General features: G+C 39.9%; 39 protein-coding genes (2 of these 39 only partly in view). 20 read left to right on the top strand and 19 right to left on the bottom strand.

All coding sequences use genetic code 11. The annotated features are described in order from the left end of the window. Positions 1 to 346, bottom strand: partial view of a DUF4249 family protein gene (locus ACT29I_RS01475; RefSeq protein ID WP_430933151.1) — the beginning only. 542 nt of this gene lie to the left of the window's left edge; the window shows 346 of its 888 coding nt (coding positions 1-346); its start codon is at positions 344 to 346; its stop codon lies beyond the left edge, outside the window. 2 nt (positions 347 to 348) lie between these two features. After that, positions 349 to 2,679, bottom strand: a complete 2,331-nt coding sequence (locus ACT29I_RS01470) for a TonB-dependent receptor (protein ID WP_430933150.1) — start codon at positions 2,677 to 2,679, stop codon at positions 349 to 351. A gap of 350 nt (positions 2,680 to 3,029) precedes the next feature. On the opposite strand from ACT29I_RS01470, the gene ACT29I_RS01465 reads away from it, so the two are divergent. Continuing rightward, positions 3,030 to 4,544: a hypothetical protein gene (locus tag ACT29I_RS01465; RefSeq protein WP_444792538.1), complete on the top strand. Its 1,515-nt coding sequence runs from the start codon at positions 3,030 to 3,032 to the stop codon at positions 4,542 to 4,544. Positions 4,545 to 5,010: 466 nt separating this feature from the next. Next, a complete protein-coding gene (locus ACT29I_RS01460) occupies positions 5,011 to 7,731 on the top strand; it encodes a 4-alpha-glucanotransferase (protein ID WP_430934389.1) in 2,721 nt (906 codons plus the stop codon). 230 nt (positions 7,732 to 7,961) lie between these two features. On the opposite strand, the gene dacB is transcribed toward ACT29I_RS01460, so the two are convergent. From dacB to ACT29I_RS01445, 3 genes are all read right to left on the bottom strand, one after another. Further along, positions 7,962 to 9,356: a D-alanyl-D-alanine carboxypeptidase/D-alanyl-D-alanine endopeptidase gene (gene dacB / locus ACT29I_RS01455; protein WP_444792537.1), complete on the bottom strand. Its 1,395-nt coding sequence runs from the start codon at positions 9,354 to 9,356 to the stop codon at positions 7,962 to 7,964. Further along, a complete protein-coding gene (locus ACT29I_RS01450; protein WP_444792536.1) occupies positions 9,353 to 10,324 on the bottom strand; it encodes a DUF6340 family protein in 972 nt (323 codons plus the stop codon). Before ACT29I_RS01450 ends, dacB begins: the two co-directional genes overlap by 4 nt. 149 nt (positions 10,325 to 10,473) lie before the next feature. Beyond that, positions 10,474 to 11,637: an iron-containing alcohol dehydrogenase gene (locus ACT29I_RS01445; protein ID WP_444792535.1), complete on the bottom strand. Its 1,164-nt coding sequence runs from the start codon at positions 11,635 to 11,637 to the stop codon at positions 10,474 to 10,476. A 268-nt stretch (positions 11,638 to 11,905) separates the two neighbouring features. Here ACT29I_RS01445 and ACT29I_RS01440 point away from each other — a divergent pair, with 268 nt between their 5' ends. From ACT29I_RS01440 to ACT29I_RS01415, 6 genes are all read left to right on the top strand, one after another. Continuing rightward, on the top strand, positions 11,906 to 13,687 hold the full coding sequence (locus ACT29I_RS01440) for a LytS/YhcK type 5TM receptor domain-containing protein (RefSeq protein WP_444792534.1): 1,782 nt from the start codon (positions 11,906 to 11,908) through the stop codon (positions 13,685 to 13,687). Between the two features lie 184 nt (positions 13,688 to 13,871). Then, positions 13,872 to 15,158 (top strand): cytochrome b N-terminal domain-containing protein, encoded by a 1,287-nt coding sequence (locus tag ACT29I_RS01435; RefSeq protein ID WP_430934384.1) that lies wholly within the window; start codon positions 13,872 to 13,874, stop codon positions 15,156 to 15,158. Positions 15,159 to 15,175: 17 nt separating this feature from the next. Continuing rightward, a complete protein-coding gene (locus ACT29I_RS01430; RefSeq protein ID WP_430934383.1) occupies positions 15,176 to 15,637 on the top strand; it encodes a QcrA and Rieske domain-containing protein in 462 nt (153 codons plus the stop codon). Further along, on the top strand, positions 15,637 to 17,934 hold the full coding sequence (locus ACT29I_RS01425; RefSeq protein WP_430934382.1) for a multiheme c-type cytochrome: 2,298 nt from the start codon (positions 15,637 to 15,639) through the stop codon (positions 17,932 to 17,934). Before ACT29I_RS01430 ends, ACT29I_RS01425 begins: the two co-directional genes overlap by 1 nt. 301 nt (positions 17,935 to 18,235) lie before the next feature. Next, positions 18,236 to 20,173 carry a peptidylprolyl isomerase gene (locus tag ACT29I_RS01420; RefSeq protein WP_444792533.1) on the top strand — a complete coding sequence of 646 codons (1,938 nt, stop codon included), beginning with the start codon at positions 18,236 to 18,238 and terminating at the stop codon, positions 20,171 to 20,173. Positions 20,174 to 20,289: 116 nt separating this feature from the next. After that, the gene (locus ACT29I_RS01415; RefSeq protein ID WP_444792532.1) at positions 20,290 to 21,138 is read left to right on the top strand and encodes a hypothetical protein; all 849 of its coding nucleotides are present in this window, start codon (positions 20,290 to 20,292) and stop codon (positions 21,136 to 21,138) included. Between the two features lie 60 nt (positions 21,139 to 21,198). Here ACT29I_RS01415 and ACT29I_RS01410 read toward each other — a convergent pair whose 3' ends face one another. Both ACT29I_RS01410 and ACT29I_RS01405 read right to left on the bottom strand, forming a co-directional pair. Then, a complete protein-coding gene (locus ACT29I_RS01410; protein WP_444792531.1) occupies positions 21,199 to 21,927 on the bottom strand; it encodes a DUF6261 family protein in 729 nt (242 codons plus the stop codon). Positions 21,928 to 22,932: 1,005 nt separating this feature from the next. Further along, complete coding sequence (locus ACT29I_RS01405) at positions 22,933 to 23,967, bottom strand: alcohol dehydrogenase catalytic domain-containing protein (protein WP_430934378.1); 1,035 nt, start codon at positions 23,965 to 23,967, stop codon at positions 22,933 to 22,935. A 630-nt stretch (positions 23,968 to 24,597) separates the two neighbouring features. Here ACT29I_RS01405 and ACT29I_RS01400 point away from each other — a divergent pair. The 4 genes from ACT29I_RS01400 (at position 24,598) to ACT29I_RS01385 (ending at position 29,771) form a co-directional block, all read left to right on the top strand. Beyond that, positions 24,598 to 25,956, top strand: a complete 1,359-nt coding sequence (locus ACT29I_RS01400) for a peptidylprolyl isomerase (protein WP_430934376.1) — start codon at positions 24,598 to 24,600, stop codon at positions 25,954 to 25,956. Positions 25,957 to 26,000: 44 nt separating this feature from the next. After that, positions 26,001 to 26,405 (top strand): hypothetical protein, encoded by a 405-nt coding sequence (locus tag ACT29I_RS01395; protein WP_430934375.1) that lies wholly within the window; start codon positions 26,001 to 26,003, stop codon positions 26,403 to 26,405. A 495-nt stretch (positions 26,406 to 26,900) separates the two neighbouring features. After that, positions 26,901 to 28,475 carry an OstA-like protein gene (locus ACT29I_RS01390; protein WP_444792530.1) on the top strand — a complete coding sequence of 525 codons (1,575 nt, stop codon included), beginning with the start codon at positions 26,901 to 26,903 and terminating at the stop codon, positions 28,473 to 28,475. 108 nt (positions 28,476 to 28,583) lie between these two features. Beyond that, entirely contained in the window at positions 28,584 to 29,771 is a 1,188-nt protein-coding gene (locus ACT29I_RS01385; RefSeq protein WP_444792529.1) for a hypothetical protein, read from the top strand. A 64-nt stretch (positions 29,772 to 29,835) separates the two neighbouring features. On the opposite strand, the gene fabG is transcribed toward ACT29I_RS01385, so the two are convergent. Next, on the bottom strand, positions 29,836 to 30,582 hold the full coding sequence (gene fabG / locus ACT29I_RS01380; RefSeq protein WP_430934372.1) for a 3-oxoacyl-[acyl-carrier-protein] reductase: 747 nt from the start codon (positions 30,580 to 30,582) through the stop codon (positions 29,836 to 29,838). A 126-nt stretch (positions 30,583 to 30,708) separates the two neighbouring features. Continuing rightward, the gene (locus ACT29I_RS01375; RefSeq protein ID WP_430934371.1) at positions 30,709 to 31,464 is read right to left on the bottom strand and encodes an SIR2 family NAD-dependent protein deacylase; all 756 of its coding nucleotides are present in this window, start codon (positions 31,462 to 31,464) and stop codon (positions 30,709 to 30,711) included. Between the two features lie 222 nt (positions 31,465 to 31,686). Here ACT29I_RS01375 and ACT29I_RS01370 point away from each other — a divergent pair, with 222 nt between their 5' ends. The 4 genes from ACT29I_RS01370 (at position 31,687) to ACT29I_RS01355 (ending at position 35,742) form a co-directional block, all read left to right on the top strand. Next, positions 31,687 to 33,570 (top strand): methyl-accepting chemotaxis protein, encoded by a 1,884-nt coding sequence (locus ACT29I_RS01370; RefSeq protein WP_444792528.1) that lies wholly within the window; start codon positions 31,687 to 31,689, stop codon positions 33,568 to 33,570. 284 nt (positions 33,571 to 33,854) lie between these two features. Continuing rightward, complete coding sequence (locus tag ACT29I_RS01365; RefSeq protein ID WP_430934369.1) at positions 33,855 to 34,544, top strand: PrsW family glutamic-type intramembrane protease; 690 nt, start codon at positions 33,855 to 33,857, stop codon at positions 34,542 to 34,544. Further along, positions 34,537 to 34,932, top strand: a complete 396-nt coding sequence (arfB, locus tag ACT29I_RS01360; RefSeq protein ID WP_444792527.1) for an alternative ribosome rescue aminoacyl-tRNA hydrolase ArfB — start codon at positions 34,537 to 34,539, stop codon at positions 34,930 to 34,932. Before ACT29I_RS01365 ends, arfB begins: the two co-directional genes overlap by 8 nt. Before the next feature lie 87 nt (positions 34,933 to 35,019). Continuing rightward, the gene (locus tag ACT29I_RS01355; RefSeq protein WP_444792526.1) at positions 35,020 to 35,742 is read left to right on the top strand and encodes a (Fe-S)-binding protein; all 723 of its coding nucleotides are present in this window, start codon (positions 35,020 to 35,022) and stop codon (positions 35,740 to 35,742) included. 41 nt (positions 35,743 to 35,783) lie between these two features. On the opposite strand, the gene ACT29I_RS01350 is transcribed toward ACT29I_RS01355, so the two are convergent. From ACT29I_RS01350 to ACT29I_RS01340, 3 genes are all read right to left on the bottom strand, one after another. Then, entirely contained in the window at positions 35,784 to 36,512 is a 729-nt protein-coding gene (locus tag ACT29I_RS01350; protein WP_430934366.1) for an NYN domain-containing protein, read from the bottom strand. A gap of 262 nt (positions 36,513 to 36,774) precedes the next feature. Next, positions 36,775 to 37,161, bottom strand: a complete 387-nt coding sequence (locus ACT29I_RS01345; protein WP_430934365.1) for a DUF302 domain-containing protein — start codon at positions 37,159 to 37,161, stop codon at positions 36,775 to 36,777. Between the two features lie 287 nt (positions 37,162 to 37,448). Further along, the gene (locus ACT29I_RS01340) at positions 37,449 to 42,272 is read right to left on the bottom strand and encodes a RecQ family ATP-dependent DNA helicase (RefSeq protein WP_444792525.1); all 4,824 of its coding nucleotides are present in this window, start codon (positions 42,270 to 42,272) and stop codon (positions 37,449 to 37,451) included. Positions 42,273 to 42,600: 328 nt separating this feature from the next. Between ACT29I_RS01340 and ACT29I_RS01335 the strand changes: the two genes are divergently transcribed. Beyond that, complete coding sequence (locus ACT29I_RS01335; protein ID WP_430934363.1) at positions 42,601 to 43,023, top strand: SRPBCC domain-containing protein; 423 nt, start codon at positions 42,601 to 42,603, stop codon at positions 43,021 to 43,023. 53 nt (positions 43,024 to 43,076) lie between these two features. Here the strand turns inward: ACT29I_RS01335 and ACT29I_RS01330 are convergent, their stop codons facing one another. From ACT29I_RS01330 to ACT29I_RS01315, 4 genes are all read right to left on the bottom strand, one after another. Continuing rightward, positions 43,077 to 44,519, bottom strand: a complete 1,443-nt coding sequence (locus ACT29I_RS01330; protein ID WP_444792524.1) for a sulfatase — start codon at positions 44,517 to 44,519, stop codon at positions 43,077 to 43,079. A gap of 257 nt (positions 44,520 to 44,776) precedes the next feature. Beyond that, positions 44,777 to 45,730, bottom strand: coding sequence for an SGNH/GDSL hydrolase family protein (locus ACT29I_RS01325; RefSeq protein ID WP_444792523.1), 954 nt, complete (start codon positions 45,728 to 45,730; stop codon positions 44,777 to 44,779). A gap of 244 nt (positions 45,731 to 45,974) precedes the next feature. Continuing rightward, positions 45,975 to 46,160: a hypothetical protein gene (locus tag ACT29I_RS01320; RefSeq protein WP_430934360.1), complete on the bottom strand. Its 186-nt coding sequence runs from the start codon at positions 46,158 to 46,160 to the stop codon at positions 45,975 to 45,977. 89 nt (positions 46,161 to 46,249) lie between these two features. Next, positions 46,250 to 48,655, bottom strand: coding sequence for a glycoside hydrolase family 88 protein (locus ACT29I_RS01315; RefSeq protein WP_444792522.1), 2,406 nt, complete (start codon positions 48,653 to 48,655; stop codon positions 46,250 to 46,252). A gap of 329 nt (positions 48,656 to 48,984) precedes the next feature. Between ACT29I_RS01315 and ACT29I_RS01310 the strand changes: the two genes are divergently transcribed. Next, the gene (locus ACT29I_RS01310; RefSeq protein WP_444792521.1) at positions 48,985 to 50,130 is read left to right on the top strand and encodes a hypothetical protein; all 1,146 of its coding nucleotides are present in this window, start codon (positions 48,985 to 48,987) and stop codon (positions 50,128 to 50,130) included. A 56-nt stretch (positions 50,131 to 50,186) separates the two neighbouring features. Here the strand turns inward: ACT29I_RS01310 and ACT29I_RS01305 are convergent, their stop codons facing one another. Together ACT29I_RS01305 and ACT29I_RS01300 are read right to left on the bottom strand one after the other, a co-directional pair. Next, positions 50,187 to 51,575: a sialate O-acetylesterase gene (locus ACT29I_RS01305; protein ID WP_444792520.1), complete on the bottom strand. Its 1,389-nt coding sequence runs from the start codon at positions 51,573 to 51,575 to the stop codon at positions 50,187 to 50,189. Between the two features lie 151 nt (positions 51,576 to 51,726). After that, on the bottom strand, positions 51,727 to 53,205 hold the full coding sequence (locus tag ACT29I_RS01300; protein WP_444792519.1) for a sulfatase family protein: 1,479 nt from the start codon (positions 53,203 to 53,205) through the stop codon (positions 51,727 to 51,729). A gap of 181 nt (positions 53,206 to 53,386) precedes the next feature. Here ACT29I_RS01300 and ACT29I_RS01295 point away from each other — a divergent pair, with 181 nt between their 5' ends. Further along, entirely contained in the window at positions 53,387 to 53,659 is a 273-nt protein-coding gene (locus ACT29I_RS01295; RefSeq protein ID WP_430934355.1) for a CPCC family cysteine-rich protein, read from the top strand. A gap of 128 nt (positions 53,660 to 53,787) precedes the next feature. Further along, positions 53,788 to 54,321, top strand: coding sequence for a DUF4395 domain-containing protein (locus ACT29I_RS01290; protein ID WP_430934354.1), 534 nt, complete (start codon positions 53,788 to 53,790; stop codon positions 54,319 to 54,321). 149 nt (positions 54,322 to 54,470) lie between these two features. Here ACT29I_RS01290 and ACT29I_RS01285 read toward each other — a convergent pair whose 3' ends face one another. Then, on the bottom strand, positions 54,471 to 57,671 hold the 3' portion of the coding sequence (locus tag ACT29I_RS01285; protein WP_430934353.1) for a S41 family peptidase. It continues 132 nt past the right edge of the window; only the last 3,201 of its 3,333 coding nucleotides appear in the window; its start codon lies beyond the right edge, outside the window; the stop codon is at positions 54,471 to 54,473.

The raw sequence follows: 57,671 nt of genomic DNA, 5'->3' as shown, positions 1-57,671 counted from the left end.
CAATTTTTAAATGATACGTTTCACCTACCTCACCGCGCATGCGGGTTGTCTTATACACGAAAGGTGGAAAAAACTCATCCTTACGAAACAGTGTTAGTACTTCTGAGTCGCCTTGACTATTGGACACTGTTAATTTTGCATAATTTACAAAGGTAGCGCGGATAGACGCGGAGTCGTATTCCGTTAAAAACGGAGAGCTTTGGGTTAAAAATATATTAGCAAAATCCCCTGACGCAATCCATCCATCAACCACAATTTTAGGCGCATAATAAGGTTGTTCCACCTCAATATCCCTGGAGCAGCCGAATAAGGCAACAAACGCCGATATAATTAGAATTCTTCCCATAATTAAAACTTATATCTCCAACTTACCGAAGGCATTATCGGAAATAACGAAACCTGACGTGCTTTGATGCTAAGTTCGTATGTTCCCTCTCCATCATCGATATGATAATAAATAAAATATGGATTACTTCTGTTGAGTACATTAATCAATGAAAAATTTAATATGGACTCATGAAACCATTTTGATTTTAACCTGTAGTTCAGCGATAAATCCAAACGATGATATACGGGCATACGATAGTTATTTACACCTTCGTAGTCGTTACTTATATCGCCCATCATCCAATACCTTCCCTTGGGCAAAGTGGCTTTATTACCTGTTGCAAACACAAATGCCGTACCCAGTTCCCACCTTGAATTTAATAGGCAACTTCCCAAAAAGTTTAAATCGTGCCTCCTGTCGTATTTCGCTTCGTGCCAGGCTCCTTGGTTAATCTGGTCAAACTTTTGTCGTGTCCATCCAAGTGTATACGAGATGTTTGCATTGTATTTGGCAGCCGTTTTTTTCACAGTAAACTCGGTCCCCAACGATTTTGCACTTCCGCTGTAAAAATTATCCTCAAAATCATCTACTTCCTTATCCTCCACATTTACTTTTAGCATTAACGAATTATCCGATAGCTTGCCATATGCTTCTACGCCAAACTCAATTCCCATACCTTTCATTTCTCTGAAATAGCCCAAGGTAAACTGATGCCCTGTTTCTGCCGGCGCCTTTTTTGTGGCCGGCATCCAAATATCAGAAGGTAATGGAATAGATGCGATTGAGGCAAGATGAATGTTTTGTGAAATAAAACCGTAAGAGCTTTTTAACGATGCCACCTTAGACAAATCGTAGTTAGCCATAGCCACTATATTCGAAAGAATATCGCTAGTACTGTTCTTTTCTGAAAGAACCTCTTCCGATCTTTCCTGAGTTTTATCCAATAACTTGTAATACTCGAATGCCGCACCCAAATAAACCTCCCATCTATCCGAAAAAGTATACCTATCCGAGACAGGCAACTTTACTGACAGATGTTTATATGAATTATAGGCTGTGCCGGAATTTGTATTTAAAGAAATATCAATATCCTGAGGAGAAATGTCTTTACGAGTTACATGAGCTCCCCACCTAATTACATGATTACCCGTCTGCAACAGGAATTCATTTTTAAATTGATATTGTTTATAATCGGTCTCAAATTTTAGGTTTTGGTCGATAAAATCAACCGCCAAAGAAGATTTATAGCCAGCATAAGAAATAACGTTCTTCATGGATAAATGGGCATTCATCATATATTTCCAGGAAAACGCCGCACCTTCGTTACCCCATTCATTATCCAACGCCACTGCCCTATCTGAATTATTAAATTGAAACACATCTCTACCTTTATACCAGGACAAAGCGAGTGCTGATGCGCCGTTCTGGTATCGGATCTTTCCGTTTAAATCGTAAAAATTAAACGTATTGTTTACAAAGTAGTTGTCTTCATCATTGATAAAAGGTTTTGCCAACGCTTGCAGGGCTTCTAAATAACTACGCCGGAAACCCAGGCTGAAGTACCACTTTTGGTTTTTGGACATACCCTGATAACTAAGGTTAGAGGATATATTGCCCCAATTTCCCGACCAATTGTAGGCAGCATCCTTTCTGTCGTTTGTATTCACAATTATGGACGAAGCTAACCGGGATGCCTGATGAACCGGGGCATTTCCTTTATAAAATTCAACCTTGTCAACTAACAAGGGGTTAAATACCGAGTAAATACCCATCAGGTGAGATGGATTCATTAGCTCAATCTCGTCGAAAACAATATAGTTGTGACCGGGAGAACCTCCCCTCACATAAATTCCTGAATTACCCTCGTTTACTGACTGTATCCCAGGCATTAATTGTAATGTTCGCACCAAATCCGGGGCTCCCAATACGGAAGGGGTTAATAATATATCTTGCTGCTTAAGCTCTATTTTACCCGGCACCGGGGACTTGACCAGGGACTTCCCGCTCCCACTAACAGTAACTTCTTCTGTCAGATATTTTTTTGTCCTTAATTTAACCTCTAATTGATTTGCACCGGACGGTTTTACCCTCAGAACCAAAGGTTCAAAAGCAGTATGGAAGAATTTTATTTGAACAGAATCATCACTGCGAAAACATAGTTCAAACAGCCCATTCCCGTTACTCACAGTCCCTATGCTCAAATCTGAAGTAGCCACATGTACGAAAGCTATCGGTTCTCCATTTTCATTATCCAGTATCCTTCCTAAGATACACCAATCCCCGTTTTGTGACTTTCCAAAAACACAAATAGATAAATAAATAAAGCACACAGCAATTCTATTCCAATTCATCCGGTTATAATAAGTCTTTCCATTAATCTATGGCTAAAACAATTACAATAGTAGTAAAAATGAATTAACAATGATCTGAAAAAAAAATCACAAAAATAATAACATTTATTTCGTACCGTCGTATCAGGAATAGATTTTAACCCTTAATCATAAACCATGACAAACTATACTTCTAGTATTCAAAAACCAAATACAAACCTTCCCTTATCAATTCATTACAACAATTCACATTTGAACTTTTGAGCATTTAATTCATAATTTGGATTTTTGTTCAGTATTATATTCTATTAAGTATATTTTATATTTTGCACAATAATAAAACACCATATTACACACATAATTAAAAACACATGAAAAATCTATTTAAGTTTAATTTATTGGTAGTAGCCATATCTACGTTATTTTTCACAAGTTGTGAAGATGATAAAGAAACAACTACCATTGACATTGCAAAAACATTAGAAGAAGCCCTTGAGGCAGAATATTCTACAGAAGACCCGGAAGAGTCGAAGCAAAACATCGAGGACGAAGCGGTACAACTTGTGAACAGTATTAAACAACTCGAACAAGAAGAAGCCATTGATATGATGATGGAACTTAGCACAATGATGGAGTCTCTTGGAGAGTCGTCTGAGCCTGCTGCTGCAAACAGTATTTTAAATCTCCCGATGCGAACAGCAAGTATTATTGCTGATGAAGACAAGAGTACTGCAGACGTTTACACTGCGTTAAAATCAGCAACCGCGGAAACTTTTAACTTATCAGACAAATATGAAGAACTGAAGGGAACATACGTATACAACTTTGACACGAAGGAATTTGATGAACCGACGGTAAACAGTGAGGCCATTGTGTTCCAATTCCCGGGAAAAGAAGGCGACCCAACCAATACGGCTGAATTAAAAATTAGTGGCTTGGAAGTTAAAACCATTGCGGAGCCACGCGAAGACTTAGAAATAAATGGAGCTTTGGAAGTTCCTACTGCCCTGACATCATCGCTAAAGTATAATAACAAAGAAGTTATGACATACACTTTAGCAGCTAGTTACATGGACGATGCTACTCCTACTTCTTTATCGAACATTATTACCATTGGCGATTTCTCTTTTACACAAGTATTAAATCACAGTCAGTATGCTGAGGCTAGTTTTGACTTTAGTTTAAAAAATGGCGATAGTATTCTACTTGCTTTTGGTGCTGAAGCGGCCGGCGACTGGTCAGAAGAAAATATTGACGCCAACACGTACGAAGAAAGTGAAACATACACTTGGTGGGGTTACGAATACAACGCATCTACAGGTCAATACGAACAAGTAGAACATTCCGAAACTGACACCTGGAATGAAACCTATATGGAAGAAATCATTAACCAGGGCAATGCATACGTTCAATTAATGAACTTAAAAGCAGTAGGTAAAGTTAATATCAAAGCTTTGGTTGATGGAGAACAAGAATTTGAAGAAGAACATGAAGCTGACCGCGATGAATATGGCGACTATCCGGATGAAATCAAAGAAGCAGAAGCAGACAACCTGGTAGAATTAGCCAATCAGCATGTACAGTTAGTTTTAACCTATGCCGACAAAAACACTTTAATTGCGGCTTTAGAAGCATATAAGGTTCAGGAAACAGAAACTTATTCATATGATGGAACTACTTATACTAATACGGATTACTATTTAGATTTCAGAATGGTATTCCAGGATAACTCCAAAGTTTCTATGGAAACATTCGTGGAAGATGAGCTTTCCAGTTTCTTTGAGGCACTAAACGACTTCATCAAAACTATGAACACCAATTACGATGCAGGTTTTGAAGAGATTGATCCTTCAGAATCGGACGATGAGCAAAGTACTGCTGCATAATTAAACCCGCAATATGCATTAGAAATTCTATTACACATTGAAATTACTTTAAAACAAGGCACTTCGTTGCATCACTTCAACTCACCAGAACGATGCTCCTGAAAGTAATCGGGACAAGTTATGCCTCGTTTCAGTAATGCCTTGTTTTATTGTACTTGCAATGCTCATGACGAACCTCCAATACATAATCCGGGTTAAAGCAAAGAGTCTATTTTACAATATCAAGCGTGAGTTTCGGATGAGGCTCACGTTTTTTTTGTTTATACGCTTGGGTCCATACAGGCAACTCAGCATCTCATCTAACCTATCGAGATAAGTCAAAACGGCCTTCCTTTTCCATTTTCTTTCCATTTTTAAAGCCCACTTTTTCAAGCAATTCTGAAAAACTGATTTATAACTTATATTATTCCCTATTTAATACTTATCTTAATCGGAATAAAAAACTACAACGCCTAATTTTAAGGTTATGCAAATAATATTCAACATCCATTATCACACCCTATTAGGGCAAAATATTTATGTCTGCGGCTCTAACCAATCATTGGGTAAATGGAAAACATCAAAAGCTTTAAAACTAAGTTATGCCAATAATGGCGACTGGACCGGGGAATGTAAGATCAACACATCTGATAAGTTGATCGAATACAAATATTTTGTACAGGATGAATCTGGCAATATTATTTGGGAATGGGGAGTTTCGAGAGAGCTCAGCATTAATAAGAAGGATAACAAGTCGGTTATCGTTATAACGGATAACTGGCGAGCTCCTTTAAACGAAGAAAAAATAATGTACAGCTCGGCATTTAGAAAGGTAATTATGAAACCTTCCAGAACGTTTAATCCTCCAAAAAACCAATCCGATCAAGCGCTGGAATTTAAAATTAATGTTCCCAGGATAGGGACCAACCACCGCCTGTGCATCATTGGCAATCAAAAGGTGTTAGGCAATTGGGATCTGGACAAGCCATTGCTGATGGGTACTGGCAACAACTTTCCGGAATGGTGTGCCTCGATTGATCTTAACAAAGTGGAGTTCCCGCTCAGCTACAAATACGCCATTTATAATTCAGACACAAAAAAAATTAGCACCATTGAAGAAGGTGAAGATAGACAAATAGGCCAGCCCGAAATTACCGAAAAAAAAATCACCTTCGTTAAACAGGACGAATCGTTTAAGTATCCGTTTGGCAATTGGAAAGGGGCGGGTGTTGCTGTCCCTGTGTTCTCACTGCGCAGCAAGGATAGTTTTGGAGTAGGTGAGTTTAACGATTTATTTGCATTTATCGACTGGGCGAAAAGTGTTGGAATGAAGATGGTGCAACTGCTCCCTGTCAACGAAACCATTGCTTCGCACAATTGGCTGGATTCCTATCCTTATAAATCAATCTCGGTGATGGCTTTGCACCCCCTCTATTTGAACCTGGGAAAGATGGGGAAACTCAAGGATAAAAAAATGATGGAAGGATTTGAGGCGCTAAGCAATAAACTGAATTCTGAAATTCACGTCAATTACCCTGAGGTATTACGGGCCAAAAGCGAGTATTATAAATTATTGTTCGACCAGGAAAAAGAAACTTTTTTCGACGACAAAGCGTACATCAGCTTCTTTAAAAAGAATAAAAAATGGCTTATTCCCTATGCTGCTTTCGCCTACTTGAGGGATAAAATGAAGAATCCCGACTTCAGGCAATGGACAGAGCACAGCACCTATGACGAAAAGGCCATATTGAAAATAAGTGCTGCTCATTCAAACGAATGGGATGACATTGCGGTTCATTACTTTATACAATATCATTTAGATAAACAGCTGAAGGAGGTAAGCGAATATGCCCGTAAAAATGGAGTTGTATTAAAAGGCGATATCCCTATCGGCATTAGCCCTAACAGCGTAGAGGCGTGGACCGAACCTCACCTGTTTCATCTGAACGGTCAGGCCGGCGCTCCTCCGGATGACTTTGCCGTAAAAGGACAAAACTGGGGCTTCCCCACTTATAACTGGGAAGCCATGGCCAAAGATAAATATAGATGGTGGATCGACCGATTGCAAAAAATGGCCGATTACTTTGATGCATACCGCATCGACCACATACTAGGATTTTTCAGAATATGGGAAATCCCCTCGGATGCCGTTGAAGGTTTAATGGGGCATTTTAAACCCGCATTGCCCATGACTGTGCAAGAGATTGAAAGTTACCACATTGTTTTCGATTACGAGCGTTATGTTAAACCATATATCAAACACCATATCGTAGAAGCGTTATTTAACGAACATGCCCCGCGTGTAATAAATGATTTTTTAGAGGATACTGGTCATGGTAATTATCAGCTGAAGCAAGATTTTGATTCGCAATTAAAAGTTAATGCTTATTTCCTACAAGGCATTGAAGAAGAAGACCTGAGCATTACCGACAGAGAAATAAGAGATGGCCTGTTTGATTTAATTTCCAACGTTTTAATCGTTCAGACTGGTGAGAACGAGTTTCATCCCAGAATTTGTGTACATAACACTTCTTCCTTTGCTGAGTTGGATGATCATACAAAAGGTCAAATGTCCAAATTATATTTTCATTTCTTTTATCAAAGGCACGATGATTTCTGGTACCACCAGGCCATGAATAAACTGCCTCAAATTATTGAAGCCAGCGATATGTTGGTATGCGGGGAGGATTTGGGAATGGTTCCCGATTGTGTGCCCCCCGTGATGGAGGCATTAAATATTTTAAGTCTGGAAATCCAGCGTATGTCGAAGAACTCTTTAATCAAGTTTGCCCATCCGGCTGATGCCCCATACTTATCTGTTTGCACTACCTCCACCCATGATATGTCAACCATCAGAGGCTGGTGGGAGGAAGATAAAGAATCGATTCAGGACTTTTATAACAACCAATTGGGCAACCATGGGGAAGCTCCTTTTTATGCCGAACCGGAGATATGTTTACAAATCATCACGCAACATATGTATTCCCCGGCCATGTGGACCATTTTCCCTATACAGGATTTGATAGCTTTGGACGGTGATTTAAGATGGCGGGAAACACATGAAGAACAAATCAACTATCCGAGCAATGTACGACACCGTTGGAGATTCAGAATGCAGCAAAGCATTCAAGAACTAAAGGAAGCAACAGACTTAAATGCTTTGTTAAAAAACCTAATAGAAGACTCGGGAAGAAACACTAAATATTGACACCATCGTTAATTGGCAAATAGGTATCAGTCAATGGGCAATCGTCTGTTTTAAATTGGCAATTTATCCTTACTGCAAAGATTTTTTGTCCTCAGATCCCTAGGATCAAACGGATTAATACAGCTTTGTTGTTTGCGGTATTCCCATGGAGAACCAAGAACCGTATTCATCAGAATAACTTGTGGACAAACAGGTTAATTATCCATAATTCTCCGAATATGCCCATTCTTTTAATTCTCCAGTACCACTTTAGTCATGAACTCATCCATGGTTATCCTAATTTTTTTGGTTGGAACAAGGTAATTGTTGGCGATAATACAAAAGGCAGTTTTTTTACCCGATACAGTGGTTGCGTATCCACAATACCCCAACACGCCTTCAAAAGAACCACTCTTCCCAATTATCCGGCCTTCTAAATCAGGATGTTTAAACACACTTCGCAACGTACCCGATTCACCTCCCCTGGCCAACGATTCTGCATAAAAACTAAAGTTACCACTATTCTGATTCATCCAGTTCAGCAACTGTACCATACCCTTGGCTGAAACCAGGTTTTTAGGCGTTAAACCACTACCATCCCTCAGGCGAAAGCTATGGTTGAAATCTATTTTATCTTCCCAGAATTCACGTACGGCTAAATTGCCATAGTCCCATGTTGGTTGGCCTTTTAATTCTTTGGCTATAGTTAGCAGAAGCTGGTCGGCAAATAGGTTATTGCTTTTTTGGTTGACAACCTTGATAATCTCCGAAAGTGGTGGCGAATGATAAGTGCAAATCGGGATATTTTTCTTTTCCTTTGACGCACCCCCAGGTCTTTTTTCACCAATTTCAATCCCGTTTTTGTTAAGATATTCTATCAAATCCTTTTTAAACGCTGCTATAGGATCTGGCAACGCAGCCTTGATCTTAAATAATGAACGGTTCTTTGGTATTGAACCTTCTATCCACCACTGCTGCATCTTACCTATTCCATAAACATATGCGCTGTCGTTATTATGTGCAGCTGCCACAGCCTCACATCGAATTGAATATGGTTTAATATCAGGATCTATGGACACGACCCGGCACTTTGTTCCAACAGCTCCCGAACTCAAAGTAACCTCTGCGGTATTATCCCGCCAATTAAAACCCTGAGGGGAAGCACCATAATAGTTACCCATATCTTCCCATAGCCTGGGGGCGGAATAGCCGATTTGATCGGCTATCACATGAAGGCTTCCTACGATGGATTGAATGCCCGCTTTCTTCAGCCCATCTGCCACAGCCGAGAATATCATTTCGGGAGCGGTTTCCTCAAAATACCTGGAACCCAATGTTGGATCCCCATAAGACGTAACGATTAAATCACCGTACAACTTCCTGCCTTTCTTCTCTCCCCTGTAAAAAAAATCTGTTTGGTAGGTATAACCGGCACCCAAAAGCTCCAGTGCGGTTGCTGTAGTAACTACTTTAGTCAAGGAAGCAGGCATTAGGCGCAGATTCTCGCCTTGTGAGAAAAGAATTTCCTGCGTTGTTATTTCCTGAACTTTAATGGAGGTAATAGTTCCGTTATCATCAACATATAATTGAGCCCGGATGCTGTTTAGCGATATAATGAAAACAAGGATAAAAAGGGTTAACTTCATTGAATGGCTCCTATTTGTTCTTTCAAATTTTCAATAGACTTAACGCGTTTACTCATATAAAAAGAATATTGAATCAAACGTCTTTTGTCCACAGCCGCCGATTGCCCCTTCAAATCACCGAGAATATCCAGTCCTTCATCCAACCAATATTCCGCGGATTCATAGTCACTTAAAATTTCCGAGGCCAATGCCAGATTATATGCTGCCCTTGCCTTTACCTTCTTTTGGGAATGGTCAAAAACATATTTCCAGATTTTGATAGCCTCACCCCACTGTTCCTTTTTAACAAATTCAGCCGCCTGAATAAAATGATAGTTACCGGAAATATAATAACCTCTTTGTTGCGTCTCCCAATAAGGTGCTATATGGTTTGCCATTTTTGTTCCCATATACATGGCATGTTCCGCAAGACCATTTTTTAGCGTTGGCAATTTTAAGGCTACTGCATTTATATTCCCCCCATCACCATCCCACGAAATAGTATCGCGTTGGGTTTCCTGAAAAATTACGTCTTTGTTTAAATTGTCATATCCCCGCCATAAAATAGCCCCCGCCACATCCAAATAACCAAACAAGTAGCCATCATACATCCTCTTCACCTCAATGAATGTGCTATACATATTCTTCTCGAAAGCAATTACTGCCTGGGCATCATATTGCGCACATATATCATTCACCTGCTGCCAACTCATGGCACGATTAACCAAATTTTTATTTTCTTTCAATGGTTCGTCATGAAAGTATATTGAATCGAAAAATTGTCTTCCTTGTAACTCTTCTTTCAGTGCCGATAAGGTTAATGTAGCGTATTCATCCAGCCAAATGGTATCGATACTTAACTTGGAGTCAATCGTTTTTACTTTGTGTACGTCTTTTCCCCTAAATGCTACTGAATTATCTACCAATACCACCGACTTAATTTCTGGTTGAACCGAGTGTTTGGCGGGCATCAATAAATCAATGTTCAAAGTTTGATACGTTGAACATGACGCAAGCAACAAAGTAATAAACAGTATTAATAAACCTCGAAATAACATAGCTGACTTTTAACGGGTAATATATTTGTTCCACAAAAAAAATGCCTAAGTATACATTTACGCAGACAAAACATCCCAAGTTATTTACTCATTTCCAGAATTTCGGTTACTGCTGCATCATTCAACCTGCGGAAGTAACCGATAGGACCAAATTGGCAGGCTTTCTCGCCCATGGTTTTAAAATGCTCCGCAGGAATATCAACGTCCGATAATTTGGAAGGCATATGCAAAGAATTGAAAAAAGACCGAATAGCATCAATTGTTTTTGTGGCAGCCGCCATATCTTCCCCCTCATCAATGCCAAACACATTTTTACCCAGGCGGACAAATTTAAAAGCATTGCGCTCGTTCAAAACAAATTTCATCCAATTGGGAAAAAGAATGGCCAGTCCGACTCCATGCGTCAAGTCATAAATAGCACTTACTTCGTGTTCGATCATATGCGTACCCCAATCACCCATCATTTTTCCCGTACCTGTCAGGCCATTCAATGCCAAACTTGAAGCCCACATTAAATTGGCTCTGGCTTCGTAATTTTCCGGTTCGTTAATAACAATTGGCCCATATTTAATACAGGTTTTTAAAATTCCTTCCGCCAAGCTATCTTGCAGTTCCGTTCCACTATCCGGGGTAAAATATTGCTCAAAAATATGACTCATAATGTCTACCACACCGGAGGCCGTCTGCCACTTATTCACCGAAAACGTTAATGTTGGATCCAGAATTGAAAACTTTGGCTTCAGCAGTTCGCTATTTATGGGCAGCTTTTCTTTTGTATCATCGTTCGTGATTACCGAACCGCCATTCATTTCCGATCCGGTAGCTGCCAATGTTAAAATTGTACCAATAGGCACCGCACTTTCCGGTATGGCCTTGCGGGCATAAAAATCCCAAACATCGCCTTTGTAATCCACCCCTGCCGCAATAGCCTTAGAGCCATCAATAATGCTTCCCCCACCTACGGCAAGGATAAACCCAATATTCTTCTCCCTGCAAATATTAATACCTTCTTTAACGCTGGTTAGTCGCGGGTTGGGTTGAATACCCCCCAATTCTTCAATATGAATATCTCTCGCCCGAAGTTTGGTTTTTACAGCATCCAACAGACCGCTCTTAACTACGGAACCTTGCCCATAAGTAATTAAAACCCTGTCGCTATAAGTCAACACTTCATCTGCCAATTCGTTGATTTTGTTTTTTCCAAAAAGTATTTTGGTTCCGGCTTGATAATTAAAATTCTTCATAGTTCTTTTGTATTTGACTTGAACCCTACATTCGTTCTTTTTTTTAGTTCGCCTAAATTAATTAACCTTGAGAAGATTTCATAATTTCGAATGCCTTTATCAGCTATGTTTCACAAATTAAATCGTGTAACATATCGTTATCTTTGACGTATTACATTGAGGTTCTGTTTCTCTGAACAACTTCCCTTTGATCACAGACACAGATTAATTCGATTTGGGATCGAACAAAAATGAGATACTCAAGTTCATATCAATAGAATAGGATTTAATGGGAAATTCAATCATAATAGAATTATTGCAGAATACAGCGGTTTTACTGGCTTTTGCAATGCTCTACGGAAGTTTTTGGATTAAAAATGAGAACCATAAAAACAAAAGCAAAAAAATTCTTATTGGATTAATCCTGGGGGGAATTGGAATAGTGCTTATGTACACCCCATGGCATTGGGTACCCGGAATTACATTTGACACACGCTCCGTAATGCTTTCCATTTCCGGTTTGTTTTTTGGTCCTATACCTACTGCTATTGCCATCGCAATAACAGGTACTGCCCGATTAACCATTGGGGGTGATGGGCAATGGATGGGCATTTCTGTCATTATTTCATCGGGTGCTATAGGATTGTTATGGAGAACATACAGACCTCAATGGAAAACTAAAAATTACCTTTGGGAACTGTTAGGTCTAGGAGCCACGGTGCACGCAACCATGGCTATCTGCACCATGCTGCTTCCCTCCGAAAAAATCATACCTACATTAGAAACCATCACAATTCCTTTAATTTTTATTTATACGCCGGCTACAATGTTACTTGGGTTAGTCATGCTCAAGCAATATAAAAACTGGCAAAACAGGTTGGCTCAATCAAAACTAGAGGAATCTGAAAGCCGATTGTTAAAAGTTTTTGAAAGTGGAAATATTGTATCCATCCAACTCAATACCGAGGGCAATATTACATACTGCAACGATTACTTAATGCAAATTTCAGGGTACGAAAAAAATGAAATAATAGGTAAAAACTGGTTTGACTGGTTTATTGCTGAAGAGGATCGAGCGGAAATTTATAATATATTTAACCGTAGTATCCATAACGACAATCCGTTTAAGAATCATGATAACAAGATTCTGTCAAAAACAGGTGAGCCCATATTTATTTCGTGGCACAACACGCAATTTAAAGACGAATCCAATACCATTGTTGGTATTGCAAGTATTGGGGTAAACATTACCAACAACAAACTTTACGAAAACCAATTAAAAGAAAAAAACGAAGAAATAGAAATACAGAATATTGAATATAAACTCATTAACGAAAAACTTACGGAAGCCAAGGAAAAAGCGGAAGAAAGCGAGCGGTTAAAATCAGCCTTTCTTTCTAACATGAGTCATGAAATACGAACTCCCATGAACGGCATTTTAGGTTTTACTGATTTATTACAGGCACCGGATTTAACCAAAGAGCAGCAAACGGAATACATCAAAATTATCGAAAACAGCGGAAAGCGCTTGCTCAGCATCATTAATGACATAATCGATATCTCAAAAATTGAATCTGGATTAATGAAAGTAGTCATAAAAGATTGCAATATAAATGAACTGATCCAATATATTTATACTTTTTTTAAACCGGAAGCAGAAGCTAAAGGCCTAACGCTTCTGTGTAAAAATGGCATAGCTAACAACGAAGCAATACTACAAACCGATTGCGAAAAGCTGTATGCCATATTAACAAACCTGGTAAAAAATGCTATTAATTACACCGATAAAGGACATGTAGAGTTTGGTTACGAACCCATTTCAGATAGCCATACCAAAACGATACAGTTTTATGTAAAAGATACAGGTATAGGCATCTCAAAAAAACAGCGGGATGCTATTTTCGAACGTTTTATTCAGGGCCATACTATCCATAAAATGGCCCTTCAAGGAACTGGTTTGGGATTATCAATTACTAAATCATATGTCCAGATGTTGGGAGGGAAAATATGGCTGGAAAGCAAAGAAAATGTGGGATCCTCGTTTTTTTTCACCCTGCCTTGCAATGATTAACTTTACAGCAATTGCTCCCTGAAAATAATGAAAATTGTTTCCGGAAGCTATGCTCTATTATCGACACCACCGGCGATATAACCTGTGAGCCTATCCTATAAAATACACCAGATACAAATTCATTTTCAGAATCGAAGCTTTTTAACTTTCTTTGTGGGACAATAGAAACCACACATCTTCTATAATGACAAAAGAGAATACGGGAAATAAAATATCATCATCCTTAGAAAAATTTATACTTCATCTTCATCCAACCAAAATTGACAAGCGAGCTCTAAAGTTCAACCGCACCTTTGGTCTGGGCGGAATACTGGCATTGCTTTTTGTTATCCTGAGCGTGACAGGTCTGCTATTGAGGTTTTCATATATCCCAACCGTCCAGCATGCGTACGACTCCATTCTGGCTTTGCAAAACAATACGGTATTCGGACAATTCATCCGAAACCTGCATCATATTTCGGCCAAGCTGATGATTGTGGTTTCCTTCCTGCATTTGATACGTACCTATTATTCGCAAGCTATTTACCAAAAAAGAGCGGAGAACTGGATATATGGTTTGATCATGATGTTCCTGGTGATTGTTTCGTCGTTTACGGGATATCTTTTGCCTTGGGACCAACTGGCTTATTGGGCAGTTACCGTTATCACCCAGATTATAGAGTATATACCGTGGATCGGACATCCTATGGCCAATATGGTTCGGGGTAGCGACGTGGTGGATGGCAATACCCTTTTGAACTTTTATTCCCTGCACACGGGCATACTCCCGCTGGTTTTTATTTTTCTGATGAGTATGCACTTCTGGCTGGTCCGTAAGGCGGGGGGGGTGGCTTTACCAAAGCAAGATAAGATTGAAAAGGTACATGTGATCCCTAACCTAATCTGGTTAGAAATCATGGTGGCAGCATTGCTTATCGCCGGCCTCTTTGTTTTCTCTATTTTTTATCATGCCCCATTACTTGAACAAGCCAACCCATTAAACAGCCCTAACCCAAGCAAAGCCCCCTGGTATTTCTTGGGCGCCCAGGAATTGTTGTTACATGTACACCCGTTTTTTAGTGCGGTGGTATTGCCTTTTGCCGTGGCATTCTTCTTTTTCTACCTCCCCTATTTTAAATACTCCAACCTGAATATAGGCGTTTGGTTTAACTCGGCCCTGGGCAAGAAAATGACGATACACGCCGGCATATTTGCTTTTATTTTCACTTTTGTTTTGATTTATTTGTTGGAACATTTCCTCCACTTTGATTTATGGTTTGCCAGCCTGGGTAGCTGGTTCGCCACCGGACTGATTCCGTTCTTGATTTACACCTTGCCTATGCTCGGGTATTTAATATATTGGAAAAAGAAACATGGCGCCAAAACAGAGGAGTTGGTGATGACCATCACTACCATATTGATGTCATCGTATATAACTATGTTGCTGATATCTCTTTTGTTGAGAGGTAAGGGAATGTTGATGATTATCTAAAAATCTGATAGACTAAAATGAATTTCGACAGAAGAAAATTTATAAAGCGGTTACTCGTAGCTGCGGCATCCGTGGAAGGCTTCTTTTTAATTAAAGGAGGTGTCAGCAAAGTGGAACATGCCGACACAAAAAAAGAATTATTTAATGCAGGAAGAGTAGATTCGTTTAATAAGAACAAAACCTATCCTTTTATGACAGGTCATTTTTTTCTGAGACGATTCGAAGACGGGGGGTTCCTGGCCATGTCGGTCAAATGCACGCACTTGGGGTGTGTGGTCAACTCAAACCTCAAAACCGGCGGCTTCAACTGCCCTTGCCACCGATCGCAGTTTAACCGCTTTGGCGAGGTACTATCGGCGCCTGCCACCCGACCATTGGACACCTTCCCCATAAAAATTGAGAATGGGGAAATCTTTATCGACACCAACCATCCTGTGAAAAGAAAATCTTTTGAAAAATCACAGTTAACCTACGCATAATGGAGAATCGCAATAAAATAGAACGCATCAGTCTGATCGCCATTATCGTGGCCATTATTTCCATTCCCGCGTATACCGTAATCCGTACCTATAGCGGAGACGATGCAGAGCAGGCCCATGAAGCCACCTATGTGGGCAGGGAAACCTGCGTTGAATGCCATCTGAACGAATATAACGAATGGGTGGGTTCCGATCACGACAGGGCGATGGAACATGCCAACGACTCCACCGTGTTGGGCGATTTCAACAACCAGTCGCTCGATTACAATGGGATGACACATCGGTTTTATAAGCGCGACGGACGATTTTATGTTGAAACGGATGGGGAATCAGGCCAACTTGAGGAGTTTGAGATTAAATACACCTTTGGTTATTATCCCCTGCAACAATACCTGGTTGCGTTTGACAAGGGTCGATTGCAGACACTGCCTTTAACATGGAACTCCAAAGACAGTGTCTGGTACCACATGGCAGAGGAGATTTACACCAACGAAATTATTGAGAGCAACAACTGGCTGCACTGGACCAACCAGGCCCAAAACTGGAACGGTATGTGTGCCGATTGTCATTCCACCAACCTGGTGAAAGGATATGATGTGGAAACCGATTCGTACCATACAACCTGGAGCGAGATCGACGTTAGCTGTGAAGCCTGCCACGGCCCGGCATCAAAACACCTGGAATGGGCAGCCAAAGCCGAATATGCCCGCAATGAGCACAACAACTTTGGCCTGGTGGTTAAAACCAGCGGCATCGACAACAAGCAATATGTGGATTTATGTGTCAGGTGCCATACCCGCCGCGGCTCCGTTTCTGATTTTGTTCATAGCGCGGACATATACAATCATACGATCCCCAACCTGCCAACAGGTGAAAATTACCATATCGATGGACAGATTCTGGACGAGGATTATGTGTATGGATCATTTACACAAAGCAAAATGTATATGCGCGACGTGCAGTGTAACGACTGTCACAATGTGCATAGCACCAAACGATTATTCGAGGACAACAGGTTATGTACGCAATGTCATCGTGCAGATGACTATGATACTTATAACCATCATTTCCATAAAGGGTATGGAGAGGTTGGAGAAGCGGTTATTGCCGATGACGGTGTTACGTTCGAGGTAGGCGAAGGCACCCGTTGTATCAACTGTCATATGCCGGCCCAGTTTTATATGGGTGTGGATTACCGTAACGACCACAGCATGCGTATACCCCGGCCGGATTTGACCAAGGAAATCGGTACACCCAATGCCTGTAACCAATGCCATGCCGACCAAACAACGGATTGGGCGATTGATTATGTGAACAAATGGCACGGCATCGGCCGACCATCGCAATACGGAACCGTATTTAAGGAAGCTCAATCGGGAAGCCAGGAAGGGTTCGACGGTCTGGTACATATTTACAACGACGAGGTTTATCCCGAAATAATCCGTGCTACCGCCATTCACCTGCTCGGCTTGCACTATCAAAGCAAAGCTAAAGACATACTGATTGAAGCGTTACACAATTTTAACGGCCATATTCGTTATAATGCCCTGCAAAACCTAATACTGGACGACCAAAAATCATTGAATTCGGTATTGGATTTACTGGGTGACCAAACCAAGGCGATCAGGATTGAAAGCGCATCCAAGTTATTCGGAGTGCCTCAGGAACAAATTCCGGCCAAGTATAAAAAAGCTTTGGACAAGGCCAAAGATGAATATCTGGAGGCCTTGAAATACAGTGCCGATTTCCCTACCGGCAAGTTTAATTTGGCCAACTTTTATTACAACGACAAGCAAATAGATAAAGCTGAAAAGTTCTATAAAAAAGCGTTGGAGCAGGATGCTGAACTACATACCATAAAAATCAATCTGGCATTATTATACAACAGCAAGGGTGAACCTAAAAAAACAGAATTATTGCTGAAAGATTACCTGAAGCATATGCCGGAGGACGGAAACACCATGTTCACCTATGCCCTGTTTTTATCGGAACAACAAAGATATGACGAGTCGATGGACTGGCTGTTAAAAGCTTCGGAATTTTCACCGCAAAACCCTCGTATCATGTACAACATCGCAATGATGTACGATTTCCGGAACAACAGTCGCGATGCCGAAAAATATCTTAACAAAGCGATTGCCATTCACCCGGATGACATGAGTTATTATATAGCCATGCTCAATCTGCACATGAAATACCAACAAAAGGACAAATCGAAAGAAATGGCCAGAATCATATTAAACAAGTTTCCTAACGTTCCTGACAAAGCGCAAATTGAAGCAATATTACAACAATAAGCGTGCAACGGCAGCGAAATAAATACGCCCGGGATGACGGGGTATAAGATCTTAACCGTCATCCCGGGGATTTAAAACGCCGTGCCAGGGAAAACCTACTGCATAAGTTACCATACTCCGTAAAGCGCCCAAATATGCGCAACGATTATCGTTTTAACCATCTGTTAACTTTTGTTTTTCGGGCTTTTTTGTTTTCTTTAGGCCGCATTATTGGCCACCATACAATGTGGTGAAAACATAGATAAATATGCAATAATTTATTGTCCGGACAGTTTAATTAAAGTAAACAATTTTAATAACCATGATACGTACCAACCTGATTTTGCTTTTTGCCGCTGTATTATTCTCGGCAGGTGCCATTGCGCAGTCCACCCATAACCTGGTGACTATTGGAGACAAAAATTATACAGTTGAAGAGTTCGATTTCATCTACAACAAGAACAACAACTTTTCCGAAGAGCCCAAATCCAAAAATGAATATATCGACCTGTTTGTCAACTACAAACTAAAAGTACACGAAGCTTGTGCACAAGGTCTCGACACTTTGCCTTCCTTCACCAAGGAATTTAACTATTATAAAGATGAACTGGCCAAGCCGTACCTATCGGATAAAAAAGTGACAGATCAACTCATCCGGGAAGCTTACGACAGGTTAAAAACGGAAGTGAACGCGAGTCACATTTTAATTAAACTGCCCCCTTCCCCATCGCCCGAAGACACCTTAAAAGCTTACGAGAAAATAAGTTCCATCGTTGAGAAATATAAAAACGGAGATGACTTTAACGAGTTAGCCGCACAATACTCCGAAGATCCTTCGGCCAGGAAAAACCAGGGCAAAATAGGATATTTCAGCGGATTTATGATGGTATATCCATTTGAATCGGCGGCGTATAACACGGCCGTAGGTGAAATTTCGCCCATTACCCGGACCTCCTTTGGATACCATGTGGTAAAAGTTCACGACAAAAGAAAAAACCGTGGCGAATTGAGAACTGCCCATATTATGCAAATGTTTCCTCCTGACTCACCGGAAAAAGTGATCGCCGAAAAACGGGCAAAAATCGATTCGGTACATCAGCTGGTTTTAAGAGGAGATGATTTTGCAGCCCTGGCCAAACAGTTTTCCGAAGATAGAAACAGCGCCAACAACAACGGTGAACTGCCCTGGTTTGGAACAGGCAGGATGATACCCGAATATAGTGAGCCTGCTTTCAAGCTCGATTCTGCCGGTAGCATCTCAGAGGTTATCCAAACGCCTTATGGATTCCATATCATCAAACTACTGGAAAAAAGAGGGGTTCCACCTTTCGATGAGAAGAAGGAAGAAATAAGCAACAGAATAGCCAAAGACGAAAGGGCCTATCAGGGTAAAAAGGCAGTCGTTGCCCGATTAAAGAAAGCGTATAACTATTGGCAAGACGATACGCTTTTGGAACAAATTAAAACAAAAGCGAAGGACAGCCAGCTGTCCGATGATGCGTTCTTTTCTGAATTTGAGAATTCCGGGGTCAATGTAGCGACCATGAACGGTTGGGATTTTACGGCATCTGCGTTTATTGCAAAACTAAAGGAGAACAGACAATTTACCCAACCCAGAAGGGCAAGCCTGATTGACAAACTGTCTGAAACAATCCTGGAGGATGAAATACTTGCCTTTGAGAAATCAAGATTGGAAGACAAATACCCCGAGTATAAATATTTGTTGAACGAATATCACGATGGCTTGTTGATATTTGAAATCAGCCAAAAAGAAATCTGGAACAAAGCCATTGAAGACAGCACAGGAATTGAATCGTACTACGCTGCTCATCAGGCAGATTATTTTTATCCCGAGAAAATGGAAGGCAAGATCTTCTTGACAAACGATAAAAAAGAACTGAGTGCGGCCAAAAAGTTGATGGCCTCAAATAATATCACAGCGGATTCATTGAAACAGCTGTTTCCTGATGCCAGGGTTATAGAAGGAACGTTCCATAAAGGCGAATATAAAGCGTTGGACAAGCAATTGTGGAAGGTGAAAAAATCGGAGGGAAAGATCGATCCCGACTATAAATACCTTTGGGGAGCCGGGCAAAAAATCGCCAAAAAACCCAAAAAACTGGAAGAAACCAGAGGTCAGGTAATTGCGGATTACCAAACCCAAATAGAAAATGAATGGTTAAACAAACTTAAAGCCAGGTATGTTCCTACGGTGAATAAGAAAGCATTAAAATACAGCAAAAAAGTAAAAAAGAAATAATGAAACCGGTATGGCCGGGGCAGATAATTGGGCACATCACCTGTCCCGCCCAAAGCGGGAGGTGCGCCATTAAAGTCCGAACTGGTTATCCGCGTTAAGCTAATTTATTAGAGTATATGAAAATCCACATTCGGTTATTAGTTGCAGCAATCCTTTGCTTTAGTGCCTGTAAAAACGTGGCACCGGACGAAGATGACGTGCCATTGGCTAAAGTAGACAACCGGATATTGACTCTATCGGAACTGGAAAAAGCCGTCCCTGGCAACCTGAGCAAAAACGACAGCATCGCCTTTACCCAGAACTATATCAACCGATGGGTTAAATCTGCCCTTTTATTGCGTAAGGCCGAACTAAACCTTACGCCCGAGGAAAAAGATGTGGACCAGATATTAAGCGATTACAGAGCATCTTTACTGATTCATCGGTACCAACAGAAACTCTTGCTTCAAAAATACGTGCCACTGATTTCATCTCAGGAAATTGAAGCGTATTATAACAAAATGAGCGAAAACTTTAAGCTCGACAGAGATATTATTCAGGGTGTTTTTGTGCAAGTTCCGCTCAATGCGCCTAATTTAAGTGACGTTAAAAAATGGTACCGATCAGATGATAGCGACGATTACGTTAAACTGGAAGAGTATTGTTTTCAGAATGCGCAAAAATTTGACAACTTCGTGGACAGGTGGGTTACCGTTGAAGAGATTAACGAACTGCTGCCCTTGCCTTTTCCTAAACACCCCATGTTTTTGGATTACAATAAATTTTACGAAACATCAGACAGTACTTCCCATTACCTGGTATCGATAAGGGCTTTTCACAAAGAGGATGATATTGCGCCGGTCAGCTTTGTTGAAGAGAAGATTAAGGCCATCTTGCTCAATAAAAAAAGGATCGAATTCATTAAAAACCTCGAAGAAGAACTATACGACGAAGGGTTAAAACAAAAGGTAATAAAATTCTACTAAAAAAGGTTGCCCATAAAGAGCAACCTTCTGTATTTATTAAAACCTAACCGTTCGTTTAACTTAAATTTCACTGTCTGAGTCTGTGTCTGATTTCGCTTTTCTTCCGGTAATTAATTTGCCGTATTCTTCAATCAAAACATTCATCTGATTTATCAACGAATCATATGATTCATTGCCATTGAGCGTTGCATGCGCCTTGATGTGATTCAACATGGTTTTATATTGCGACATCATCCCGTCCCTGATCTCTTTTACTTTCACGTCCGGATTCCCGGCTGTTTCCTGCACGCGTGCCAAAAAACGATCGTTAAAAAGTTTGTTCGAGGTGTCTAGCTCTTTCAGCCAGGCCTGTTGTCCCAGGGTTTCAACTGCATGCACCAATTCTTCCTCCGAGCGCCACTTTTCCACCAAATCATTTAACATACTGGTTTCGGCTCTGTAGTTCATACGAGCAGCTCCGGTATATGATTTCAAGGAATCCTTTAGTATTATGGCTGCCTCTTTCTTTTCCGGCTCGTAACTATAAGTGTAAGCTTCCACCAAAGTAGAAATACCAACAAAGTCTCTGTCACGGCGACCATCCAAATCAGCTATCTCTTCCGTTAAGATACTTCCTTGTTTTTGTTTAAACACTTCGGTAAGCCGATCCTGGTTTTGTTTTAAAGGAAGGTATTGGGCTTCAATTTGAATCCGGATCGGTTCATGTTTTTCAATAATAGCGAGTAAATCAGTATAAAACTGCACAAACTCGCTATTCCTGAGGCTAGTTAACTTTAAATTTAGAATCATAAGGTATTTGTTTAAAGTTAGATGATAATAAAGTGTCATTAATATAAAATATTATACTGATAATATCAAACAATATCCCATAATTTTTATATATATCCGAAAAACCGGCACGGTGGAAATCTTCGTTCCTGCCATGGACCAAAGCCTTCAAGTGAAATAATAAAAGACCAAAGACTGCCCGTCTGATGTCACGCAATCCTAAGTACACGGGATGGAGGGTGTGTCGGGGATCCACCTGCCAGAAACCGCCTCCCGTTGACGAAAACCTCCTGCAAGGTGCAGCAAGCCTTCCCCGCGTGACGGAAATGTCTCGCAGCAGGCAGGAATGCACCTCCATTTGAAAAAGAGCACCCGCAACCTGCAGGACAGTTTCACCACCTGACGAACACCTCACGCAACCTGCAGGAAGGTTTCTCTAATTAAAGACATGTTACGGTATGGCACAGAACATTCTAATTAATGATTTAGGTTCACTAATGTCCCATTAAAATTGGAACGTTATTAAAAGTAAATAAACATGGCGCATTAAACGTATTACGATCTTTGTCATTTTGAAATTTAGTTTTAGCAAAGAGGTCTCGAAGATGTGTTTTGACGGTCAAAGATATACTCAAGATATGCAAAACTTCATATGTGCTTCTATCAAGTTACATGTCCTGCCGGACGGTGGCTTACAGGCAGTATGCACATATGGCAACACAGATTTGAATCCGAACGGCATTTTCTGGTAGTCCGCCGGAACTTTTTAATTTTCAGATGTTGTTTTAACCCGGATTATGCATTAGCACTTCGTCGTGAACATTGAAAGTGCAATAAAATCTTCAGGCTAATAGAAATGCAGCTTTCAAGTGCAGCCTAATAGGCATGGGAAATGTCAGTAAAATAAATATAGGCAGAACAAAAATAACAATGACCCTTCCTGAGTTCATACTGATATTGATTGAGGTGCGTCCAAAGACTCTACATTTATCATGTACAATATAACAGAATATATTGAACGCTCTGCTAGAGATCAATCATGGCCTTCATCACACCATCCTTATAACTGGCAACCAAATCAAAGGCCTGCTTTGAATCGACAAAGGAGAAACGGTGGGTTGGCATATTGCTAACGTCTATGTTTTCGTTGGCTAACAATTCCAAGGCCTCTTCCACTGTTCCATTTTGGCGACGAATATTCATAACAGTGACTTCTTTATGGCGTCCTTTACTTACAGGGAGGCGCCAATGATCGAATTGAGGAATTCCTATCAGCATCAAAATTCCACCCGGCTTTAATAAATCAAAGGCCTGTTCAACCGCCTCCTGTTTTCCACAACATTCAAACACAAGGTCTAAACCTTGAGGCTCCAGATCTAAAATTTCTTTCACCACATCCTTTTCATCAATATTACCTGCATAATGCGCCCCGGAATCCATAGCAATTTGAAGTCGTTCATTAATCTTATCACTCACAAAAACCTTAGAGGCCCCTTTTGTCAGCGCAGACAATAACACACTCATCCCTATGGGACCAAATCCTAAAATGCCCGCTTTTGCATTTTGTATCGGCATTGCCCTATTCACTGCGTAAAGACCAATAGCCAGCGGTTCCGAGATGGCCGCCTGATCATAGGTCATACGATCTGGAATAGGTAAACAAGAAGTTTCGGGCATCACAATAAATTCTGACAAGCTACCAGCGGCTTGTCCCGGACATCCAAGAAATTTTAGTTTACGACAGGTATGAGGCCTTCCACATTTGCATTGGTCACACTCAAAACAAGGCATGGCAGGTTCAATTGCCACCCGATCACCTATTTTCACATGAGAGACTGAAGCGCCCACTTTCTCAACGATACCAGCACATTCGTGTCCCACGGAAAAAGGATACGACACTACCTGATCGCCTATTTTTCCTGATACATAATAATGAACATCAGAACCACAGACAGCTACCACCTTTAAACGTATCAGCACATCATTATCCCTGCGCAATAACGGGATAGGTACTTCCTGCATTTCCATTTGTCTGATACCGGTAAGATTCATTGATTTCATAAATAGTTTCTTTAAAAATGTAACATCGCGTTATCGTTTTCTTAATCGGAAAAGATATTTATTAAAAATCGGAAAACAAAAAAGGTAGCGTTAAAACAAAGTTTACCCCCACCTTTCTTATTTATAGAAAAACTTACCACTAAAAGTGATGGAATAAAAAATCATAACCATCTAATTTTACTTTATATTGATAAAAGCTAAATTATAAATGATTAAAAGAAATAATGGCTGTTGGAGAAACAATTCAGCCAACACCAATCATTAAACCCGGATTATGTATTGGAGGTTTGTCATGAGCATGGCAAGTACAATATAACAAGGCATTACCCAAACGAGGCATCCCTTTCCCGATTACTTTCGGGAGCATCGTTCTGATGAGTTGAAGTGATGCAACGAAGTGTCTTGTTTTAAAGCAATTTCAATGGGTAATAGAATTTCTAATGCATATTGCGGGTTAAATGTTTATGCTAAAATCTTTCCATTAAACCTTATACTTCCCGCTGAATAATATATATTTGCAAGTGATGATAAAAAGAGGAACGAAAATTGGTAAATCAATCCCTGATTATGACTTTCTCAACAATCAGTTACTTATTAAATATCAAACAATTAGAGATTAAAACAAAAATAATGCACAAAACAACCATTTTATTGATTGCCACCATATCCACTATCCTATCTTTTAGTACTCCCCTGCTAAGCCAAAAAAATGTAATTGATGAAGTGATTGCCGTTGTGGGCGACAACGCCATATTAAAGTCCGATGTCGAATACCAGTACCAACAAGCTGTCATGCAAGGCGCATCGGCCAAAGGCAATTTAAAGTGTACACTTTTCGAACAACAGTTGATTCAAAAGCTGATGTTGAACCAGGCCGTATTGGACAGCGTGGAAGTGAGCGAGAACAACGTGATAAACGAAGTGGACCGCCGGATGAACGAATTTATCAGCAGGGCCGGCGGACGCGAAAAACTGGAAGAATGGTTTAACAAATCCGTACTGCAGATTAAAAAGGAACAAATGACCGTAGTCCGCGACCAAATGTTAACCGAAAGCATGCAACGTACCATTACCGAAAACATTGAACCCACGCCATCGCAGGTACGTGCTTATTATCGTAAAACACCGCAGGACAGCCTGCCCATGGTTCCGGTACAGTACGAGATTCAAAAAATTGCCGTATACCCCAGAATCGACCAAAAAGAAATTGACCGCGTTAAAAGCCGGTTAAGGGATTTCCAAAAGCAGGTGGCCGAAGGAAGGGATTTTGCCACTCTTGCCGTATTGTACTCCGAAGATCCGGGCAGTGCGACCAGCGGCGGCGATCTCGGATGGAGTACGCGCAGTACCTTTGTGCCCGAGTTTGCCAACGTGGCTTTTAACATGCAGGAAAAAAACAAAGTGTCCAAGATTGTTCAAACCGAGTTTGGGTATCACATTATTCAATTGTTAGACAGAAAAGGAGAGCGTATCAACGTTAGACATATCTTGTTGAAACCCAGAGTTTCGAGTGACGCCAACAAAGAAGCTGTTTCCAGATTGGATTCCATATCTAATTTAATCGCTGAGAAAAAATTGAGTTTTGAAGAGGCTGCCTTGTATTACTCCATGGACAAAGATACCAGGAACAACGGCGGATTAATGGTAAATATGCGCTCGCAGTCTTCTAACTTTGAACTTTCGGCCATACAACAACCACAATTGGCAAAAGAACTTCAAAAACTGAAGGAAGGAGAAATATCAAAACCTTTTAGTATTAAAGACGACAAAGGACACGATGTGTATGTTATCATCAAACAAAAAAGAAAAATAGCTCCTCACCGTGCCAACCTGAAAGATGATTACCAGCTGGTACAAAACATTATGACAGAAAAAAGACGTCAGGATGCCATTGATGACTGGATAAAAGAAAAGCAGCTGGATACGTATATCACCATTCATGACGATTGGCGGGACTGTAATTTTGAGTTTAAAAATTGGATTAAGTAATTATTTTACCTATTTTGTTTGGCAAATTATAAAAGTGTAGGAGGATGAGTATTACCGGGGAAAGCAAAATAGGACTTTTAATTTTATCGATTATCATTTGTGCTTCCTGTGCAAGGGAAGCCTATAACATATCTTTGAACGGGGTAATTGTGGACGAAGAAACCAATTGCCCCGTACCTCTTTCTTCCGTAAGGTGCTATTGTTTGTACCAGCATAATATCGACGAGTCGGCTACCCAAAAGCTAGATACCCATACCGACAGTTTGGGGCAGTACCAGTTAAAATTTAACAAAGGGTATAAAATAACCATGTCGATCGAAGCCAAGGATTATGTGGACAAATTTGTACAGTTTAAACCCTACAACGGTCATACCCCCGATACTATATATCTGAAGCGTAAACTTGTGTTTCAAACGTCTGCCGCTTCTCCGACGACCATACAACAATAAGCAGTCGCGAAAGTATCAAAATCTATGGTTTTGTAACATTTGCGAGGGTATTCCAAAAACATTCCGTGTTAGAATTTGATTTTTCTCAGAATAATCAGTTTGATCCCACGACCATTGACCAATGACCTTTTTAAAATTTGGCCTGATAATTGATTTCAACAAATCTGTTTGTTATTCTATCAACATGAATGAAAGGTTAGGATATCGGTTCACCCAAACAAATTATACTTATCCAAAATTGTCATTAGGTTGCACCTCAATGCCAATTGGATCAAGAATATCTAAACCTCGCTTCATAAAAGCAAGGTAAGATTTTCTATCCCATAGCCATCGGGAAGGCTTTCGACTGCTGACATTAAGGAATTTGAAGAATTCCGAATGACAGATCCCGGCTTATATTCATAATTGCCCTATTTAGGGATGGGATAATTTTCGTAATTTGGGTATTACTGCTATTTTTGCCGCATTAATAAAATTTATAGCTCGGTAATTCTAATGCATATATCAAATCGCATTTTCAAGATCATCATTTTAGCCTCTGTATTTTATACGGGAATTGTTTCCGGGCAAAAAAAAGTAATCGTCAATAATGCCGACAGCTTAAATTATGACGAAGCTATTTACGGGAAAGACGTGCAGGTGTTGATCGGCAATGTAAAATTCACCCACGAGACCGCCGTCATGTTCTGCGATACGGCCTATCGGTACATTCTCGATAACAAAATTAATGCAAACGGAAATATCCATATCATCCAAAACGACACGCTCCACCTGTATGGCAGAAGGTTAAACTACGATGGAAATACAGGTTTGGCCCAGGTCCGCGAGGATGTTCGTTTGGTTAATAAAGATGTGGTATTGACCACGGACTATTTAGACTACGATCGGGTAAACAATTTTGCCTACTATTTTAACTTTGGTAAGATTGTTAACAAAGAAAATACCTTAACCAGCAAAAAAGGTTATTACTACCCAGCTACTGACCAGGTCCATTATAAGGACAGTGTTGTAGCAACTAATCCTAAATACATCATTAAATCTGATACATTAATTTACCATACCGAAACAAAAGTTTCTAATATTGAAGGCCCCACTTTTATTATCAGTGATAGCAACACCATATATGCCGAAGCTGGTTACTACGACATGCAACACGATGTGGCTCTTTTAAAGGAAAATGCCTATGTTGAAGGAGAACAACTGTTAAAAGGAGACACTATTTATTACGATAGGGCGAGCGGCTATGGCGAGATATTTAACAGCATGGAGCTGCACGACACCACCAATAATCTGATCATTAAAGGGGATTACGGTTTTTACAACGAGATAACCCAGGATGCCCTGGCCACTTTAAATGCAGAGTTATTGCAGATTTATAATAAAGATACCCTTTTTCTTCACGCTGACACCTTACAGGCAGTGCCTCTGGAAGATGGCGAGCAGAAACTGATAAAGGCTTATCGAAAAGTAAAATATTTTAGGAGCGACATGCAAGGCCGTTGCGATTCCATGGTGTTCGATTCCAGGGACACCACCAACACTTTTTACTACGATCCTATTATGTGGTCGATGGGCAATCAGCTGACGGCGGACGTGATAAAGATGTACACCAAAAATGAGGTGCTTGATAAAGTGGACCTGATTGACAGGTCATTTATCATTTCGGAAGAAGATACAGGTCGTTACAACCAGGTAAAAGGAAAGCTCATGACCGGATACATACGGAACAATGAAATATACAAGATTAATGTAAATGGTAATGCGCAGTCGGTATATTTCCCCAAAGACCGGGAGTATGTTATTGGCGTGAACAGAGCCGAATGCAGCAATATGACTTTATATCTGACTCAGCGCATGGTAGACCAAATTACCATGCGCGTATCTCCAAACGGGAATATGAACCCTCCTTATTTAGTACCGGATGAAAACTTAAGGTTGGAAGGATTTTATTGGCTCGATGCCTTCAGGCCCAAAAGCAAGGAAGAAATATTTTTCTGGGAAGAACTCCCCACATTCGATCGCGGCGAAAACCGTTCGGAATATGATTTGGATGATACCTACGAAGAGTAGGATCAACATTTTAATTTGCACGAAACTGGCGTGTAAAATGGAATTTTTCGCAAGCAATACTTAAATGTACTTGGGAACTCCATACAATAACTATAAAATTCCATATGAATGAAACTACACCTTATCTTAACTGCGCTGCTCATTTTAACCTTAAATGCATTCTCTCAAATTACTTTTGAACCAGGATATTTTGTCAACCAGAAAAATGATACCGTACAATGTTTTATCAAAAATATGGACTGGAAAAATAATCCAGATAAATTTCAGTATAAAATAGGTGAAAATGGTGCCATAAAAATAGCGACAACTAACGATACCAAGGAATTCCACATTAATAATCACTCAAAGTACGAAAGTCACAAAGTAAACATCGACCGATCCACTGACAATATTGAGGAACTAGGAATTTCGAATGAACCACAATATAGCGAAGAAACTCTTTTTTTAAAGTTACTTGTAGCCGGTAAAGTTAAACTATATGCCTACGAAGACAGGAACCTAAACCGTTATTTCATAAGCACATCTACTACCAAAGTGGAACAGCTTATATATAAGAGGTACCTGCTTCAAGGTAAAATAAGCTACAATAAAAAGTTTAAACAGCAGCTTTTTACTTTGCTAAACGATCCTCAGATTGACAGAAAAGATATAATCAACTTAGATTATGAAAGAAAGGATCTTATAAAATTAATCAATCAATATAACGGCAACGGAGAAAGCACCCCAAAGGATCGTTCCAACAGAAAATCTAAAATATGGATTAGTTTAAAAGGCGGAATAAGTTTTTCAAACATAACAATGAGAAACAAAAATTTTTCAAGTTCATACGAGCACAACAATTCTTTGGGTTATAGATTTGGTGCAGCCTCCGAACTACCGTTGCCTTTCAACAATAACAAATGGGCCATTATCGTAGAACCAACATTGCGCTTTATGGATTCCAAACTGGAAGTTGATCAAGAATTGAACCATATAAAATATAATTCACTTGAGGTTCCTATTGGGATTCGCCACTATTTTTATGTTGGTGAAAAAAAGTCCATATTTCTCAACGCCATGTATATATTCGATATGCCTTTAAATTCTAATATCCTTATTAATCGGTTTAATAACGTGAATAATATAAATGTAAACGTAAATACGGTTAGTAACTTTGCTGTGGGAGCAGGATTTTTACTTGGTAAGTGTAGTGCAGAAGCAAGATATGGAATTAACAGGCAACTAACAGGAGATTATATGACGTGGGATACCGATTACAATGAACTCTCCATTATTATTGGACTAAAATTATTTTAAAATAAAAAAAGGCCTGCAAAATTTGCAAGCCCTATATTATTTTATTCACTGGCGACCGTGTCGCCTACATGTTCATACCACCACAAACATGAATAGTTTGTCCGGTTACATAAGCTGATAAATCGGAACCCAGGTATACGCATGTGTTGGCAACATCCTCCGGAGTACCTCCTCTTTTTAATGGAATACGACCTTCCCAAGCCTTCTTCACATCATCCGGCAAAGCCCCTGTCATTTCGGTAATAATAAATCCGGGGGCTATTGCATTATGTCTGATTCCTCTGGCGCCCATTTCTTTGGCAGCAGATTTTGTGAACCCGATAATACCGGCTTTGGAAGCAGAGTAATTACATTGGTTGGCGTTACCGGAAACACCTACCACAGAGCTCATATTGATAACGCTACCTCCGGCTTGCTTCCACATGATTGGCTGAACCGCTTTGGTAAAATTAAATACCGATTTCAGGTTAACAGAGATGATGATATCCCACTGCTCTTCCGTCATTCTTTTTAGTGCTCCATCCTTAGTGATACCCGCATTATTTACTAAAATATCAACACGTCCAAAATCTTCTTGAATCTCTTTAACCACGCGCTGTGTATCTTCATAATTGCTGGCATCCGAAGCATAGCCTTTTGCTTTAACACCCAAAGCGTTTAGCTCTTTTTCCGTTTCTTCGGCAGCCTCGTTGATGGCTAAATCAGTAAAAGCTACATTACAACCATTTTTAGCGTAAGTTATCGCGATGGCTTTACCGATCCCTCTCGCCGCACCGGTAATAATTGCAGTTTTTCCTTCTAATAATTTCATTGTCAAAGTTTTTATAGTAGAAATTTGTTCTCATTTTTATTAAATGACTGACAAATGTAATAATTTATCGTAGAAATAATAGTTACGCGGCCACTTGAAGTTATTCAGGCTTCATTTCATATAAAATTAGAATTTTTTACCGATCAGTTCCATTGCTTTTCCGGCTTCCATCCGAATATGGATATCTGTAATTTGGTTTGTGAAATTGGATACTGTCGGGTTGATCTCGATAATGGTGGCTCCTTTTCTTTTGGCTTCCCACGGCACCTGGCACGCGGGCATCACCTCACCGGTTGAACCTATTACCAAAACCACATCGGCGATTCGCGCTGCATCAAAACTTTTATCATATGCTACCGGAGGTATTCCTTCGCCAAAAAATATAAAATCAGGTTTTAAAAGTCCGCCACATCTATCGCAAGCAGGAGGTATTTTTCCCAGGTCTATGCCGGAAGCAGCAACCGAATAGCCACATTTAGTACATTTCAGGTTTTGAGAGTTACCATGAAACTCATAAACCTCTTTGCTCCCTGCCTTGAAGTGTAAGTCATCGATATTCTGCGTAACTATGGCCTTGATGATTCCCAATGCTTCCAGTTGGGCCAAAACGATATGTGCCTGATTAGGTTTCGCATCCGTAAAAAAATCATAAAATATTTCCCGGATGGCATTCCAGGATTGCTCCGGATTGCTGAAAAAATAATCCAGCTCCAACAAACGCGGGTTATACCTGTTCCAAATTCCGGCTTCCCCCCTAAAAGGTGGAATGCCACTTTCCACACTGCACCCGGCACCAGTGTAGGCAATCGCAAATTTTGATGCCTTTAAGAGCTCTGCTACTTGTTCGATTTTATTACTATTACCATCTGATTTACTTCGCATGTTCCAATTATTACATTTAATTTAACCCATAATTACAAGGATCTTCACGAATTAAAAACCATTGCATAATTCACGATTACCGAAGATAAACACATTCGCGTTAATTACAGAAATTCGCGTAAAAAAAAACGTTAACCTAACTTTTTTTGAACCTTTTCCTTTATGTCACGTACATATACATCAAAAATCCCATTTCTGTTTCTTGATTTCATCATTGAATTTATGACAAAAAAAAACAGCTTACGACTAAGAATTTTCCTTAGCGTTATATTACCTCTTTTAGTAATTCTTTTGTTGGCTTTCTTTTTTATTGGCTTTCAGTTTAATAATTTCACAAAAGAAAACGCTGTCAGCGGCACCCGGAAGGTTGCTCAGCTATACTCCACGCGCGTATCGGAAAGTTTAAACAAAGATTTGTTCATGGCGCGCTCCCTGGCACAATCCATACAGTCCTTGCATAAGCTTGATCGTAGAGAGAGAATTCAGATTTCCGATCAGATTATTCACTCATTAACCATCAATAACCCCAGTTACAAAGGCACCTGGTATAACTGGCAACTTTTTACCCTGGACAACAGCAGAACCGCAACCTACGGTAGATTGAGAAACACTTACTTTAACCACCAAGGGGAAATAACCCAACAAACGGATACACTGGATATGGACGGGGAAGATCCCGATGGGCTGTACCACACCATACACAAACTTAACACGGAATACGTTACCAATCCATACTACGAAGATTACGAGGGTAAACTAAAAGAACCCATCATGGAAACTAGTGTTTGTATTCCGCTGAAACACAACAATACCTTTTTAGGGTTAGTTGGGTTCGATCTTGAATTAACCAGCTACCAAGCGTTATTTAAAGACCTGGAAACATCTAAAGGTGGAAATGCGATTTTATTTTCTAACAACGGGGATATCATCGCGTCGAAAAATGAAGCCTGGCTGGGAAAAAATATTCTGGATTTACAGCACGGTTTTAAAACAACAGACGATCTATTCGAAAGAATGGGCGAAGCAGGAACGTTTACCCACGAATATGAAAGCGATAATGGGAATGACTACTTCTCCTATTCAAAAATAAACATTGGTGACTGCCCAACCCCGTGGGGATTGGCCTACAGTGTCCCCACAGAGGTGGTAATGGAACAAGCCAACCAGTTAAAATACATTCTGATGGCAGTATTGATTGTATGCATAGTAATTATCCTACTCATTTTACGACGGTTGGTTAAAAACATCCTTACCCCCATCCTTTCCGCGTCAATGTTTGCGGCAGAAATAGAAGCCGGGAATTTAAAAGCCGCGGTTTCCTACCATAGAAACGACGAAATAGGTGAAATGGTAAAGTCGTTACAATCGATGGGTCAACGTTTTAATCGTGTGATCAACAGCATCGACAATATTTCAGAAACCATCGACCATACATCCCATCAAATTGATGTAGAAACATCGAAATTAGCGGAAAGCGCCTCAGAACAAGCTGCCGGCATGGAAGAAATTACCACATCCATGGCCGAAGTGATGGATAGCGTCAAGGCCAACACGGGCAATGCTGTAAAAACAGGGCAGATATCAGAGGAAGCTGCCAAAGAAATTACCAAGAGCCTCAATACGGTTAGAAAGGCCAACGATTCGATGCTGGAGGTTACCGATAAAGTAAATGAGGTAAAAGACATTGCCGCCCAAACCAATATTCTTGCCCTAAATGCGGCGGTGGAAGCTGCACGTGCAGGCCAAAGTGGAAAAGGTTTTGCGGTAGTGGCCAGCGAGGTTCGCAAGCTGGCGGAACGTATAAAAATATTAACTGACGAAATTGAAATATTGGCCGAAGTAGGTAGAAACAACTCTAATGAAGCCACCAGAAAGCTAGAGGCGATAGCTCCGGAAATTGTCAAAACCGCTGAATTGGTGCACCTTATTGCTGAGGATTCGGAAAGCCAAAGTGTGGCCGTCGATCAGATCAACTCGGGTTTGTCGCAACTCAACCAAATCACTTCGCAAAATGCCGCTCAGGCTGAATTTATGCGCCAGTTTATCGAGAAACTGACGCATGAATCGAAAAAAATGAAAGAAACAGTGGATTATTTTGTGGTGTGACGGAAAAATGTTTAGAACTGTAAACAGACATCAAGGGCATGCCGTTACATGCCTGGAATACTGACAGAGATTTCCGGGGAATAAAATGGGTAGTCCGGAAAACGGTAAATTTACGATAAAGCGATGTTCACGCGACAACATCGTCATTTTGCCGGTTAGGCTGCAGTTAGTCCCTTATCCTAATAATCATTTGCTAATCACTATTCGCGAATGGCTATATCACCTATTACAAGGAACTATTATTAGCATTTTTATTATCTTGCCGCCAACAAAAAAAAACTGTAATGAACCTACTCTTGATATCGGTTGCACCGGTGGTTATAATTCTGGTGTATATATACTATCGTGACAAATACGAAAAAGAACCTGTTTCCCTCTTAGCTAAAGGACTGGTTGCAGGAGTGCTGACGGTACCTCCCATTATTATTGCCGAAAGATTGGTTTCCTCATCCCTGCCCTTCTTGTTCTCTGAAAAAATTGGATTGGCCTTTGGAAATGCTTTTTTGGTGGCCGGATTCTGCGAGGAGGCTTTTAAGTTACTGGCCGTTTATATTCTTATTTGGAAAAACCCCAATTTTAACGAACGCTTTGATGGAATTGTATACGCAGTTTTTGTATCGCTTGGTTTTGCGTTGGTAGAAAACCTTATGTACGTGTTTTCTAATGGTTTTCACGTGGGAATATCCAGAGCATTCACCGCCGTTCCGGCACATGCCATGTTCGGGATTATGATGGGGTATTATTTAGGACTGGCCAAATTCATTGCCGCTTCAAGAACCAAGTATTTGGCATTGGCGTTTTTCGTACCATTCTTTTTTCATGGGTTCTATGATTTTATTCTGATGGTGCAAATCCAATGGCTTTTGTTCCTGTTTTTCCCATTGTTGATATTCATGATGAGACGAACTCATAAAAGGATGAAGGAACACGAGCAAAATTCAGTATTTAAATCTCAACAATACTTCAATGATTAACCTGGAAACCGAATTGTCATTTACCGCATCCAGAAGTTCAGGCCCGGGCGGTCAGCATGTGAACAAAGTAAATACAAGGGTAATCCTTCACTTCGACGTATTGAATTCAAAGATTTTAAACCAACATCAAAAACAAGTTGTTCTTGATAAACTACGGAATAGAATCAATAAAGAAGGTCATTTGGTTATCGCGTGCGAAGAAACCAGGTCTCAATTAAGAAACAAGGAGATAGGTGTAGCTTTATTACACCAATTGATCCATCAGGCATTAAAGCCTGCCGTCAAACGAAAAGCTACCAAACCAACTCGCACCTCTAAACTAAAAAGACTTAAAAACAAAAAAATACATGGCGATAAAAAAGCCAACCGGCGTAAACCGGATTTGTAGTCAGCGATAGATCGGTCAACAGTCATCATTAACTGCTGACTGTTGACCAAATTAACGAATAAGCTACCTTTGGTAAAATTTTTAAATATGATTGTCGACCTTTTTATACCTTGCTTCATCGATCAAATGTTTCCCAATATTGGGTGGAGTGTTGTAAAAATATTGGAATCGAAGAATGTGGAGGTAAGTTATAACCCCAAACAGACATGCTGCGGTCAGCCCACATTTAACAGCGGCTATTGGAAGCAATCCAAGAAAGCAGCCATCAAGTTTTTTAAAGATTTCCCTAACGACAGGCCAATTGTTGTACCATCGGCTTCATGCGCGGGTTACGTCAAAAATCATTACACAAAGCTATTTGAAGATGATGCACAATACCTGCCCGAATGCGAACGGCTGAACCGCAATGTAATAGAGTTTACCGACTTTCTGGTCAACCATCTAAAGATCAATGATTTGAATGCCTCCTTCCCCCATAAAGTGACTTATCACGATGCGTGTTCGGCATTGCGTGAGTATGGCTTGTCGGACGAACCCCGCCAATTATTGGCTAATGTAAATGGACTGGAACTCATTGAAATGGAAGACCGTCACACGTGCTGTGGATTTGGCGGAACCTTTATGGTAAAGTTTGTTTCCATTTCAACGGCCATGGCGGAACAAAAAGTACAAAATGCTTTAAATACCGGAGCCAGGTACATTGTTTCCACCGAGGCTTCTTGTTTAATGAATATTCAGTCCTACATCAATAAGCAGAAGCTACCGATAAAAACTATCCATTTGGCAGAGATACTGGCGGGCGGGCTCTAGTGTTCAGTGTTTATCGGTCAACCGTCAATAGTAAAGGTGGCTTATTTATTTTTCACAAATATTAGTTTAGAACGACTTTTGGGTTTTTCTCTTTGCTCTATCTCAAACTTACCGGTAGACTTAATGAGTGGGGTTAACTTCTGAAAACCATAGTTCCGCGGGTCAAAATTAGTCTGCTTTTTTTGCAACAAGCTGCCTACATCTCCTAAAAATGCCCAACCATCATCATCCGACAGGTCATTTATGGTGGTGGCAATCAGCTTAATTTCCTTCGCCGTAATTTTATCCACAGAATCCTTATCAAAATCTTTTTCATTTTCTGATTCCTTGGGTTTTGATTCATGTTTCAATATTTCGAGATAAATGAACTTATCACAGGCAACAATAAAGGGGTTGGGCGTCTTTTTTTCCCCTATACCTATTACCTGCATACCCGCCTCTCTGAGTCTTGTCGCCAATCGGGTAAAGTCACTATCGCTTGATACCAGACAGAACCCATTCACCTTTTCCGAATATAGAATGTCCATGGCATCGATAATCATGGCCGAATCGGTAGCGTTCTTACCCGTGGTATATCCATATTGTTGTATCGGTGTTATGGCATTTTCGAGCAATAGACTTTTCCATTTTGATAAATTAGGTTTAGTCCAATCACCGTAAATCCGTTTGATGGTCGGGTTGCCATATTTGGCTATTTCTTCCATCATCTCTTTGATATATGCCGATGGTATGTTATCGCCGTCGATAAGCACGGCCAGATTTATATTCATTTTGTTTAATTAAGATTGTAGTTAGTTACTCATCAATGCTTCCGGGTACAAGTTAGTAAAAATACGATATAATCATTCCCGGGTTAAGCCGATGAAAGATGAAAGAAGTAGATTGATGTTTTTATTAGGAATTTCTTTCATCTTTAATGCCATACCAACGGTCGTGACTGTACCGTCACGATTTAATCTCCTATTTTCAGTTGGAGTGACAAGCTCCGCTTTGGAAATCAACCGACCACGTTATGCATTATGGATGGAATGTTTAAACGTTGTCAATTACTTGTTTAAGTTTTTGCCGAACTTCGTTTGCAACACCTGCCAGTTTTTCATTCTCTACCGATTGCATAGAGGCCATCGGGTCAACGGCAGCAATTTCTGTTTGGGTTTCTGAAACTTGTTGAACAATGACGTTGCAAGGCAACATTGTTCCAATTTTATCCTCTTCCTGCAGTGCTTTATAGGCAAAAGCGGGATTGCATGCACCCAGTATGCGGTACCTCCTGAAATCAACGCCTAATTTCTCTTTTAGTTTGTCGTGGATGTTGATTTCGGTTAAAACCCCGAACCCTTCTTTTTTGAGTTCTTCCGTTGCTCTTTCTACTGCTTCTTCAAAAGAACAATTCAATGTTTTTTCAAAATAGTATTTCATTTTTTTCCTATAATGTGAATGATTAAAATAACGAATCAACTTTTACTTTCCTACTTTTTATCCTTAAGGGAAATAAGATGTCTTGAAAGATTGCTCTTTAAATATCTTATTTAGCTTTTTTTCATTAATTCAGGATACGGATCGGTGCCGGAATTATTCTCGGAAATTCTTTTTCTACATCATACAGTTTGGAAGGTGGAGCAACTCCAATCCAAACTCCTATTACTACTGACTGAAGCAAATTTGCAAGATGATTACCGGAACGGCTATTCTATTTTCGTCCATATCTATGAATGACCATTTATTGGAGCCTCCTGCTTTACATATTTCAACTCGGGTAAAACGATCATAATCTCATTCTCTAAATCTTCTTTCTGCCAATATACAATATAGTTAATTTCCGACGCAATCAGCTGATATCCCATATTTTCATAGTGATTTATTTTTTCTTTGTAACGATTTGAGAATTTAACAATGCAATTCCCGTTTTTGTCGTAACAAGCATCCTTGTTAACCATTAGCTTATCTCCGCTTTTTAAGTTTGCCAATACATGCTGTTTATACATAAAATAGTCTAACCAAATATCTTTGTGAGAAAGGTGCGCAACTAACAAATTCGACGGTTTATATTGAATATTATCCATTTTTCTTTCCATGTATTGACATGAGATATCATCAAGGTAGCTCCCATTTACATGAATCGTAAGGTTTTGCTTAGCCCTGGTCATGGCCACATATAATTCACGTTTCTTTGCATCATTATCCGGATTAAAACCATCCAGCAGTAAAAAAACATTGTCAAACTCTTTGCCTTTTGCCTTATGAATGGTGGATACGTATATCGTTTCTCCGGTTGTGCTGGCGAAATCTTCAAGATTAGATTCTTTTACAAATATTTCAAAATCCGATTGGTATTTTTTCTTAGGGTTGCTCCATTCAAAATCTTTAATCAGATGAATGATGATATCTATTTTAGAGCTAGTTTTATATTTATTCCAAAGATTTCTTTTTGCTGCTTTCCAGGCATTATCGCTAATCACATATTTATCTTCAGTAAATTTAAGCTGTTCGATAAAGTATCGGACCTCTATTAGGTTATATAAACTAAACCCTTCGTTAGTTTGAATAAGTTTTGCGGGTAATCCTGTCCGAAGCAAAAGACCTACTACCTGCAAGGCTTCAGCGTTTGTATGCGTTAAAACACAGGTAGTTCCCATAAGGTCAGAAGAGGATATACTATTGACAACTGGTTCAACGAGATTTGAACAGGAATACTTAATTAACTTTAATAATCCGGTTTCATTTGAATGGGCAACAATAGGTGTTACCTTCAGGCGATGGGTTATTTTTTCGGCAAACCGATTTGTAAATGCTACCAGGTTTGATTTACTGCGATAGTTTTCGATCAATTCGATTTTTTTGGCCTTTTGCTCCAATATAAATTGTTCTAAGTATTGGGAACCAGCTCCTCTGAACTCGTAAATATTTTGATCATCATCCCCAACAGCAATTACTCTCATTTCTTCATTGTATTCCATTAAGGTTTTAATTAACTCAAACTCATGTTTATCCATATCCTGGGCCTCATCAATAACCAAAACGGCCTTTGAAATTCGGTTTGGTTCAATATCCTGGTTACGTATTTTCTCAACCGTTGTATTAATAATAGTTTGGGATTTTTCTATCGAGCCAATCCTGCCGAGCAAATCGAAACAATATGCATGAAAGGTTTTTATTTCAATAAAACTGGCCGCATTTCCAATTAAGGTGAGCAATCGTTTTTTGAATTCCGTTGCGGCAGCCCTCGAAAAGGTCACCATCAATAGTTGTTCGTGTTTTACATCTTCCATCAATAATAAAGACGCCAGCTTATGCACCAACACCCTTGTTTTGCCAATTCCCGGACCTGCTGTAACTGCAATATATGGCGAACGATTATCTTTAATGATACTTAACTGGGAAGGAGATAACTCTCCGAACAGTTGCCTGAATTTAGCAGGTGTAATATTTCTTTTTATTTCATTTTGTCTGCTACCTTTAAAATATTTATTCAGAAAGGAAGAATAGTTTAGCTGAAAATAATCTTCAACAAATTGTAAAGCCTCTCTATAATCCTGAATCATTTTTTTGGCATATTCACCCACAATATGAATCTGCTGTACCTTATTTTCATAGAACTGATCCAGTTTCTTATAGTCTTCTTTTTTATATCCCTTTTTAGTATTTTTTTCAAGTCGTTCAATAGTTAATGAATTATAGACAACCAGAAAACCTCCTTCTATTTTTAAGGCCTCTATTCTTGACAAATAAAACAGGGCATCTTCAATATCTGCAATGGTGATATTGCGTTTAAATAATGCATTTTGATTCTCGTATTTTTCTTTTAATTCATGTACCGAAAATCCCACTAAAACCTGCACTTTGTTTTTGTCAGAAAAAGATAGGTCCTGATTACTTTTTAAATAAAGAAAATCAACAATAAAACGCGCTAATTCATGACGTTTTCCCAGTCTGTCCCTTAGTTCTGGTTGTGAATAGTTGGATAGTATGGTTACATGATTTTTTGAGAAATCATGTTGCTTCCTTTTGAGCCAGTTTTTAATGACCCAAAAGTTGATGATGGTTTTGATTTTATGAGGCGATACGTCCGAACATCCGTATTCCTCTGCGTGTTCGTTAAGTTCCTTAATGTGAAAAGACTTTTCCTGCTCGTCAAATTGAGTCGCCAGAAACTTCTCAATTTTACCAATTGATTTCAGCACGCTCAGTGAGCGGTTTTTATTTTCACCTCGTTTGATAAAAGCTGTCAAGTCTTTTTTGTCAGCCAGTATTTTTTCTTCGCGCAACAAGTTAACCACATTAATCACCTTCTCTTTTACAATTCCTAAATGATCGGATATATAGTCCACTCTTGATTCCGCAACTTCATCAGTGGGCTGCATTTTACTTTTACTGGCAAACAGTTTTTTAATAATTCGCACGGCAAGTTGCTTTTGCCGCTCATCGAACCTTTCCGAGAGGTTTATTTTTTCTATCGCTTCCTGAGCATTTTTTGAGAGAATACTATTGGCATATATTTTGGGCATATTTTGCCCTCGTTTAAGGTAACCAGCTTCTTCCAATGCCGAAATTGCAGTTTTCACCCTTGATTCTATCTCAAATACACTTTCATCCCATCCGGCTTTCCTTGCAATTTCCAGTGCCGAATTTGAAACACGTGATCTAAACCGGGTTATATCTTTTATGGCTTTCCATATTTGCTGAATCTCTTTAATATTCAACTTGGATTGATTGAGTAATATAAAGTGCTTACTTAAATCTTCTTCATTAAAAAGAACATAACAATCAGCGGTAATATTCTCATCTCTTCCAGCCCTGCCCGCCTCCTGGACATAGTTTTCAAGCGAGTCCGACAATTCGAAGTGAATGACCATTCCCACATCCTTTTTGTCAACCCCCATCCCAAAAGCGGAGGTAGCCACCATTATATCGACATCACCACGAATAAATGCGTCTTGGTTTTCTGACTTTTCCTGTTTATCCATTTTGCCATGATAGGGCTTTGCCATATACCCGTCATTTGATAACCTTTCTGCAATTTGGTAGGCTCTCCGTGTACGCGAAACATAGATTATGGTAGGACATTTTTTACCATCAATCAGCCTACGTATGGTTTCATATTTATCTTCCTCATTGTCTCTGGGGATTACCTTGTAGCTTAAGTTCGTACGGGATGTTTTTGAGCTAAAGGTTTCTAGCTTTAAAGATAGTTTATCCTGAAAATAATCCTTTATATCCTGAATTACATTTGGTTTTGCAGTTGCTGTAAAACAAGAAACTGGTATTTCGCTTTCGAGGTTTTTCTTTTTCTGTAATGCTTTTACAAAGTCGCCTATGTAGAGGTAATCAACCCTAAAATCCTGCCCCCAAGAGGAAAAGCAATGTGCCTCATCTACTACAAAGCGTACCACATTTCGTCCTAGTAAAAGCCGTTCTATAGATTTTAATCGAAGTGATTCCGGAGAAATGTAGAGTAAAGAGGCTGTTCCATTCTCAACTCTTTCGATAGATTTTGCCCTTTCTATTGGGTCAAGCAAACCATTTATGGTGACAGCTTCCGTTATATTTGAGTTTTCCAGATTATCAACCTGGTCTTTCATTAAAGACTGAAGGGGAGAAATAACCACGGTCAGGCCCTTTACAGCTTCGCCACTCATTAATGCCGGCACTTGAAAAGTTATAGACTTTCCTCCTCCAGTAGGGAATACTGCCAAAAAAGACTTATTATCAATGGCCGCCTTAACAGCTTTTTCTTGTAATGCTTTACCTCCATATAACCGATAGGAATCAAACCCAAAATATTTCTTTAGCGCAATTTTTGCATCAAGTGATTTATTACAATAGCAGCATCCTTCCAAACACGGATTGTTTCTTAATAAAAACATAACCCTTTCTACTTCAGGGTAGGTTTTGGTTACCCATGGTGGTGTTATCGAATATCGGTTATTGGTAGTGATTAATGCTAAACTATAAGCCAATTCAATTGGGTTTTCTTTAATGATATTTTCAAGATGAATGTTGTTGCAAATATTTTCGGAGAACCTTTTTTGTATAAGGCCAATGACATCTTTTTCAGAAGTTCTGTAGTTTATAAAATCAAAAAAACATGTAAATTCCCATTCGGTTTTAAGCAACAAATAGTAAATCTGCTTCAAATCATGATCAAAGTCCCGAAATGCTGATACTTCATCATAAAAAAGGTCTTTTGCTTTAATTGCATCATTTAAAGGGTTATTTAATTCATCCGTTTGAAGTTTGTCATCTTTAAGCAGTGCGTGATAAGGTTTGGAAGGAAACAGCAATGGAGATAAGAATAATGTATCAATAGATTTTATGCCTGACATATCCTGGTATGCAGTTCTTTCCAGGTATAACAAGTCGTGGTTCATGATGTTGTGTCCGCATATATATTCCTTGTTATTTATAAAATCCAAAAATTCTGCCAATGAGGTTGAATGAAGTTGCAAACCACTCTCGGTTACACCTCCAATATCAAGTATTTTTTTGCTTCCTGGGTCTACTTCGGTATCTATGAAAACAATGTTCCTCATTAATCTTAATTCGAGCTACTTTAATACGTGCGGCGCATCCTGCATGTGTTACAACTTAAATTTACCAATATTACGTTAAGGGATAATCCATGCTCCTGCCTGGTTGTTATATACAAGGCCAGTTGGGGTCTTAAACCTTACCATATAAATATTCAACAAACAAATTAAATAATATATACTATTTGAGCAAGCAAAAGAAACCTAATCTTTAAACTTTATAAATTCGGTAGGATAAAAACATAAGCATTTATACAATCCTACTAATAACCTATGAACCAATTACATTTTGAAGGTGTTTTTAATTTGGAATCTTTAAATCTACCAAGTCATGGAAAATGTAATCCAAGTTGAAGCTTCTATTTCGGCAGATCGTAATAAGGTTTGGGAGCTGTGGACCTCACCGGAGCACATTGTGAACTGGAATTTTGCCAGTACCGATTGGCATTGCCCAAGAGCGCAAAACGATCTAAGAATTCATGGTATGTTCAACTACAAAATGGCCTCTAAAGATGGTCAGGCCGAATTTGAATTTATGGGGGTTCATGACCATGTTGAGGACCAGAATCTTATAAAATCCCACCTGGCAGATGGCAGATTACTGGTTGTTGAATTTAAACAGGATGGGAATCAGACAAAAATATGCGAATCGTTTGAGCCGGAGCCAAACAACTCCGAAGACCTTCAAAGGCAAGGTTGGCAGGCTATCCTGAATAATTTCAAAACGTATGCGGAATCAAGACAAAATCATTAATACGAAATACGGGGTACACTAAATGACCCCGTTTTCTTATTTTTTTACGTTTTTTAATCATGAAGTCCGAATTTCTTCGAAGCTTGATATTTGCTATTTAAAATAGCCATCAGTTCTTTCACTATATCGGGATTCTCCTTTGCAATATTCTTGGTTTCCCCTTCCGCAGTTGTATGGTCGTATAATTCGGCATGTCCGTCCGGGTGCAAAATTAAACGATGCGTTGAAGTACGCAGGGTAGCGCCGCTCTTATAGGCAATAGCAGAATGACCTTTGGCCATTGGATTATCTAATATAGGTTTCAAAGAAATTCCTTGAGCAAAGCCGGGGGTATCTACTCCCGTTAACTCGCAAAGAGTTGGGAAAATATCAATGGTTTCTACCACTCCATCAGCTTTTGCTCCACCCTTTTCAATTCCGGGATAATAGACAATAAGCGGCGAATGCAAAGCTTCCTCAAACAAGCTGTGTTTTCCCCAGATGGCATGCTCACCCAGATGCCAGCCATGGTCACCCCAAAGCACAACCACCGTGTTTTTATGGGCCCCTGTTTTCTTCAGTTCATCCATGATCATCCCCACATGCATATCGGCGTAACTCACACAAGCCGCATAATGCCTGCGAACCTCATCGGCAAACTCCGGGTCTTCGTTTGGATTTCTGCCCCAGCGGTTATATTTCATAAACTCCCCGGATTTATGCCAGGTAGTTACTCCTTGAGGCTTTTGAGGGTGGGCAATTGGAGGCAGTTTTACACTCTTATAATGCGCCATATATTTTGCAGGTGCTCCAAATGGAAGATGAGGTTTAATTAAACCAATGGCCAAAAAGAAAGGCTGGTCCTTTGATGCCAGGCTCTTAAGCTGTTTAATTCCTTCAGAGGCGATTAACCCATCCGGGTAAATAGAATCATCTCCTTCTGTACTTTGAAAAACATCCATATCGCCATCGTGCTTGCGGATTTCGCCATGAGCCAGTCCGTGCATTGCGCCACGGGGATGTTGCCATTCTCCTACTGGCATCAGGTGTTTATCCCAGGCTTTGGGAACTTCGATTGTTGCACTGTCGTTCCAGTCTGCTCCTCCTCTTCCTCCCGGGTGATGAGAAACTTTCCCCACGGAAACCGTGGTATAGCCATTGTTCCTGAACCACTCGGGCATGCTAGGCTTAACTTCTCCCGGGTTAATAGCATATTTTTCTGCTCTTATAAATAAAGCATCGTTACTTGGCGGACCATAGGTACCTGTTAGCAGGGTATAACGGGAAGGCCCACAGCTAGGTGCGTTTACATAGTGATGTTGGAACGCGCGCCCTTTAGCTGCCAGTGCATCGATATTTGGTGAATGGATGTAATCTTTTCCGAAAAAGTTCAACTCGGGACGCAGATCGTCGATACACAATAGGAGGATATTGGGTTTCTGCTGTTCTTTTGATATTTGTTGGCAAGCATTTAATAGTAATATTAAGAGAACTGGAAATATTGCTTTTAGCTTCATTTTATTCAATATTTAATAAAATTATCATTGGTTTCCGGCTAAAATTTAACCGGACAATAGTATACAAATTATATAAAAAAGTGAGTGATGTGACGGTCATTAAAACATTTCTTAGTGAACCCCCGCCCCCATTGCTACGCAGTCGTCGTTCCCTCTAGCCTCTGGGCTAAGGGGAACGACCTGGTTATACCCCGAAATCTTAATGCCTTATGGAACCAGCCTTTAACCCTCACTCTCCGCGACCATATTTACTGCTGTTAATTAATTTCCAATTCCTCAATCATCTTATCCAACTCTTCTACCTTTAATTTTGTAGGAACAATATCATCTATTTTAACAGTATCTTTTTTGATATACCCCACATATTCCAACCATCCTTTTGAACGAAGTTTTCTTCGTTTTTCCACCAGAATGAATAGGGAATCAGACGCTAATTGCTTTACGGTTGGATATGGATTTCCCATTTCGACTTGGGGATATAGATCGAGCAACACTTTTTTGGCCATTAAAAAATGACCTGCTTTGTTTGGGTGAACGCCATCCGGGATAAACGTAGAATCTTCTTTGATCGACTTTGCGTCGGCTAATATAGGTTGTAGAAAGTTGTGCAAGTCAATCACCTTTAATCCATCATCATTTATGGATAAAAGCCAATTGGTAAATTCATCCAATACTTCAATGTATTTGTAATAAGGATTTCGATAAGAATGTTCTTCGTGTTCCATTCTTAAGTTATCCTTTTGGGGACCAGGATCGAATAGAGTTGGTGTCAATAATATCAACTGAGCTCCTGAAGCTTTTACTTTATCATTTAATTTATAAATGCCTTTTTTATAAGTTTCAAAAATTTCCTTATTGTGACAGGTATAGATTCCGTCATTCATGCCATAGCAAGCCATTACTACATCCGGCTGAACCATAGCCAAGGCCGAGTCTAACCTGGTATGAACGCAAGGCCTAGGATATGGGTGATTGGCTTCGGAAGCTCCGTTAACCGTTTCGCTGGAAAGACCGATACTTATGATATCCAGTTTTTGCTCGGGATAGTTTTTACGTAAAAAATACTCTATATAAGTAACATAAGCCCCGTTTTGGGTGATACTGTTGCCAAAAATTAAAACTCTTTTGTTGTGTAGTACGCCTTCATCTTTTTCAGATAAAGAACAAGAAAACATAAGGGGAATCAGTAATATCAATAGAAATTGCTTCATTTTAAATATTTTCAAGAGAAAAGGCCAATGTACTAATTTCCGTTCAATTGTTTTGCTTTTAAAATGACCATTGGAAAAATCTATACAAATATTATACTCTTCACCTTTAACTCCTACATCTAAAGCTTTAACGGTTGAATTCCCGAAAATTTGAGGCCCTATTCCATAATGATGTACCCGGGAATCGGCTCTGATTTCACCCTCACTTTTTTAAAATCTCCAATCGCCGACTAAATTTCTCCTATTAACCAGGATTGCTGAATGGAGGTAAATATTTCGCCATTAAATTTGCTGAAATTCCCGCTTCCAGGCAGGCCATCTTATCATCCCAAAAGTAATTTTTTCTGACATCCCATTCTTTTCTTCGGCAAAGGATAGGTGCTATTCGTGATTCCGTGTCACCATCCCCAGGAGAAATCATTATTTCCATATCCTTTGTTTCATTTTCTCTACTTTGACGGATCTGTAATCATCGATAAACCATAAACACCAAGAACTAATCCTTCGAATGACCATTCACTACTCCGGTTTTTCCAGTATTTTCCCAACCACATTAACATCATAATTCACAAAAGTATCCCAGGGACCATTTAACCACAACAAGGCCTTATAACCATCCCCAACAACTACAATGGGTCGGATATTTCGATATTTAGAATTTGAGGTGATGGCTTCCCATTTTATCGTTGAAATATCATCATAAGCCCCAATGGTTGCGCCATATATTTCATGTCTTCCGCCAAGGTCTTCACCTGTTGATGGATTAACATCTGATGAAATATAAACTTTGGTTGGGTCTGTTGGGTCAAAAGCCATTAAACCAGTGTAGGAACTCTCTACATAGTACAAACACTTTCCGGCAAAAGCAATTTCACGATCGTTCCATTTTTTTCCATCCCATGAGGCAATACGATAGCGATGGTCGGAATTACTTAAATACAACGAATAACCCACATGAGGATTGCCTTTCTCATCCTGCCCCATTGCACAGGTCCATCCGCTGTTTGGCACACTCTCGTAGCCTGCTGGTTTTTCTTTGGTCTCGCTTCCGGTATAAATTTTCTCCCCTTCCGAAGTGCGCAAAGGTCCATCTTTCAAATCTTTAATTTTGGTACCATCCACCTTGTAAAAAGCACCATCCCTATACTGGGCATAATATACACTGTTCCCATAATTACGCGGATGTGCATCGGTGTATGAAATACCTATTGTATTCTCATCAGGTTGCGCATAACGACAATAAGGGCGCTGACGTCCTTTTACATCGTTGGCAATAAAGTGCGTTCGATTACCCCATGTTTTTCCATTATCATCAGAAGTGATAAAAGAAGGGTTAAAAGTCTCCCCATCCCGATATAAATTATATAGCAAATCCTCATCTTTTAAATGATAAAGGTTCATATAAGTAACACCTCTTTTATCCCCATACACATGATTATGCTGCATTCTTTCGCCCCATTGCAAGTAATTGTCAGCTGTTGAAATATTATAATAATGAATCTTTTCGTTTCCATGTTTTGCCCATACCGCCAATACGCTTCCATCCGGACGGGCATATAAAGCTGGTACATTATGGTCGTCGGGCTGAAGCTCCTTATGTAAAGTTACTCTTCCCTCAATGGAATCCCCCCTTAAATTGTAAACCCCAACATTCACGTCGCCATTCTGACCATTGAGCCCGCCAATAACTATCTTACCATTGCTGATAATAGCTCTTGGGTCCTGGTACCAGCACCAACCACCATTGTGCATAAAAATAGTATGTTGTGAGCCCCCACCCCCATCTTCCTCTGTTGGATAAAATTTATTGATATACTTGTACATCTCGGTTCCTGCGCATAAAAACGCACCACTTCCGTACAACTCGGTATAATTAGGATAGCTTAAACCTGGGGCTGCACCTACAGGCTGCACATAACCTACCATTCCTTCTTTTGTAACAGTTCCTTCTAACGCGTTCCAAGCTTTTAATAAAACAGGTTCATACATGGCTTTGTCCAAAATACCATTGTTGATTCCCCACGCCAAACCAAAAGTAAAAAAGGAAGTTCCACTGGTTTCAATGTTTGGATAGTCCTTGACATCCCCTAACAGTCCTGCCGACCAGGTTCCATCAGGACGTTGACTCCTTTTAAGTGTTTCCGACATTTTTCTGAAAATATCAATGTAGAAATCTTTGCCTTCCCATGTCTGAGGAAAATCAGGAATCATCAGCGCTAATCCACCATAAACCCAGCCATTCCCTCTAGCCCAAAAGATTTTTTCTCCGTTTTTTTCTTTTTTATCTATATAGCTTTTATCTCTAAAAAACAATTGTTCTTCTTCGTCCCACAAATTATCGTAAGTGATATGGTATTGCTTATCCATATATTGCAAATACTTTTTCCAACTGGTCACCTTTGCCAGTCGTGCCCATGTTGGAGGGGCCATAAACAACGCATCGCACCAATGCCAGTGCCAATCATCCTTTTTATCGCTTTTCATAATAGCGCTGAACTGCTTCATGGTTGGCTGCAACATAAAACCTTTGGCGGTTAATCGGTACATACTCAAATAAAACTGACCTACAGCATGGTCATCGGCATGATACATGCGTTTATGCAATTTCCAGTCGTACTTATTACCCATCATTGTCAGCCAATCTTCGTATTTGTTATCATCCGAAATTTCAGAAAACTGATAAAGCCCCGCATAGAAAGTAGCCGGCAGCCATTCCAGATCGTGATAGCGCTTACGATGATGCCACTTTTTACGGTCTTCTTCCGGTGGTAATGCTCGGTATTCACCCTGATCTTCCCAGTTTTCAATTTGCCAATCAGCAACACGTTGGGTAAGTTCAAATACATCTTCTGCTTTGGGTAGCTTATTAGCATTATTGCAAGATACCAGTGCTGTTAAAATAAAAAATAGACTTAGTTGTTTCATACCTTTATATTTTGTTGTAAGGTCGTATGGAACTCGCAAAAATTATCGTCCCCTTTTATGAGAATCTAAGATCAGCATAGCTCCCTCGTTAATTCTGCTCGTTTCATATGTTGTAGATTATCATTGTTTCGGAAAACACATTTTATGTTTACCCTCAATCAAAAGTCGTATTATTTATTAAAATACACTATCTTTAACCTTGTTGTAACGGTACTTGTAACGGTTAACACAAACCGTACAACACAAGTCCACAGACACTTAACACACTATCGTTTCAAACTTAAATTTGCAAATTTTAATTAAAACCAAATTGCATATATTAAATGCAGATGCTTTCGGAAGAGGAAAAAAATAAAATAATCAAAACTGTAACACAAAGTAGTACCTTTCAAAAAGTAACCACTGGTGCTGCTCTCCTAAAATATCTGGCTAAAGCTGAAATAGAAGATACCTTTTTAAAAGAAGATATTATAGACATAGAATTCTTTGGCAAAAAAGACAAACCAGATAAAAGCAATACCCGTGTTCGTGTTAGCATGTATAACTTACGAAAAAAGCTGGATGATTATTATGCCAATGAAGGTGCAAGGAACGAATGGCATGTTGTTATTGATAAAGGACAGTATAGTGTCAGGTACAAAAAAAAGGTTGATGCAAAACTAAAAACCGGTCAATTCATTGGCAAGCATACCCTTATTTATGCTGCCTTTGCTGTCTTCATTATCTCTTTAATAATAGTTAACCAACCGCCTAAAAAACCAAAAGTATGGGAGGAATTCATTAATAATAAAACTACATTATTTATTGGGGATGCCTTTGGTATGCGGGGCAATACGATTACTGGCCAACCGGGCTTTACAAGGGATTATAATATTAACAGTATTGAAGAATATTATAAATTCATTGAAGGTAAACCCGAATTAAAGAACCAGCTAAAACCAGCATATTATCAATATTTCACCGGAATGGGTGCTTTTGCGACTCGCGACATAGCCCAATTGTTCACACCTTATCATCGTAGGTTTGACATTAAATTCGATTCAAATACATCTTTGGATGATATTAAAAACGGAAATGCCATTTACGCAGGGCCTTTACTTACCAACTGTAAGTTTATTCCTTTCTTTAACGATGCCAACGAGCATTTTAAAGTAAGCAGATATACACTTACCATCAAAGATGTTCCCAACATGAAGGATACAACCATAAACATTTCAACTACAGGAAAAACAATGGATTACGCTATCGTTTCGAAATACCCGGGACCTATGGGAACTGAGCACTTTGTTTTCTTCTCAAATCATGACATGGGGGTTTCAGCCACCGTTGAGTACTTTACCAATATTGATTCACTGAAACAATTTACAAAACAACACCTTGAAGGTCACAAGAACTTTACGGCTTTGTTTAAAGCACATGGGCGGGAAAGAACCAGTTTGGATTTGAAACTGTTATGGGTATTTCCTTTTAATTAGCGACATAAAAAAACTCTCACGGGTGACTATCTACATCATGCTAATGGTCGCCTAGTTTACTCAAACGCCTCCGTTCTAAATCCTGAGGCAGGCAAACCAGCCGTATTAAACAAGGAAGGTTCAAAATAACATTTCCAGCCATACCGAACATGTACCGGCTCCATTATTTCATCGCTCCATACCTCTAACTGACCTTTTATGATTTTAGCCTGGGCAGTTTTATAAACCTTATCCGCACCTGCAATTTCAAAATCATTCAAAGGCTTTTCCATATTCGTAACGCCCAATGGAGCATAATCGAAATGCAGATAGGCCTTACCTTCTTTTAATTCCATTGATTTATACACTGGTCCTGAGAATTGAATACCCATACAACCATAGTCTTTTGACAATGCCCAATATGCCAGGCGCTCTCCCACTTCTCTTTTTTTAGGGGGGTGAATGCAATTCTCCTGTCCAATGTCGTTAGTTACCACCATTCCGGTTTTCTCAACGGTCAACATCGTTTTTAATTGCGACTCTTGTAATTCGACCCAATGTTCCTTCCCCGGGCCGAATGATGCTATCTGCACAAAATAAAAGGGGAAATCACCTTGACCCCAGCGATTTCTCCAGCTGTTAATCATGGCAGGGAGCAAACGGGAATATTGCTCTGCATTAAACCTGTTTCCCTCTCCCTGATACCAAATGGTTCCTTTAATGGTATACGGAATTATCGGATTAATCATTGCATTGAATAACCGAGCGTTTTTTTTGCTTTCCTGTTTAGGCATAACGGCCTGATTGTAAAACTCTTTAAATCCTGCTCTAAGTGTTTCCTCTGGAGTCCAGGCCTGAGCAGGAGTTCCTCCCCAACTACTATGAATTAAGCCAATAGGCACATTTAACTTCTCGTTCAAAAGTCTGCCAAAAAAATAAGCTACAGCGCTAAAGTCTTTAGCGGTGTGGGGTTCTGACACTACCCACTCACCGTTGCATACTTCACGCGGTTCGGCACTTGTATTACGTTCAACTGTATATAATCGAATATTATCGTTATTACTGTTTAAGATAGTTTTTTGACTTCCGTACACGGGTTGTCCCATATTACCTTCAAGTGACATGGACATATTAGATTGGCCCGAACATACCCAGACTTCCCCTAGCAATATATCCTTAAATTCAACTTTGGATGATCCTTTAATACTAAGTTCATATGGCCCACCTGCCCCAATAGTTTGAATAAAAGTTTTCCATTTTCCTTGTTTATCGGTTTCAACCGACACTTTCTCACCCCAACCAGCCTTGATTACCACCTTAGCGTGAGGTTTATCCGTTCCCCAAACCGCCACTTGTGTATTGCGTTGTAATACCATATGGTTCGTAAATATGTGGGCAATCTTGGTTTGTGCTGTTATAACCCCAACACATAAAAGTAATTTTAAAACGATAAGGTTTTTCTTCATTTTGACGCTTTATTAGAAATTCAATTATCAATAATACATTAAAATACGTATTCCGATAAGGCAGATAATATTGTGATTTTAAGGGAATATCACCTCATTAAAAAAAGAGTACCCAAAAGGTCTCGTAATTATTGAAACCCTCGATTATTATTTACAAATTCACGCCGGTTCCTTGCATCGAGTTATCATGATCCCACAGGATAATCCATGGATCTCTTGTTGTCATCTGATAGTCTTTCAGTTTTGCCTTCATCGATTCCAATACTTCGGCATATTCTTTCTCTTGTGCCAGGTTTTTGGCTTCCCAAGGATCAACAGATAAATCAAACAATTCAAACTCCGGGCGGAAAAGATAATCATCCACCTTTCTGTTTCCGTAGTATTGTTCCTTGGCCCTGTAGACGCCTTGCCAGGTGGAAGATGCCCATAAGTCAGACGCAAATGGGTATTCCAAACTCCAGGCTGTGTTCCAGATCAGCTTATACTTATCGCTGCGAATGGCACGCATAGGATAATACATGGTTATTTCGTGGAATGTATGCGAGGCATAGACATGATCCCAACCATCCGCGTTACCGGTTTCAAGCGTTTCTTGAAATGAACTTCCATGAAAATCTTCCGGCTTATATTCAATTCCCGTCATGTCCAAAATAGAAGGTGTTAAGTCTACCCACGAAATCATGGCATTGTTTACTGTGCCTGCTAATCTAGTTGTAGGATCTTTAATAATACATGGCAACTGAATACCTGGCTCATAAACCGTTGTTTTTGCGCCTGGAAAAGCCATCCCGTTATCAGAAATATAAATAATGATAGTATTGTCTATTTTACCCGTAGCCTCCAACATACCCATTAGCTTGCCAAAACCTTGGTCAACACGGGAGATACTCTGGTAATATTCGGCCATTTCTTCTCTGGATTGTTTTGTATCCGGCAGATATTCCGGCACAATCACATCCTTCGGATCATACACCTTAGTTTCAACACCAGCATAGCCTTCTTTTTTATTACCAAAGGTATTGGGCATATCCCATTTCTCCGGTTTAAAAGGATGACCACGGTGTGGGTCATCCGGGCAAAAATACAAGAAAAAAGGCTTGTCAGTATTTAACACACCTTCGCACTTTTCGGCCATTTCAACCGTATTTCTCGGGTCAGCCTCTAACACTTCCTGGAAATGATAAACCGATTCCGGTGCCACATGATATTTTCCTATTCTTGCTGTGACATAACCGGCCTCTTCCATTAAAACAGGTAATGCTTTAACATTGTCGAAGGTACTGAAATGGTGATAGTCGTGAACGTGACCATAGGAGCCGGTTGCGTGTCCAAACTGACCAGTCAAAATTACTGAGCGGCTCGCTGCGCAACTTGCACTTGTACAGTAGGCGTTATTGAACAATACACCTTCCGAAGCCAATTTATCCAGATTTGGTGTTTGAATAATGGGATTACCATAACAGCCCAAAGCATCTTTTCCATGATCATCGGAAACGACTAAAATAACGTTAGGTTTACCTGTTAAAATGATACTTTTCTCCTGTTGTTCAGTGTTGTTTTTACATGAACTTAAAAAAAAGCACATCATCAAAAAAAGTAGCGTAGAGCGCCTAAAAATGCCGTTGTTCATATATTTCTATTTTGAGAATTATTTTAGAGTACAATTTCCAGTAAAATTGACATCAAATATAATTGATCAAGCAAAATTAAATGTATCTGTTAATTTAAATAGGTGGTTTATGGGTAATAGTTGGGTAGTATATTGGGCTAAATTGTTATTTTTACTCAAGCCTTTACTATATTTGCCCTTAATGAAAAAAATAGCGCTAAACGAATATTGCCCTTGCTGCGGATACAATTCTTTAAATCCGGAAAAAAGATTAGAATTGGAGATTTGCCAAATATGCTATTGGGAAGATGATCCCTTGCAGTTTAACGATCCTAATCTTCAATATAGTTGCAACCTTGTTTCTCTTGCCCAAGCCCAAAAAAACTTTGATGAAATTGGCGTTAGTTTCCACGACATGAAGATGTATTGCCGGAACATCACCCCGGAAGATAAAAGGAACCCGGAGTGGAAATAGAGGTAGAGAGCAGAGAGCCATAAGAAAAAGACGGAGACAGGAAAGATGTGATTATATTTGGCATGACAGAACCATTATGTAGATTATAAGTATATATTTGCCGGATTAAAAATATTAATTAAAATAATATGTCTATATTTAATTTTGGTGAATACGTTGAAGATAAAAACTTTAAGGTTCTCAACGAACGTGTTGTAAGAGGAAATTCCGGCTTAATGCTTTTATTGGGATTTATTGCATTTGTGAATGCCTTCGTCATTAAAAACTATATTGTACTTCCGTATATTTCGGGTTTTCTGTTATTTAACTTTTTAGTAGCGGTATTGGTTAATCCAAAATTTGCGCCTACCGTATTTTTATCATGGCTTTTTGTCCGGAAGCAAAGCCCGTTGCATATTGGAGCCATACAAAAACGCTTCGCCTGGAGTTTGGGCAGTGCCTTATCCGGCGCTATATTTATCCTTTCATTTTATTTACTGAAGGATGTAAGTTACTTTGAGCCTATCTGCATCATGTGCCTGATTTGCCTGGTGCTGTTATTTTCAGAAACAGCATTTGGTATTTGCATCGGATGTAAGTTATATCACTTATCTGTTAAAATAGGTTTGATGAAAACACCGGAAGAAAAACCAAATTGTATGGGCGATGCATGCGAGGTTTAGTTTAGCCTAACAGTCATCGGTTAATCAAGGGTGAAGCAACCCATATCCAAACCAATGGTGTGGTACTTCCCCTTGCTCTCTGTAGCAAAGGGAAGAGACCTAAATACGTCGCCACCAATCACCATTGACTAACAACCATTGATCAACTGCTATTGTTGCAGCCCTTTAGCGCTGCGATCTTCCAGCGGAGGAGCCGGAGTAATCAGGTGCTTGTTATGCTTCACTTCTTTAAGTACTTCTTCCACCACCTTTTCCATTTGCGGATCTCTTCCCTGCATCAGGATATTTGGATCGTCCCACACTTTAAAATCAGGTCTAACCCCTTCTCCTTCCCAGAACCAGTGACCATCGTTATCGTACAACCTGGCTCCTGGGACCGTAATGGATCCTCCATCAATCAACCGGTGACCGGTAGCCGGCCCAACCAAAATACCCAATGTGCGTTCTCCAACAATAGGCCCGGCTTTAAGTTCCTGGAAGGCCCACGGCAGACCATCACCACCAGAACCTGCCCATCCATTAATCAGCATTCCCATTGGGCCTGTGTTGGTTTTAATAGGGTTCCTGTGGTCCTTACCATGACGCCAATGCAGATGACAATTAACAGGGCGCTGCAGTAGTTCCAGGAACCTGTCGGCTAACTGCCCTCCTCCGTTAAACCGCTCGTCAATAATAAATCCTTTTTTATCGAGCTGTCCGTAATACATGCTGACCAGTTCCATCTGTCCCTGGCTCGAAGTGTTAGACATATATATGTATCCCAGTTGCCCGTCGGATAGTTCATCAACCATTTTTCGGTTATTTTCTATCCACTCCAGATATCGCAATGTTCGTTCCTGACCACCAGTCATACATTTAACAACCACGTCTTTGGCTTCATTTTCTTTACCCGATGAAGAAATTTTGAGCAAAATTGTTTTCCCTCCCAGACCTTCAAACGCCGCATAAGGATCTACATCCGGATCCAAAGGAATACCATTTACAGAGTGAATATAATCACCTACCATTACTTTAACCCCGGGTTTATCAAATGGAGAACGCACCTTTGTATCCCAATTGGCTGGTTGAACAATTCGTTTAATTTTATAAAGCTTTTCTTCTTTTGTCCAGTCAATTCCTAAGTATCCTCCTTGTGTGGAAGGCGCACTTTCCATTTCACCTCCACTTGCATAAGTATGACCGGCACTAAGCTCTGCTACCAAGCTAGCCTGAATGATGTTGATATCCCACCTTGTTCTGGCATCTTCAACTAGCTTACCATATCGGTCACGCATGGTCTTCCAATCGACACCCTGCATGTTGGGATCGTAGAAGAAATCGCGGTGCCTGCGCCAGGTGTCGGCAAATATCTGCTTCCACTCTTCTTTTGGAACCCAGTTCATCACCATATCATTGGTCGGAACGGGTTTGTCTATTTTTTGGGATGGAGCTGGCTTAATGATTCCGTATTTACCGTTTGATCCTACCAACATAGCCTTTCCGTCGGCCGTAACAGAGACATGGCTCACATTATCCATTATTTTTTTCTCCTCATGTTTTTTCAAATCGAAAAGGTAAAGTGAACTCGTTTTGTTGCCCGAACCCGTATTGGGCCTGCGTAAAAACACCAGCTTGCCTTTAAATGTTGCCAGCCTGCTTATATTACCTGCTTTGGGAGGAAGAACTTCCATGCGTGCTTCGGCATCTGTAAAATCTATTTCAACTTTAATCCCTTTGGCATTCTTTTCTCCATTCGCATTTTTCTCATCATCTTTTCCGTTAACCTTCTTTGCCTCATCATTCTTTCCATTCTCTTTTTCCTTCTTCTCGGAATCGCTGTTACTTTTATCCTCTTTTAGGGCTACGGTATCGTTTTTGGCCTTAAGTAAAAGCGGAATATCCTTTTTTAATGCTATGGAAGCAATTTGGGTACTATTGGGGTATATCCAGGTTCCGTCACCTAACGAAGAATAGGCGGCATTCATACTCCTTTTGGTCAGGTAGAAAATATACTTACCATCCTGGCTAAATACCGGATAGGTGTCGTCGTAAAAACCGCTGGTTAGCTGCTGTTGAACCTTTTTTTCTACGTTGTAAACCATCACTGCTTCATTGCTATTTTCCAATCCCAGACTATATGCCAACCATTTAGAATCGGGTGACCACGAAAGCTGAAAACCAAACCTTGAAGAATGGCCAATATTCCATTGGCTCTTGCCTGCTTTTGTAAGTTCCCCGTTATCTGCATCTATTACCCAAATAGTATTGGTCTCGTCAATAAAGGCCATCATTTTACTATCGGGTGACCAGTGTATCTTGTAGCCAAAACCTTTTCCCCGCCGGGTTAGTTTTTGGGGTTGGTTGTTAGTTTGTGTGTCTTGCAACCAAATTTCATACTCTCCCGATCTGTCACTCCAATAGGCAATGGTTTTGCCATCCGGCGACCAGGCCGGATTTTGATCAAAAGCTCCGCTTGATTGTGTTATATTGAGTGTATAACCTTCCTTCACCGGAACATTAAACAACTCGCCCCTCGCTTCGAAGGCGATACGGGTGCCTCCGGGTGAAGCTGAAGCATTAGAGATTTTTTTACCTACGTATTTGATCCTTGGTATTTCAACAGACAAATCACTGACTATCTTTACATCCACCTTCCGTGATAATTGCGTTGAAGCATCCATCACATACAACTCGCCACCAATTTCGTAAATCAGTTCTGTTTTACTTCCGGATAAAAATGAAATGTCGAAATTTTTATGTTTAGTTATCTGGGTTTTAGCCTTTGTGGCCGGATTATATTCCCAAATATTTAAGCGCATATTCGCATCCCTGTCCGATAAAAAATAAACCTTCTTGTCAATCCAGGCCGGTTTGCCATCATTTGCCTCATCAGTTGTTACTCTTTCTGTTTTGCGGGTATTAAAGTCGTAAATAATGATATCGGAAGTAAGACCTCCCCTGTATCTTTTAAAAGGATAGTTCTCGGTTATTTTAGTGATATATGCCAATTGTTTCCCATCCGGAGAAAAGGAAGCAAGCTCTCCATAAGGGATGCTTAACTCTTCAGGCAATCCACCTTTTTTATCCACCATAAAGAATTTATTTAACCTGCCAATGCCGCTATTTCTGCCTGAGGCAAACAAGATCTGTTGACCATCCGGATGCCAATCAATCATCCTGTCAGAAAAAGAATTGTAGGTAACCCTGTTAGGTATACCTCCTTTTACAGAAACCACATAGACATCTGAATTACCATTGTATCTGGCTGTATATGCAATTTCTTGTCCGTTGGGAGAAAATTTTGGCCAGGATTCTTCTCCTGGCGAATGCGTGATTTGCATGGCCGTTCCTCCATTTTTGTCAACAATCCA

Source organism: Saccharicrinis sp. GN24d3 (genome assembly GCF_052400645.1).
In the GTDB taxonomy this organism is placed as follows: Bacteria; Bacteroidota; Bacteroidia; order Bacteroidales; family Marinilabiliaceae; genus Saccharicrinis.
Note: the sequence above shows the minus strand (reverse complement) of the source record. Positions and strands in the feature narration are given on the sequence as shown.

What these genes read in the sequence shown, in the direction of transcription:
- ACT29I_RS01340 (WP_444792525.1), bottom strand. Translation starts at nt 42,272, where the DNA reads ATGAGGAACATTGTTTTCATAGATACCGAAGTAGACCCAGGAAGCAAA.
- ACT29I_RS01355 (WP_444792526.1), top strand. Translation starts at nt 35,020, where the DNA reads ATGATTGTCGACCTTTTTATACCTTGCTTCATCGATCAAATGTTTCCC.
- ACT29I_RS01430 (WP_430934383.1), top strand. Translation starts at nt 15,176, where the DNA reads ATGAATTTCGACAGAAGAAAATTTATAAAGCGGTTACTCGTAGCTGCG.
- fabG (WP_430934372.1), bottom strand. Translation starts at nt 30,582, where the DNA reads ATGAAATTATTAGAAGGAAAAACTGCAATTATTACCGGTGCGGCGAGA.
- ACT29I_RS01315 (WP_444792522.1), bottom strand. Translation starts at nt 48,655, where the DNA reads ATGAAACAACTAAGTCTATTTTTTATTTTAACAGCACTGGTATCTTGC.
- ACT29I_RS01400 (WP_430934376.1), top strand. Translation starts at nt 24,598, where the DNA reads ATGCACAAAACAACCATTTTATTGATTGCCACCATATCCACTATCCTA.
- ACT29I_RS01420 (WP_444792533.1), top strand. Translation starts at nt 18,236, where the DNA reads ATGATACGTACCAACCTGATTTTGCTTTTTGCCGCTGTATTATTCTCG.
- ACT29I_RS01325 (WP_444792523.1), bottom strand. Translation starts at nt 45,730, where the DNA reads ATGAAGCAATTTCTATTGATATTACTGATTCCCCTTATGTTTTCTTGT.
- ACT29I_RS01425 (WP_430934382.1), top strand. Translation starts at nt 15,637, where the DNA reads ATGGAGAATCGCAATAAAATAGAACGCATCAGTCTGATCGCCATTATC.
- ACT29I_RS01385 (WP_444792529.1), top strand. Translation starts at nt 28,584, where the DNA reads ATGAAACTACACCTTATCTTAACTGCGCTGCTCATTTTAACCTTAAAT.
- ACT29I_RS01460 (WP_430934389.1), top strand. Translation starts at nt 5,011, where the DNA reads ATGCAAATAATATTCAACATCCATTATCACACCCTATTAGGGCAAAAT.
- ACT29I_RS01395 (WP_430934375.1), top strand. Translation starts at nt 26,001, where the DNA reads ATGAGTATTACCGGGGAAAGCAAAATAGGACTTTTAATTTTATCGATT.
- ACT29I_RS01305 (WP_444792520.1), bottom strand. Translation starts at nt 51,575, where the DNA reads ATGAAGAAAAACCTTATCGTTTTAAAATTACTTTTATGTGTTGGGGTT.
- ACT29I_RS01290 (WP_430934354.1), top strand. Translation starts at nt 53,788, where the DNA reads ATGTCTATATTTAATTTTGGTGAATACGTTGAAGATAAAAACTTTAAG.
- ACT29I_RS01295 (WP_430934355.1), top strand. Translation starts at nt 53,387, where the DNA reads ATGAAAAAAATAGCGCTAAACGAATATTGCCCTTGCTGCGGATACAAT.
- ACT29I_RS01350 (WP_430934366.1), bottom strand. Translation starts at nt 36,512, where the DNA reads ATGAATATAAATCTGGCCGTGCTTATCGACGGCGATAACATACCATCG.
- ACT29I_RS01370 (WP_444792528.1), top strand. Translation starts at nt 31,687, where the DNA reads ATGACAAAAAAAAACAGCTTACGACTAAGAATTTTCCTTAGCGTTATA.
- ACT29I_RS01435 (WP_430934384.1), top strand. Translation starts at nt 13,872, where the DNA reads ATGACAAAAGAGAATACGGGAAATAAAATATCATCATCCTTAGAAAAA.
- ACT29I_RS01330 (WP_444792524.1), bottom strand. Translation starts at nt 44,519, where the DNA reads ATGAAGCTAAAAGCAATATTTCCAGTTCTCTTAATATTACTATTAAAT.
- ACT29I_RS01405 (WP_430934378.1), bottom strand. Translation starts at nt 23,967, where the DNA reads ATGAAATCAATGAATCTTACCGGTATCAGACAAATGGAAATGCAGGAA.
- ACT29I_RS01335 (WP_430934363.1), top strand. Translation starts at nt 42,601, where the DNA reads ATGGAAAATGTAATCCAAGTTGAAGCTTCTATTTCGGCAGATCGTAAT.
- ACT29I_RS01470 (WP_430933150.1), bottom strand. Translation starts at nt 2,679, where the DNA reads ATGAATTGGAATAGAATTGCTGTGTGCTTTATTTATTTATCTATTTGT.
- ACT29I_RS01410 (WP_444792531.1), bottom strand. Translation starts at nt 21,927, where the DNA reads ATGATTCTAAATTTAAAGTTAACTAGCCTCAGGAATAGCGAGTTTGTG.
- ACT29I_RS01375 (WP_430934371.1), bottom strand. Translation starts at nt 31,464, where the DNA reads ATGCGAAGTAAATCAGATGGTAATAGTAATAAAATCGAACAAGTAGCA.
- ACT29I_RS01345 (WP_430934365.1), bottom strand. Translation starts at nt 37,161, where the DNA reads ATGAAATACTATTTTGAAAAAACATTGAATTGTTCTTTTGAAGAAGCA.
- ACT29I_RS01320 (WP_430934360.1), bottom strand. Translation starts at nt 46,160, where the DNA reads ATGGAAATAATGATTTCTCCTGGGGATGGTGACACGGAATCACGAATA.
- ACT29I_RS01465 (WP_444792538.1), top strand. Translation starts at nt 3,030, where the DNA reads ATGAAAAATCTATTTAAGTTTAATTTATTGGTAGTAGCCATATCTACG.
- arfB (WP_444792527.1), top strand. Translation starts at nt 34,537, where the DNA reads ATGATTAACCTGGAAACCGAATTGTCATTTACCGCATCCAGAAGTTCA.
- ACT29I_RS01365 (WP_430934369.1), top strand. Translation starts at nt 33,855, where the DNA reads ATGAACCTACTCTTGATATCGGTTGCACCGGTGGTTATAATTCTGGTG.
- ACT29I_RS01390 (WP_444792530.1), top strand. Translation starts at nt 26,901, where the DNA reads ATGCATATATCAAATCGCATTTTCAAGATCATCATTTTAGCCTCTGTA.
- ACT29I_RS01445 (WP_444792535.1), bottom strand. Translation starts at nt 11,637, where the DNA reads ATGAAGAATTTTAATTATCAAGCCGGAACCAAAATACTTTTTGGAAAA.
- ACT29I_RS01415 (WP_444792532.1), top strand. Translation starts at nt 20,290, where the DNA reads ATGAAAATCCACATTCGGTTATTAGTTGCAGCAATCCTTTGCTTTAGT.
- dacB (WP_444792537.1), bottom strand. Translation starts at nt 9,356, where the DNA reads ATGAAGTTAACCCTTTTTATCCTTGTTTTCATTATATCGCTAAACAGC.
- ACT29I_RS01440 (WP_444792534.1), top strand. Translation starts at nt 11,906, where the DNA reads ATGGGAAATTCAATCATAATAGAATTATTGCAGAATACAGCGGTTTTA.
- ACT29I_RS01310 (WP_444792521.1), top strand. Translation starts at nt 48,985, where the DNA reads ATGCTTTCGGAAGAGGAAAAAAATAAAATAATCAAAACTGTAACACAA.
- ACT29I_RS01300 (WP_444792519.1), bottom strand. Translation starts at nt 53,205, where the DNA reads ATGAACAACGGCATTTTTAGGCGCTCTACGCTACTTTTTTTGATGATG.